This window comes from Micromonospora sp. HB375, assembly GCF_017872985.1.
In the GTDB taxonomy this organism is placed as follows: Bacteria; Actinomycetota; Actinomycetes; order Mycobacteriales; family Micromonosporaceae; genus Micromonospora; species Micromonospora chalcea.
The window spans coordinates 4,143,841-4,201,511 of record NZ_JAGGJO010000001.1 but is presented as its reverse complement, the minus strand read 5'-3'; the positions used below and the strand labels follow the sequence as shown (position 1 = coordinate 4,201,511).

The following is a 57,671-nucleotide window of genomic DNA, read 5'->3' as shown; positions in this document are numbered from 1 at the left end:
ACCGCACCCAGCGGGTCAACGCCCCCTCGATCGAGGGCACGCGGACGTTCTACCAGTACTGGAGCGTCCGGCAGTCGAAGCGCGTGGGCGGCACCATCACCGCCGGCAACCACTTCGACGCCTGGTCCCGCTACGGCATGAACCTCGGTTCGCACGACTACCAGATCCTCGCCACCGAGGGCTACCAGAGCAGCGGCAACTCCAACATCACGATCGGCGGGACCAGCGGTAACCCGACCACCCCGCCGCCGAACAACGGCGGCTGCACGGTCAGCGTCAGCCGGGCCGAGGAGTGGGGCGACCGGTTCAACGTGACCTTCTCGGTCAGCGGCACCAGCAACTGGGTCGTCAGCATCCAGACCCAGGGCGGCCAGAGCCTGCAGAACAGCTGGAACGCCTCGGTCAGCGGCACCAGCGGCACGCTCACCGCGCGTCCCAACGGCAACGGCAACAACTTCGGCATCACGCTCTACAAGAACGGCAACAGCAACACGCCCACCGCGAGTTGCTCAGCCGCCTGAACCCTCTTCCGGGGAGGGGGTGCCGCGCCTGGCGCGGCACCCCCGTTTTCGTGTGCGCGGACGGCCGCGGTGGCGGCCGACACACCTGGGCAGAAACTTGATTCATTCCAAAAGACCGGGCTAAGGTCGTCGCATGACGGCCGACTTCGAGACGCAGCTCCGGGCGGTCTCGTTGCGGGTGACCCGGCCCCGGCTGGCGGTGCTCGCGGCGTTGCGCGACCACCCGCACGTCGACACCGACACCGTGATCGCGCTGGTCCGCGCGGAGCAGCCCACCGTGTCCCACCAGGCGGTCTACGATGTGCTGCGGGCCCTCACCGACGCCGGGCTGATCCGGCGCATCCAGCCGGCCGGCGCCACGGCCCGCTACGAGTCTCGGGTGGGAGACAACCACCATCACGTCGTGTGCCGTTCCTGCGGCGCCATCGCCGACGTCGAGTGTGCCGTCGGCAGCGCCCCCTGTCTCACCGCCTCCGACGACCACGGTTTCGTGGTGGACGAGGCGGAGGTCGTCTACTGGGGCGCCTGCCCCGGCTGCGCGGCCGACCGCACCGCCCAGTGATCCGCCAGTTCGGAAGGAAACAGATGAGCGACACCCAGGACAACCGGCCCGTCAGCCCGCAGGGCGTGGACGCGAAGGAGGCGGCCGGCTGCCCGGTCGCGCACGACTCCGTGACCGCGCACGGCAGCGAGAGCGAGAACCCGGCGATCGACTCGCCGACCCCGAAGACCGGCGGTCGTCCGCGCAGCAACCGTGACTGGTGGCCCAACCAGCTCGACCTGTCGGTGCTGCACGCCCACTCGGACAAGGGCAACCCGCTCGGCCCGGAGTTCAGCTACGCCCGGGAGTTCGCCAAGCTCGACGTCGAGGCGCTCAAGCGGGACATCACCGAGGTCCTCACCACCTCGCAGGACTGGTGGCCGGCCGACTTCGGCCACTACGGCGGCCTGATGATCCGGATGAGCTGGCACGCCGCGGGCACCTACCGCATCGAGGACGGCCGCGGTGGCGCCGGCGACGGCGGTCAGCGGTTCGCCCCGCTGAACAGCTGGCCGGACAACGCCAACCTGGACAAGGCCCGCCGGCTGCTCTGGCCGGTCAAGCAGAAGTACGGCCAGAAGATCTCCTGGGCCGACCTGCTGGTGCTCGCCGGCAACGTCGCGCTGGAGTCGATGGGCTTCAAGACCTTCGGCTTCGGCTTCGGTCGTGAGGACGTCTGGGAGCCGGAGGAGATCTTCTGGGGCCCCGAGGACGCCTGGCTCGGCGACGAGCGCTACGCCTCCGAGAAGGAGATGGTGGCCGGCGTCGGCGCGACCGAGATGGGTCTGATCTACGTCAACCCGGAGGGCCCGCGCGGCAACGCCGACCCGCTCGCGGCGGCGCACTTCATCCGCGAGACGTTCCGCCGGATGGCGATGAACGACGAGGAGACCGTCGCGCTGATCGCCGGCGGCCACACCTTCGGCAAGACCCACGGCGCGGGCCCCGCCGACCAGCACGTCGGCCCCGAGCCGGAGGCCGCGCCGCTGGAGGCGCAGGGTCTGGGCTGGCTCAGCACGTACGGCGAGGGCAAGGGCGGCGACACGATCACCAGCGGTCTCGAGGTGACGTGGACCGACAAGCCGACGCAGTGGTCCAACCGGTTCTTCGAGATCCTCTTCGGCTACGAGTGGGAGCTGACCACCAGCCCGGGTGGCGCCAAGCAGTGGGTCGCCAAGGACGCCGAGGCGATCATCCCGGACGCACACGACCCGTCGAAGAAGCACAAGCCGACGATGCTGACGACCGACCTGTCGCTGCGCGTCGACCCGGCGTACGAGAAGATCTCCCGCCGGTTCCTGGAGAACCCGGACGAGTTCGCGCTGGCGTTCGCCAAGGCCTGGTACAAGCTGCTGCACCGTGACATGGGCCCGGTCAGCCGCTTCCTCGGCCCGTGGGTGCCGGAGGCCCAGCTCTGGCAGGACCCGGTGCCGGCCGTCGCGCACGAGCTGGTGAACGACGCCGACGTCGCCGCGCTCAAGGCGAAGGTGCTGGAGTCCGGTCTCACCACCGCCCAGCTGGTCTCCACCGCCTGGGCCTCGGCCGCGAGCTACCGCTCCACCGACAAGCGCGGTGGCGCCAACGGCGCGCGGATCCGCCTGGAGCCGCAGCGCAACTGGGAGGTCAACCAGCCCGAGCAGCTCGCCACCGTGCTGGCCACGCTGGAGGGCATCCAGCAGGAGTTCAACGCCGCCGGCGGCGCCCAGATCTCCCTCGCCGACCTGATCGTGCTGGCCGGCTCGGCCGCTGTCGAGCAGGCGGCGCGCGACGCGGGCGTCGAGCTGACCGTGCCGTTCCACCCGGGGCGTACCGACGCCACCCAGGAGCAGACCGACGTCGAGTCGTTCCGGGTGATGGAGCCGCGCGCCGACGGGTTCCGCAACTACCTGCGGCCGGGCGAGAAGACCCAGCCGGAGGTGCTGCTCGTCGACCGGGCGTACATGCTGAACCTGACCGCGCCGGAGATGACCGTGCTGGTCGGCGGTCTGCGCGCGCTCGGCAACAACGTCGGCGGCGCGTCGCACGGCGTGCTCACCGAACGGCCCGGCGTGCTCACCAACGACTTCTTCGTCAACCTGCTCTCCCCGGGCACCCGGTGGAAGGCGTCGGAGTCCGAGGAGCACGTGTACGAGATCCGGGACCTGGCCACCGACCAGGTCAAGTGGACCGCCACCGCGGTCGACCTGATCTTCGGCTCCAACTCGCAGCTGCGGGCCCTCGCCGAGGTCTACGCCAGCGACGACGCGCGGGAGAAGTTCGTGCGTGACTTCGTCGCCGCCTGGACGAAGGTCATGGAGCTGGACCGCTTCGACCTGGCCTGATCCGCCGTCTCCGAGCGAGCCCCGGTCCGTCGCGCCGCGACGGACCGGGGCTCGTCCCGTGTCCGGCGGGTGTCGGGGATCAGCGGCGCACACCCGGCCCGCAAACGTTGGAAAATCTGCTCAGAAGTTGCGGTCGTCCCGCGAATCGGTTTGTTTCGTCCCGAGCGTCGGGATCCCGGTCGAGCGCCGGATCGCTCGGTCCAGCGTGGATCGCCGCTGGTGGTCGGGGATCTGACCCCGCTCGTGTTGCCTGCGGGTTTCGAAAACTTTGCCGCAAGCTCTTGCAAAGACTTTCATGGATGGCGCATGGTGTTCGCTACCCGGGACGGCCGCCCCACCCCCCGCTCACCCTTTCGAACCCACGGAAGAGGTCCCCCAACCATGCTTTCCGTCAGGCCACACCCCCGTGGCCGTGCCGGTCGCCTGCTGCTCGCCGCCGCGCTCGTCGCGGCGGGCGGCACGGTTGCCGTCGCGGCTGCCACCACCACCGCCGCACCCGCCCGCGCCGCCGTCGTACTCAACGACAGCGAGGTGACCGCCAACCTCTGGGAATGGAACTGGACCTCGGTCGCCGCCGCCTGCACCGACCACCTCGGACCGGCCGGCTACGGCGCGGTGCAGGTGGCACCGCCGCAGGAGTCGGTGAAGCTGCCCGCCAGCGCCGACGGCGCCTACCCGTGGTACGAGGTGTATCAGCCGGTGTCGTACAAGCTGGACAGCCGGTTCGGCAACCGCCAGCAGTTCGCCGCGATGGTCGCCGCCTGCCACAACGCCGGTGTGCGCGTCTACGTCGATGCGGTGGTCAACCACATGGCCGGCACCAACAACCCGGCCGGTACGCGCGGCTACGCCGGCACCGAGTTCTCCGGCTACAGCTACCCGGCCGTGCCGTACGGCGACGGCGACTTCCACCGCCCCGGCGACAACTGCCCGACCGGCGGCGCCATCAACGACTGGAACAACGAGGCCCAGGTGACCAGCTGCGAGCTGCTGTCGCTGTCGGACCTGTACACCGAGAAGGAAGCGGTCCGGAACAAGATCGCCGCGTACCTCAACGACCTGATCGGGCTCGGCGTCGACGGCTTCCGGGTCGACGCGGTCAAGCACATCCGCAAGGACGACTTCGCGGCCATCCTCGGCAAGCTGAACAACACGGTCGTCGAGGGCCGGCGTCCGTACGTCGCGCAGGAGATCTTCGACGGGGCGAGCAACTCCGCGCTGCAGGCCCGCGCGTACATCGCCAACGGCGACGTGCTCGACTTCGCGTACGCCAAGGGCATCCGCTCGGCCTTCCAGGGCTCCATCTCGGCGCTGGCCAACGTGCCGAACTGGAACCTCGACGCGCCCGGCGCCAACGTCTTCGCCATGGTCACCAACCACGACCTGGAGCGCGACGGCGTGGTGCTGTCGTACAAGAACGGCACCGACTACGTGCTGGCCAACTACTTCGCGCTGGCCTACCCGCACGGCAAGCCGTCGGTCTACGACAGCTTCACCTGGTCCAACCGCAACCAGTCCCCGCCGCACGACGGCACCGGACGGGTCACCGACACGGTCTGCGGCGCCGCCTGGACCTGCCTGAGCCGCACCACCGGCGTCAAGGGCATGGTCGGCTGGGCCAACACGGCCCGCCCGGTGAAGACCGTCTCGGACTTCACCACGGTGAACAGCAACGTGATCGGCTTCCACCGGGGCGACCGGGCGTGGATCGGCATCAACGACTCCGGCTCCGCCACCACCGCCACCTTCACCACCGGGCTCGCCGACGGCCGGTACTGCGACGTCATCTCCGGCGTCGCCACCGGCAGCGGCTGCACCGGCTCCACGGTGACCGTGTCCGGCGGCCGGGCCACCGTGACCCTCCCGGCGAACGACGCGGTCGCGATCCACGTGAACGCCCGGCCGGGCGCGAGCCCGTCCCCGTCGGCCTCCCCGACCGTGTCGCCCTCGCCGACCGTGTCCCCCACGGTGAGCCCGGGTGACCGGATCGCCACCACGTTCACCGTCACCGCGAACCTGGCCGCCGGGCAGGACGTCCGCGTCGTCGGCAGCATCCCCGCGCTCGGGTCGTGGACGCCCGCGAGCGGCGTCAAGCTCACCGCGCAGGGCGGCGGCGTCTACCGCGCCACCGTCGACCTGCCCCGGTCCACCGCGGTGGAGTACAAGTTCGTCAAGCTGACCGCCGCCGGCGCGGTCACCTGGGAGTCCGGCGCCAACCGGACGCTCACCACGCCGGCCACCGGCACGTACGCAGTGACCGAGACGTTCCGCGGTGACACCGTCTCCACGGCTGTGGCCACCACGTTCTCCGTCACCGCGACCACCGCCTACGGGCAGAACGTGTTCGTCGTCGGCAACATACCGGAGCTCGGCGGCTGGAACCCGGCCGCCGCCGTCGCGCTCTCCTCGGCCGCGTACCCGGTCTGGCGGGCCACCGTCGACCTGCCCGCGAACACCGCTGTCGAGTACAAGTACGTCAAGAAGAACCCGGACGGGACGGTGACCTGGGAGTCCGGCGCGAACCGGACGCTCACCACGCCGGCCGGCGGCACCCGGGCCGTCACCGACACCTGGCGCTGACGATCGTGCGGCCCGTCCCCCTCACCCCTGGGGACGGGCCGCATCCGCGCCGGTCAGACCGCCGCGAACGACCAGACCTGGGCCGGGTTGCCGAACCCGGTGCAGCGGTAGATCTGGACCGTCGCGCCGTCGGCGTCCGATCCACTCCGCACGTCCATGCACCGGCCACCGACCTGCGACTTGATCTGGTGCACCCCCGCGAACGAGTTCGGGTCGACCGTCCACTTCATGCTCGACGTGCCGGTGCAGGCCCACTGCTGCAACGGCGTGCCGTCGGCGTTCACCCCGTTTCGGACGTCCACGCACATACCGCTGAACTGGTTGACGAACGTGTAGGTGTCCCTGCCCACCGGCGACCAGCGCTGCACGGCCTGGCCGTCACAGGTGCGCTGCACGACCCGGCCGCCGAGCGACGACGGGGCGCCGGACCGGTCCACCTCCAGGCACTTGCCGCTGCCGTAGTTGACGATGGCGTAGTGGCCGCTGGCGGCCTGTGCCGGCGGGCCGTACGCCACCCCGAACCCGGCGGCGAGCAGTCCCGCCGCCAGCACCCCGGCCGCTCTCTTCCCGATCATGGTGTCTCCCCTCGGAGTCGTGTCGTCGTCCCGGATCCGCCGGTGGTCACCGGCCGGACGACTGGGGAAGACGCTAGGGAGCCGCGACGGCACCCGGATCCGGGTTCCTCCTAGTCGACGAGGCCGCGCGGGCACCCTGTCGGGTTCGCGTCGCGCCCGCCCGGACGGACCACACCGGCGGCTAGCGTGCGGTCATGGGCAGCGGTCCGGCGCCGGCCGGTGCCGTCGGCACGGCCACGGACACCGGTGATGACGCCCTGCTCGGGCGCGCCGACGAGTGCCGGCGGCTCGGCGCGCTGCTGGCCGACGCGGTCGACGGTCACGGCGGCGCCCTGGTGCTGCGCGGTGCGGCAGGCGTGGGCAAGACGGCGCTGCTGCAGCACTGTGCCGCCCGGTCCACCGGGATGCGGGTGCTGCACGCCACCGGCGCGCCGTTCGAGGCGGACCTGCCGTTCTCCGCGCTGCACCAACTGGCGCGGCCACTGCTGCACCGGCTCGGCGATCTGCCCGCGCAGCAGGCCGACGCGCTGCGTACCGTATTCGCCATCGACGGCAGTTCCCGTCCGGTCAACCGGCTCGCCGCGTACGTGGCGACGCTGAGCCTGCTCACGACGGCGGCCGAGGACACGCCGGTGCTCTGCCTGGTCGACGACGCGCACTGGATCGACCCGGCCTCCGCCGAGGCGTTGCTGTTCACCGCCCGGCGGCTGCTCGCGGACCGGGTCGCCGTCGTCTTCGCGGCCCGCGACGCCCCCGCGTTCCCCGCGCCCGGCCTGCCGGAGCTGCCGCTGACCGGTCTGGCGCGCGACGACGCGATCCGGCTCGCCATGCGCGCCGGCCTGGACCGCCGGGTCGCCGCCGACCTGGCGGCGGCCACCGCCGGCAACCCGCTCGCGCTGACCGAGCTGCCGGCGACGCTGTCCGAGGAGCACCGCAACGGGTGGCTGCCGCTGCGGGAGCCTCTCGTGCTCGTCGAACGCATCGAGACGACCGTCCTGGCGCACGCCCGCGGGCTGCCCGACGACACCTGGCGTGCGCTCGTCGCCTGCGCGGTCACCGAGGTCACCACCCCGGCGCTGCTGGAGCGGATCCTGGTGGCGGACGGGCTGCGCCTGGGCGTGCTGGACCCGGCGGTCGACGCCGGGCTGATCCGGGTGACCGACCGTGAGGTGACGTTCCGCCATCCGCTGACCCGCGCCGCGGTGCACTCGGTCGCCGGCCCCGGCCGGCGGCGGGCCGCCCACCTGGCGGTGGCCGCCGCGCTCACCGGCGACGACACCGCCGACCGCCGGGCCTGGCATCTCGCGGCCGCCACCACCGTGCCCGACGAGGGCGTCGCCGCGTTGCTGGCCGACTCCGCCGAGCGGGCGCAACGCCGGGGCGGCGTGGTGGCCGAGGCCCGCGCCTACGAACGGTCCGCCCGTCTCACCCCGGACCCGGACGTACGCGCGTCCCGGCTCGCCGCCGCGTCGCGCGCCTGGGCCAACGCCGGCGCGAGCCGGCACGCGATCACGCTGGGGGAGGAGGCGATCGGACTGACCCGGCGCGTCGACCTGCGCTGCCGGGTCAAGCCGTTGCTCGCCCACCTGGCGCAGCAGCACGGTGACACGGCGGGCGCCGAGGCGTACCTGGCCGACGCGCAGGCGTACGCGCAAGCGGATCCGCTCGGCGCGGCCCGGCTGATGAGCGCCCGCGTCAACCAGTTCTGGGCGCGGCTGGACGTCACCGGCATGGTGCCGCTGTGCGCGCGGGTGGCCGAGCTGGCCGCCGCGGACGCGGGCGCGACCTGGCCGAAGGGCCCGATCCGGCTGGCCGCGGCACAGGTGCTGGCCGGGCTGCCCGAAGGGGTCGCGTCGGCCCGTGCCCTGGTCGCCGCCTGCGCCGGCCACGCCGACGGCTCGGCGGCGGAGCTGGCCGAGGTGTTCTGCTGGCTCGGGGACCACGACACCGCGCGGGCGCTGCTGGAACCGGAGATCGACCGGGCCCGCGCCGCCGACGACGTGTTCCTGCTGGCGTACGCCCTGCCCCGGCTCGCCGGGCTGGAGTGGCGCACCGGCCGGCTGCACGCGGCGTACCAGGCCGCCGCCGAGGCGGTCCGGATCGCCGAGCAGGTGGCGCTTCCGGTGCTGCGGGCGGAGGCGCTGGCCGCGCTGGCCCTGGTGGAGGCGCTGCTCGGCGAGGAGCCGGAGGCGCTCGCGCACGTCGAGGACGCCCGCCGGCTCCTGCCGGGCGAGTTCCGGGAGATCGAGGTCCGGCTCCGCTACGCCACCGGGATCGCGGCGGCGGTGGGGGCGCGCTGGCAGGACGCCGTGACCGAGCTGGAACGGGTCCGCCGGGCCCAGCGCGACGGCGGCATCGCCGAACCGGGGTGGCTGCCCGTCGCGGCCGAGCTGGCCGAGGCGTACGCGCACCTGTCCGACCCGCAGCGGTCGGCGCGGCGGCTGCGCGACCTGGCCGGGGCCGGCGGTGCCGCCGCCCGCGCCGCCGCCGCGCGCGTCGAGGGCCTGCTCGCCGGCGAACCGGACCTGGACGAGGTCTTCGCGGCGGCGCTGGCCCGGTGCGATCCCGCCGTCGTCCCGCTGGAACGGGCCCGGACGCTGCTCAGCTACGGGCAGCGGCTGCGCCGGGCCCGGCGCCGCCGGGACGCGCGGGTCCAGTTGCACGCCGCGCTGCGGTTGTTCGAGGCGCTCGGCGCGCAGGGCTGGGCGCGGCGGTGCCGCACCGAGATCGACGCCACCGGCCGGCGGCCGCCCGAGCCCGGCGACCGGACCGTCGACCGGCTGACCGGCCAGGAACGCCTGATCGCCCTGCACGTGGCGGAGGGCCTGACGAACCGGGAGATCGCGGCCCGGGTCTTCCTGTCGCCGAAGACCGTCGAGTACCACCTCGGCAACGTCTACCGGAAGCTTCGACTGCGCTCCCGGCCGGAGCTGATCCGCCACCTGTCCGGCCCGCCGGCCGCGGGCTGACGACCCGGCCGGGCGGCCGCCATTGCCGCGGCCAGGCACGCCACGGCGGCGAGTACCAGCGGCGGCCGGCCGCCGACCGCGACCGCCGCCGACCCGAGCGGGATGGCCAGCGTGATCGGGCCGAACATCACCGTGTTCGCAGTCCCGGCGACCCGCCCGAGCATCTCCCGCGGCGTGTACGTCTGCACGGCGGTGACCGCCGCGACGAGCGTCCACGGCAGACCGACGCCGATCACCACCGAGGCGGCGACCGTGCCCGGCCACCACGGCAGGCAGCGTCCCAGACAGCCGGCCGCGAACAGGACCGCGCCGGCGACCCCCACCGTGATCTCGCCGTGTCGGCGGACGAGCCGGCCGACGACCAGCCCGGCGAGCAGCGATCCGCCACCCTGCGCGCCGGCCAGCACGCCGAGGAAGGTGGACGGCAGCGCAAGCTCCGTCACCACCACGTCGTACAGCGCCGCGGTGGTGAAGCCGGACATCGCGATGGACGCCGCCGCGAGCGCCACCGGCACGCGTACCGCCCGCCGGGCCAGGAGCGCGGTCAGCCCGGCCCGCACTCCCGCCGGGCGGGCGGCCGGGGGAGCGGGGACGGTCCGCGTCAGGCGTAACGCGCCGTACAGGGCGGCCACGAGCACCGGTACGACGGCGGCGAGCACCGCGACGACGTGCCCGCCCCGCCACGCGTACAGTCCCGCGCCGGCCAGCGGCGCCACCAGCTTCACGCCCTCCTGCGCGCTCGACCGCCAGCCGTTGACGTCGGCCAGCCGGGCCGGTGGGAGCGCGGCGGGCAGCAGCGCGGTCTCGCCGGCGTCGACGAGCACGTATCCGATCCCGTAGGCGAGCGAGACGGCGTAGATCAGCCACGCCTGGCCGGGCCCGCGCACCGCCAGCAGGCTCAGCAGCGTGCCGGCGAGAGCGAGGTTGACGCCGACCACCAGAGGACGCCGGGGGACCCGGTCGAGCAGGCCGCCGAGCCAGGGGCCGGCCAGCGTCGGGGCGTAGACGCAGAGACCGGCCAGCGCCGCGAGCCCGGTGGAGCCGGTCAGGTCCAGGATCCAGATGCCGGAGACCAGGGCCATGGCGCTGCCGCCCAGGCCGGACAGCAGCGAGACGGCCACGAACAGGACGGCGTTGCGGCGCATGGGTCCCCCGAGAGTTGAGCCTGGAGGACTCATCCTCGGAACATGAGCCGGGGCGTGGCAACACTTCGGAGCTACGTCAATGTCTTGTTGACAGTGTCACCGTGATGCGCCCGGCGGCGTCGCGTACCGGAGGCGGCAGCCGGAGTCCGGCCCCGGCGAGATCGTCGGCGAGGTGCGCGGCCAGCGCGTACAGCGGCCCGGCGGGGGCGTCGAGCGCGAGCGCGCAGGTGCGGCGCGTCAACGCCGCGCGGGGGAAGCGCCCGTCCCACGCGCGGTCCGTCTCGATCCAGCGGCGCAGGTCGGCGACCGCCGTCCGCAGCACGGGCAGGTCGGGGGAGCCGGCCGGGTCGAGCCGGGTCACGCGGGCCCGCCGGGCCGCCGCGAGACGCTGCCGGCGCTGCTCGGCGGCCTGCCGGCTGCCCAGGCCCAGCGCCCGCGCGATGTCGGCCCAGGTGGCGCCGTCGTGCCGGGCCCGGTCGATCAGGTCCAGCTCGCGGTCGTCCAGCCGGACCCGGGTCGCGGCGATCTCGGACAGGCCGGCCAGGCTCACTCGTCAACGCTACATTGACATGGGCCCGAGAAGGTCAGCCCTCCGGCCGTCGCGCGGCAAACCGGGCCGGTGTCTCAGCGCGGCGGCGAGACGTACAGGCCCGTCCGGCAGCCGGTCTCGCCCGGCTCCAGCCAGATCCGGTCGTACCCGGGAGCCTCGATCTTCCCGGCCGGGGTGCGGACGAGCAGGAGGCAGTCCCGTTCGGCCGGTACGCCGACGGCGGCGACGAGCGCGCCCTCGTGCACCGTCGTGTCGACGGTGATCCAGTCCTGCGGGAACGCCGCCCGCACCGCGCCGGCAAGGGTGTCCGGGGTGGCGGTACGCAGCACGGCGGTGAGCCGCTGCCGCCCGTCCTCGGGCACCTTCGGCACCGGCGCGGCGGTGGGTGGCGAGGGCGCGGCCCCGCTCGGACAGTCGATCTCGTGGTACGTCGTGTAGCGGTAGAGCTGGAACTCGTACCGGTAGCAGCGGGTGGCGTCGCCGGCGCTGTTGCTCGCGCCGCCGACCGACACCGGCGGTCGTTCCGGCACCGTCACCACGAACCGCACGTCGACGGTGGCCCGCTCGTCTCTGGCGGTGCGGCCGGACCAGGCCAGGGCCTCCCGCCGGACGGTCTCGTCATCGCCCAACGCGGTGCCCTGCGGCTGCTGGACGATCTCGGCCGCCGCGATCGACCCGGCGTCGCGGACCCGGTTGCGGTGCCCGAGCTCCGTGTTGAGCTGCTTCGCCTCCGCCGCCGCGACGTCGCGCGCCAGTTCGTCGCCGCTCTCCTCGCCGAATCCCCTTCCGCATCCGACCGACGCGAGCAGGAGCACCGCGAGCGCCCAGCGGACCGGCCGGTGACGGGACGGGGGTGTCGGGCCGGCGGCGCTGCGTGTCCGGTTCACCGCACGGACGTTACCGACGAGTCGGACGCCGCGCTGCCCCGTACCGCGGGGGCCGTTGGTCCCGGGTCCGACAGGCCCTCGGCCCTGCGAGCCGCGCCCGCGCACCCGGCATGCTGGGAGTGCCCGGCGCGGGCGGCGACGACATGGAGGGCAATGTGGTGATCAACGGCGGGCAGGGCACGGTGACGCCCACCGAGATCTCTCCGGCCCCCGCGACCGGGCTCGGCTCGGCCGAGGCGGCCGCCCGGCTGCGCGCCGACGGGCCGAACACGGTGGCCGCGCCACGCAAGCGCGGGCTGACCGGCCGGATCTTCCGTCAGCTCACCGACCCGCTGGTGGCGCTGCTGCTGGCCGCCGCCGTGGTGACCACGCTGCTGCGCGACTACCCCGACACCGCGGTGATCGTGCTGGTCGTCCTGATCAACACGGCGATCGGCGTGGTGCAGGAGGTACGCGCCGACCGCGCGGTGGCGGCGCTGGACCGGCTCGCGGCGCCGACCGCGCGGGTGGTCCGCGACGGCCGTGACCTCGTGCTCCCCGCCGCCGACCTGGTCCGGGACGATCTGGTCCGGCTGGAGGCCGGCGACGTGGTGCCCGCCGACCTGGACCTCACCGACGCGGTACGGCTCAGCCTGGACGAGTCGGCGCTCACCGGTGAGTCGGTGGCGGTGACCCGGGTCGCGGGGGAGGAGGCGAGCGCCGGCACGGTGGTCACCACCGGCCGCGCCACCGGGACCGTGGTACGCACCGGCGCGGCGAGCGCGCTGGGCCGCATCAGCGCCCTGGTCGCGGCGACCCGCCCGGCGCCCACCCCGCTGCAACGCCGCCTGTCCTCGCTCGGCCGGGTGCTCGGGCTGACCGCCGTGGTGCTCTCCGGGCTGGTCTTCGCGCTCGGCGTGTTCGACGGACGCCCGGTCACGCAGATGGCGGTCACCGCGGTGAGCCTCGTGGTGGCGGCCGTACCGGAGTCGCTGCCCGCCGTCGTCACGCTCGCGCTCGCCCTGGGCGCACGCCGGATGGCCGGCAGCCGGGCCATTCCCCGGCGGCTGCACGCGGTGGAGACCCTCGGGTCGGTCACCGTGATCGCCTCCGACAAGACCGGCACGCTCACCGAGGGCCGGATGGCGGTGCAGCACGCGGTCGTGCCCGGCCGCGACCGCTACGCCGTGACCGGCACCGGCTACGCGCCCGACGGCGAGGTGCGCCACCGGGGCGAGCCGGTGAGCGCCCCGGACGAGCTGCGCGCCCTCGCCCGCGCCGGGCTGCTCTGCAACGACGCCACGCTGACCCCGCCGACCGGCGAACGGCCGGAGTGGACAGCGATCGGCGACCCGCTGGAGGCCGCGCTCGTCACGTTCGCGGCCCGCTGCGGTCTGGACCCGGAGACCACCCGCGAGGCCTGGCCCCGGGTCGCGGAGGCCCCGTTCGACCAGGACCTGCGCCGGATGACCACCGTGCACCGCCGCTGCGACGGGCGCTACCTCGTGGTCTGCAAGGGCGCGCCGGAGAACCTGCTGGCCCCGCCGCTGATGGACGCCGGCGCCGAGGAGCTGGCCGAGCTGACCGATGCCGCGCACCGGCTCGCCGCCGAAGGGCTGCGGGTGCTGGCGGTGGCCTCGGCCGTGGTCGACACGCTGCCGGACCCGGCCCGGCCGACCGGCCTGCGCCCGCTGGGCCTGGTCGCGGTCGGTGACCCGCTGCGCACGGCGGCACCCGGCATCGCGGCGGGCTTCGAGCAGGCCGGCATCCGGCTGGTCCTGATCACCGGCGACCACCCGGCGACGGCCGCCGCCATCGGCGGCCGGCTCGGGCTCTGGCGCGACGGCGACCCGCTCGCCAACGGCGACGACGGCGACCCGGGCGGCGCCCACCCCGACACCCGGGTGTACGCGCGGACCCAGCCGGAGCAGAAGCTCGACATCATCGCCGGCCTTCAGGACCGGGGACACGTCGTGGCGATGACCGGCGACGGCGTCAACGACGCCCCGGCGCTGCGCCGGGCGGACATCGGCGTGGCGATGGGCGGCGGCACCGAGGTAGCCCGGCAGGCCGCCGACCTGGTGCTCGTCGACGACGACCTGACCACCGTGGCGACCGCCATCGGCGAGGGCCGCCGGATCTACGACAACATCCGCCGGTTCCTGCGCTACGCGCTCGCCGGCGGGGTCGCCGAGATCGCGGTGATGCTGCTCGGACCGCTGGTCGGCCTGCCGGTGCCGCTGCTGCCGGCGCAGATCCTCTGGATCAACCTGCTCACCCACGGCGTACCCGGGGTGGCGCTGGGCGCGGAGCCGGCCGAGCCGGGCACGCTGCGCCGCCGTCCCCGCTCGCCGCAGGAGTCCGTGCTCGGCGGCGGCCTCGGCCGGGACGTGCTGGTCACCGGCGCGCTCATCGCCGCCGCGACGCTCGGCGCCGGCGTGTGGGCCGCCGCGGCGGACCGGCCGTGGCAGTCGGTGGTCTTCGTGGTGCTCGGCCTCGCCCAGCTCGGCGTGGCGCTGGCCGTCCGCGCGACCCGGGCGCCCGGCTCGCGGGAGCACAACCGCGCCCTGCCGGTGGCGGTCGCGATCTCCGCGGTCCTCCAGGTCGCCGGCGTGCTGCTGCCGCCGCTGCGCGAGCTGCTCGGCACGTCCCCGCTGAGCGCGCTCGACCTGCTCGCCTGCGCCGCGATCGGCGTCCTGCCCGGGCTGGTGCTGCGGCTGACCCGCCGCTCCGGCACGGCCGACGGGACCGACGGCCCTCGCGCCGGGACCCAGGACCCTGCCCGGCCGGCCGCCGGACGGGCAGGCTGAGGACAGTGAAGGAGGCGTCATGACAATCCACTCGCAGGCCCCCGTCGTGGTGGGCGTGGACGGATCGGCCACCGCCCTGGACGCGGTCCGGGTCGCCGCCCGCGAGGCCGCCGACCGGAACCGGCCGCTGCAGGTGGTGCACGCGTTCATCTGGCCGCTGACCCGCGCGCCGCTCACCCCGGCCCCGGGCGCGCCCGCCGGCGCCGGCCTGCGCAACCAGGCCGAACGGTGCGTCGCCGAGGCGGTCGCCGAGGCCGGCAAGGTCGCGCCGGACGTACCGGTCACCGGCGTGGTGGTCGACGGCGCGCCGGCCGCGGTGCTGGTCGCCGAGTCCCGCGACGCCGCGCTGATCGTGCTCGGACACCGCGGCCTGGGCGGCTTCGCCGGCCTGCTCATCGGCTCGGTCACGCTCCAGGTGTCCGCCCGCGCCCACTGCCCGGTGCTGGTGACGCGCGGCGAGGCACGCGCCGACGGCCCGGTCGTGGTCGGCGTGGACGGCTCCGAGCTGTCCACCGCGGCGGTCGGGTTCGCGTACGAGGAAGCCGCCCGCCGGGGCGCCTCGCTGATCGTGGTGCACGCCTGGCTGTACCCCACCCCGATGGGCCCCGGCGACATCCTGCCCCTGGTGTACGACCCGGAGGCGCTCGCCGAGGAGTCCCGGCGCGTCGTCGCCGAGTCTGTCGCCGGCTGGTCGCAGCGTTACCCCGACGTGCCGGTGCGGCAGCGGTCGATCCGCGGCGCCCCGGCCCGGGTGCTGGTCGAGGAGTCGAAGGACGCCCAGCTGGTGGTGGTCGGGGCGCACGGCCGTGGCGCGTTGGGCGGGCTGCTGCTCGGCTCGGTCAGCCACGCGGTGCTGCACCACGCCCACTCGCCGCTGGTGATCGTCCGCGACGCCGCCTGACTCCGCGGCAGCGCCTGTTTCCGCGACAGCGCCTGACGCCGCGACGGCGTCAGGCGCGGCGGACCGTGGTGAGGTCGGCCAGCCCGGAGATGGTCAGCAGCGGCTCCAGCAGCGGACCGGCGACCAGCGCGATCCGGTCGGCGTGCGGGAACAGCGCGGCCAGCCCGGCGCTGTCCAGGTACTCGACCTTCGTAAGGTCCACGACCAGGGGTTCGCCCTCGGGCCGTACCCCCTCGGCCAGCGCGTCGGCGAACGAGGACGCGTTGCTCATGTCGATCTCGCCGACGGCGGTCAGCACGCGGACGCCGTCGGGACGGTCGCTCGTGGTGAGAGTCAGGGACGCGCTCATGCGGTGATCCTCGCCTGCATGTCGACGGTGGTGCCGGTCGCTCCCGGGGTGACGCTGATGCTGTCCATCAGCGCGCGCATGAGCACGAGCCCCCGGCCGCGGTGCGGATCGGGGGGTTGCTCGCGCTCCCGCCAGTGACCGCTGTCGGTCACGCTCAGGCGCAGGTTGTTCGCGGTGGCGGCGGCGCGCAGCCGGATCCGCCCGCCGGGGTTGTCGCGGTGCCCGTGCTCGATCGCGTTGGCGCACGCCTCGCCGGCCGCGACCAGGATGTTGTAGGCGTGGGCCGGGGCCAGCCCGCAACGGTCCAGCCATCCTCGCAGCGCGGTACGCACCTCGGCCAGCCGCGTCGACTCGGCCGGGAACTCCAGCTCCAGCGGCCCGGGATGGCGGTAGAGCAGCAGCGCCACGTCGTCGTGGTAGCCGCCGTCGGGCGTGAGCCGATCCATGATCTCGGTGGCGAGCACCTCCACCGGCGCGTGGTGGCCCTGCTGGATGGCGTCGGTGGCGCGGGCGATGCCGACGGTGATCGGCTGGCGGCGGCGTTCCACCAGACCGTCGGTGTAGAGCATCAGGGTGGCGCGCGGCGGCACCGTGGCCTCCGCCTCCGGTCGTTCCTCACCCGCGCGGACGGCCAGCGGCCGGGACCGGCCGTGCTGCAGGAGCTGGGGAGTGCCGTCGGCGCCGACCACGATGGCCGGCGGGTGACCGGCGCTGGAGTAGCGCATCAGGCCGGTGACCGGGTCGAGGACGCCGCAGAAGACGGTGGCACAGGACGCGCCGGGAAGCAGCGCGGCGAACCGGTCCAGCGCCGCCAGCGTCCGGGCCGGGCTGGGGTCCTGCAACAGCAGGGCGCGGCACGCGCTGCGCAGCTGCCCCATCACGGTGGCGGCCCGCAGCCCGTGTCCCACGCAGTCGCCGACGACGATGCCGATGCGCCCGTCCGGCAGCTCCACCGTGTCGTACCAGTCGCCGCCGACCTTCAGCGGCACCGCGGCGGGGGCGTACCGCACGGCGAAGCCGGCGGGCAGTTGCGCCGGGCCGAGGATCGCGCGTTGCAGGGCCAGGGCGGTCTCCCGCTGCTGGTCGATCTGGTGCACCCGGTGCAGCCCCTGACCGATGTGGCCGGCCAGCAGCGCCAGCAGGGTCTGGTCCTGCTCGGTGAAGGGCCGCTTCTCGCCCAGGTCGATCCAGAGCGCCATGGTGCCGTGCGGGTGCTCGACTGCGATCCCGGCGCCGTGCCGGCGTGTCGCCACCGGCGTCAGCAGCGGGGTGTCGCGCAGCGCGAGCAACGCCTGCCGGCGTTTGGCGGGCAGCGTCGCCCACCGGGCCGCCGGGTCGGTGCCGGTCACGTCGGGGGTGGGCAGGTCACCGAAGACGGCGGTGAGCACGCCCGCGGCCCGCCACAGCTTGCGCAGCTCGTCCAGCACGCCGTGCAGCGCGTCGGCGAGGTCGTCGGCCCGGGACAGGCGCATGCCGAGCCCGGCCAGGGCGGTCTCCCGCTGGACCGCGTAGTGCTCGGCGGTGACGTCACGGAACGTGCCCACGATCATCCGCCGGCCGCTGTCCGGGTCGTCCACCTGGTTGAACGCGGCAGAGATCCAGATCCGGTGCCCGTCGCGATGGGTCACCGGCACGGTGTAGGTGCCGCGGGACTGGCCGACCAGCCTCGAGAACGCGGCGGCCACCTGACGGTGCGCGTCCGGTTCGGCCTCCTGGTCCGGCCACCACGGCTGTACCGGCGGATAGGGCAGGCCCTCGGTCCCGTAGCCGAGGACGTCGGTGAACGCCGCGTTGATCTCGACCACGGCGCCGTCCTCGTCGCAGACGAAGAACGCCTCCTGCAGCGAGTCGACGAGCGCGGTGCGCCAGCGCGCGTGGTGGTTGCGCAGCCGCGCCAGCTCCACGTTGGCGCGTACGCGGGCCAGCAGCTCGGCGGCCGGGAACGGCTTGACCAGGTAGTCGTCGGCGCCTGCTTCCAGCCCTTCGATCGAGGCCTCCTGGCCGGCGCGGGCGGACAGCAGCAGCACCGGGGTGCCGGCCGTACGGGGATCGGCGCGCAACGCGGCCACCAGTTGCAGGCCGTCGAGCCGGGGCATCATCACGTCGCTGACCACCAGGTCGGGCGTCTGCGCGCGGGCGGCGTCCAGCGCGGCACGCCCGTCGGCGACCGTGTGCACCTCGTGTCCGGCCGAGCGCAGCAGCCGGGTGAGGTACTCCCGCATGTCGGCGTTGTCGTCGGCCACCAGGACGCGGGCCGGCGCGCCGCCGGGCAGCGGATGCACCGGGCCCTCCGTGGCGGCGGGCCCGTCCTCGCCGACGACGGCGCCCGGGTCGGCGGGCAGCCAGCGCAGCGCCTCCTGCACGAACGGCTCGGCCGACCCGGGCGCCCGGCCGGCGCCGGCCGGGGTGAGCGCGTCGGCGGGCAGGTGAGCGGCGCCGAACGGCAACCGGACGGTGAAGGTGGTGCCGCGGCCCACGGCGCTGTCCGCGTCGATGTCGCCGCCGTGCAGCGAGACCAGTTCCTTGACCAGGGCGAGGCCGATGCCGCTGCCCTCGCCGGAGCGGGACCGGGCGTTCTCGATGCGGTGGAACCGCTCGAACAGGCGCGGCATCTCCTCGGCCGGGACGCCGATGCCGGTGTCGGAGATCCGCAGCACGGCCATCCCGTGCTCGGCGTCCATCCGCACCCGCACCGTCCCGTCGAAGGTGAACTTCAGCGCGTTGCTGAGCAGGTTGAGCACCACCTTCTCCCACATGCCCCGATCCACGTGCACCGGCTCGGGCAGGGGCGCGCAGTCGACCTCGAAGGAGAGGCCGGCGCGCTCGATCGCCGACCGGAAGACGCTGGCCAGGTCGGCGGTCACCGCGGCCAGATCCACCGGCTCGTAGCGGGCCTGCATCCGGCCCGCCTCGATGCGGGAGAAGTCGAGCAGGCTGTTGACCAGCTTGCCCAGGCGCAGCCCGTTGCGGCGGATGACGTCCAGCTCCGTGCGGACCCGCTCGTCGGCGTCGTGCAGCCGGCCGCGCAGCTCGTCCACCGGCCCCATGATCAACGTGAGCGGGGTGCGGAACTCGTGACTGATGTTGGAGAAGAAGGCGGTCTTGGCGCGGTCCAGCTCGGCGAGCTCCTCGGCCCGCCGCTGCTGCGCCTGGTAGCTGCGGGCGCTCGCGATTCCGGTCGCCAGGTGCCCGGCGGTCAGCTCCACGAAGCCGCGGTAGCCGTCGTCCAGCGCCCGGTAGCGGTTGAGTCCCGCCACCAGGAACCCGTACGGCGCGCCGCCCTGCTGCCGTAGCGGCACCAGCAGGGCCTCGGCCGGCGGGGCGGGCCAGGCGCCCGCGGGCAGGTCCGCGAAGGCCGGGCCGTCGAGCGTCACCCGTACCGGGTCGCCCTCGGTGAGGGCGCCGGCCGGCCACGGGGAGGCGGGGTCGGTGAGGGACAGCGTGGCCGGGGCCGCCGGGTGTCCGGCCGGCAGCCCGGTCGCCTCCGCCAGCCGGGCGTCGCCGTCGCGGTCGTACAGGTAGGTGAGCGTGAACGGCAGGTCCTGCGGGTTGCGGGCCAGCTGGCGGCTGACGAACGTGAGCGTCTCCTGCTCGGTGCGGATGACGCTCGGGTCCGAGCCGAGATCGCGCAGCGTGGCCATCCGCCGCTCGCCGATGACCCGCTCGGTGTCCTCGCTGACCACGCAGAGCATCCCGACGAGGCTGCCGTCGTCGTCGCGCAGCGGGCTGTAGGAGAACGTGTGGTAGGTCTCCTCCCGGTAGCCGGCCCGCTCCAGGAACAGCAGCAGTCCCTCGTCCCAGGTCGCCTCGCCGGTGCGCAGCACGGTGTCGACGCGGGGACCGATGTCGTCCCAGATCTCGGTCCACACCTCGTTCGCCGGGCGGCCCAGCGCCCACGGGTACTTGCGGCCGAGCGTGTCCCGCCGGTAGGCGGCGTTGCAGAAGAACGTCAGCTGCGGTCCCCAGGCCATCCACATCGGGAACCGGGAGGACAGCAGGATCCGCACCGAGGTCCGCAGGCTCTGCGGCCAGGTGTCCGGCGGCCCGAGCGGGTGCGCGGACCAGTCGACGCGCGCCAGGTCCGGCCCGATCTCGCCGTCGACGGCGAAGACGTCGGCGCGCGTACGCGGGTCGGTGTCAGCGCCGCTCATCGCCCGAGTCTCCCCCACCCCGTCCGATCCCGCTCGTCCGGGCCGCGTCGCGGCCTCGTGGTCGCTTCTTGCCCCGTCGCGCCCCCGGCACTCCACCCGGGGCGGGGAGATCTGACTCACGTGACGGCAGCGGGTCAGGGCAGGGGTTCGTGGTGCGGCAAAACGAAAGGCTGCGGCATAACGAAAGGCAAGGAGACAGATCTCCTTGCCACTATCAATGTATATCGCACCCCCGGTCTTGCCGCAAGGCCCCGGTGATGCCGCAGAATCATCGGCCGATGCGGGTTGAGCTGCGAAAACGGGGGCACGGCATGACCGGACGGTACGTGTGGCAACTGCACGAGGTGGACGAGGCGCGGATCGCCGCGGTCGGCGGCAAGGGCGCGCACCTGGGGGCGCTGACGCGGATCGACGGGGTGCGCGTACCCAGGGGTTTCTGCGTGACGACGGACGCCTTCCGGCTGGTGGCGCGGACGCCGGCGCTGGCCGGCCCGCTGGACCGGCTGGCCCGCGCGGACGCGGACGACCCGGCGGCGCTGCGCACGGCCGCCGCCGAGGTCCGTCGCGCCGTCGAGCGGACCGCCCTGCCCGGCGACGTCGCGGCGGCGGTCACCGCCGCGCTGGCCGCGCTCGGGGCGGACGCCGCGTACGCGGTGCGCTCCAGCGCGACCGCGGAGGACCTGCCGGACGCCTCGTTCGCCGGCCAGCAGGACACCTACCTCAACGTGGTCGGCACGGCCGAGGTGCTGCGGCACGTCAGCCGCTGCTGGGCCTCGCTGTTCACCGACCGGGCGGTGACCTACCGGCGGCGCCACGGCATCGACGACCGCGCCGTGGACATGGCGGTGGTGGTGCAGCGGATGGTCTTCCCGGACGCCGCCGGGGTTCTGTTCACCGCCGACCCGGTCACCGGCGACCGGCGGGTGGTCTCGGTGGAGGCGGGCTTCGGGCTGGGCGAGGCCCTGGTCTCCGGCCTGGTGAACCCGGACGTGTTCACGGTGCGCGACGGCGCTGTCGTCGGCCGGCGGATCGGCGCGAAGTCACGGGCCGTGCACGCGGCGCCCGGCGGCGGCACCCGGCAGGCGCCCGTCGACCCGGCGCGGCAGGCCCAGCCGGCGCTGACCGACGCGCAGGCGGTACGGCTCGCCGCGCTGGGCCGGCGGATCGAGGCGTACTTCGGCTGCCCGCAGGACGTCGAGTGGGCGGTGACCGGGGACGACGTCCACATCCTGCAGAGCCGGCCGATCACCACGCTGTTCCCGGTGCCGGCTGCCGCCGCCGACGGGACGTTCCACGTCTACCTGTCGGTCGGCCACCAGCAGATGATGACCGACGCGATGAAGCCGCTGGGTCTGTCGATGTGGCGGCTGACCGCCATGGCGCCGATGCACGAGGCGGGCGGCCGGCTGTTCGTCGACGCCACACCGCACCTGGCCACCCCGGCGGGCCGTACCGCGTTCCTGGGCATGATCGGCCGGGCCGACCCGCTCACCCGGGACGCGCTGGAGACGGTCCTCGCCCGCGACGTCGTACCGGCCGCGCCGGACCCGGCCGGCCCGCCCGCGGGTGGGCCGCCACCGCCGATCGACACCGATCCGGCGATCGTCACCGGCCTCGTCGCGCGCAGCCGGGAGTCCCTCGCCGCCCTGCGCCGCGACATCGAGGGCCGCAGCGGACCGGAGCTGTTCGACTTCCTGATCGAGGCGTTCGCCGAGCACAAGCGGGTGCTCACCGATCCGGTGAGCGCCCAGGTGATCATGGCCGGGATGCAGGCCGCCTGGTGGCTCAACGACAAGCTGGGGGAGTGGCTCGGCGAACGCGACGCCGCCGACACGCTCACGCTGTCCGCGCCCGGCAACGTCACCGCCGAGATGGGGCTGGCGCTGCTCGACGTGGCCGACGTGATCCGGCCGTACCCCGAGGTGGTGGCGTTCCTGCGGGACGCCGGCGACGGGTTCCTGGACGAGCTGCCGAAGCTGCCCGGCGGCGTCGAGGCGCGCGCGGCCGTCGATGGCTACCTGGACCGGTACGGCATGCGCTGCGTCGGCGAGATCGACATCACCCGGCCACGGTGGAGCGAGCGCCCGGCCACGCTCGTGCCGCTGATCCTGGACAACGCCCACACCTTCACCCCGGGCGCGGCCGCCCGCCGCTTCGCCCAGGGCCGGGAGCGGGCCGAGGCGAAGGCCCGGGAGGTGCTGGACCGCCTGCGCGCGCTGCCCGACGGTGAGCGCAAGGCCGCCGAGACGCAACGCATGATCGACCGGGTACGCACGTTCGCCGGCTACCGCGAGTACCCGAAGTACGACATCGTGAGCCGCTACGCCGTCTACAAGCAGGCGCTCATGGCCGAGGCGGACCGGCTGGCGCGCGCCGGTGTGCTCGCCGGTCCGGAGGACGTCTTCTTCCTCACCTTCGACGAGTTCCGCGAGGTCGCGGCCACCGGGCGGGCCGACGCCGGGCTGATCCGGCGGCGCCGCGGGGAGTTCCGGGCGCACCAGGCGCTCACCCCGCCCCGGGTGCTCACCTCCGACGGGGAGGCGCTCAACGGCTCGTACCGGCGCGACGACGTGCCGCCGGGCGCCCTGGCCGGGCTGGCGGTCTCGGCCGGCGTGGTCGAGGGGCGGGCGCGGGTCGTGACGGACCTGACCCGGGCCGACGTGGAGCCGGGCGACATCCTCGTCACCGCGTACACCGACCCGAGCTGGACGCCGCTGTTCGTCGCAGTCGCGGGACTGGTGACGGAGATCGGCGGCCTGATGACCCACGGCGCGGTGATCGCCCGCGAGTACGGCCTGCCCGCGGTGGTGGCGGTGCCGGACGCGACCCGGCTGATCCCCGACGGCGGGCGGATCCGCGTGCACGGCACCGACGGGTACGTCGAGCTGCTGTCCTGACCGGCGCGGCATGCTCGATGATGGAGGTCCGGCGAGCGGGGAGGCGCGATGCGGATCGGGGAGCTGTCGGCGCGTACCGGGGTCAGCGCCCGGTCCATCCGGTACTACGAGCAGCAGGGCCTGCTCGCCGCCCTGCGCACACCGAGCGGCCAGCGGGTCTTCGCCGAGTCGGCGGTGGACCGGGTCCGGCTCATCCAGCGGCTGTTCGACGCCGGGCTGAGCAGTCGCCGGATGGCCGAGCTGCTGCCCTGCGTGACCGACCCGGAGATCCGCACCTCGTGGCTGACCGACCGGCTGCGCGAGGAGCGGGCCCGGATGACCGCCGAGATGGCACGGCTCGCGCACGCCGTCGCGGTGCTCGACGACGTGGTGGCCGACATGACAGTGACCGAGGACACCCGGGATCCGGCCGCCTGAGCGCTTGCAGTTGACACCGGTGTCAACTCCTAGCGTCGGGTCATGAACGCGACACTGGACACCGCATCGCCGGTGACGCCGCTGCTGGAGCCGGTCACCGTCGCCGGCCTGTCGTTGCCGTCCCGCTTCGTGATGGCGCCGATGACCCGCAACCGCGCGCCGGGCGGCGTGCCGACGCCGGAGATGGCCGAGTACTACCGGCGCCGCGCCGCGGCGGGTGTCGGCCTGATCGTCACCGAGGGCGTGCTGGTGGACCATCCCAGCGCCGGCCACGAGGACACCGTGCCACGGATGACTTCCGGCGCGGCCGAGGCCGGCTGGCGCGGCGTGGTCGAGGCGGTGCACGCCGCCGGCGGCCGGATCGCCGCGCAGCTGTGGCACCTGGGCAGCCTGCGCGAGCCGGTGGACGGCGCTCCGGCGTGGACCCCCTCGGGGGTACGCGAGCCGGGCCGCCCCGCGCCGCACGCGATGACCGCCGCCGACGCGGACGTCCTGCTGGCGGCGTACGCGGACGCGGCAGGGGTGGCGGTCCGGGCCGGGTTCGACGCGGTCGAGATCCACGCCGCGCACGGTTACCTGCTGGACGAGTTCCTGTGGCCGTACACGAACCGCCGGACCGACGCGTTCGGTGGCTCCCCGGCGCGGCGGGCGGCGTTCCCGGCGGCCGTGGTCCGCGCGGTGCGCGAGCAGGTCCCGGCACACCGGCCGGTGATCGTGCGGTTCTCCCAGTTCAAGGAGCGCGCGTTCGACGCGCGGATCGCCGAGACCCCGGCCGAGCTGGCGCGGATCCTCGGCGCGTTCGCCGAGGCCGGCGCGGACGTGCTGCACGCCTCGCAGCGTCGCTTCTGGGAGCCGGCGTTCCCCGGCTCGCCGCTGAACCTGGCCGGCTGGGCGAAGCGTCTCACCGGTCTGCCGTCGATCACTGTCGGCTCGGTCGGGCTGCGCCGGGACTTCCTGCGCGCGGGCGGCCCGGAGTCGGTGGCGGGCCTGGCCGCGCGGCTGGCGGACGGGGAGTTCGACCTGGTCGCGCTGGGCCGCGCGCTGCTCGGCAACCCGGCCTGGGTGACGCACGCCGCGGCCGGCCGGCTGGACGAGATCGTCGACTACCGCAAGGCGCACGAGGACGTCTATCCGTAGGCGCCAGGGGTTGACGCCGGGGGATGTTATCGCTCACAGTCGATGGCAGGGCATGAGCGCCGCAAGGCTCACCGGGCGAGCCGCGCTGGTCGTACCCCGACACCGTCACCGGACGCGGAGTCGGGGGAGTCGCACCACCACCATCGCGTAACCCCCGGAAGAGGAATCCGCATGAGACGAAAGAGAGCCTTGCTGACCACCGGCATCCTGGCCGGCGCGCTCGCCGCCGGCATGGCGGTGGCCCTGGCGCCGGCCGCGAGCGCCGGCACCACGCTGCGCGCGGCGGCGGCCGAGAAGGGCCGTTACTTCGGCGCCGCGGTCGCCACCAACAAGCTGTCCGACAACACGTACGCCACGGTGCTGAACCGCGAGTTCAACTCCGTGGTGGCCGAGAACGAGATGAAGTGGGACGCCACCGAGCCGCAGCAGGGGCGGTTCAACTACAGCGGTGGCGACCGGCTGGTCAGTCACGCCCGCGCGAACGGGATGTCGGTGCGCGGGCACGCGCTGCTCTGGCACCAGCAGCAGCCGTCGTGGGCGCAGGGTCTGTCCGGCAGCGCGCTGCGCAACGCCGCGATCAATCACGTCACCCAGGTCGCCACCCACTTCCGGGGGCAGATCTACGCCTGGGACGTGGTGAACGAGGCGTTCGCCGACGGCGGCAGCGGCGGGCGCCGTGACTCGAACCTGCAGCGCACCGGCAACGACTGGATCGAGGCCGCGTTCCGGGCCGCCCGCGCCGCCGACCCGGGCGCGAAGCTCTGCTACAACGACTACAACACCGACGGCATCAACGCGAAGTCGACCGGCATCTACAACATGGTGCGCGACTTCAAGTCGCGTGGCGTGCCGATCGACTGCGTCGGCTTCCAGTCGCACCTGGGCACCACGATCCCCGGTGACTACCAGGCCAATCTTCAGCGCTTCGCGGACCTGGGCGTGGAGGTCCAGATCACCGAGCTGGACGTGATGACCGGCGGCAACCAGGCGAACATCTACGCCGCCGTCACCCGGGCCTGCCTGGCGGTGTCGCGCTGCGCCGGCATCACGGTGTGGGGCGTGCGGGACTGCGACTCGTGGCGCGGCTCGGACAACGCGCTGCTGTTCGACTGTTCAGGCAACAAGAAGGCGGCGTACAACGCGGTGCTCGACGCGCTGAACTCCGGCACCAACAACCCGCCGCCGACCACCACCCCGCCGCCGAACAACCCGACCACCCCGCCGCCCAACAATCCGACCACGCCACCGCCGGGTCAGGGCGGGTGTACGGCCTCGGTGACGCTGAACTCCTGGACCGGTGGCTTCGTCGCCAACGTGAAGGTGACAGCGGGCTTGTCGGGCACCCGGGGATGGACCGTCACCATGACGCTGCCGGGCGGCGCGAGCGTCACAAACACCTGGAGCGCCACCGCGAGCGGTAACAGCGGCACGGTGCGGTTCACGAACGTCGACTACAACGGCCAGCTCGGCGCCGGCCAGAGCGCCGAGTTCGGCTTCCAGGGCAACGGAAGCGGATCGGGCATGACGCCCACCTGCTCCGCCTCCTGAGCGCAGGCGTCGCGGGGGCGGTACGACGTGCCGCCCCCGCGACGTCCGGTCGCGTCCTACCTGGAGCGCCGTCTCTGTTACAAGAAAGAGACATGCACATTTCGCGCGATTGGTTGACGGGGCAACTTGTGAGCGTTAACACTCGCCGTGACGGTTACCTGTGTCACAGGGGCCCACGGAGGGGAGAGGACGCTCGTGCGCAGACGAATCCTGGCCGCAGTCAGCGGCGCCGCGCTCGCGATCAGCCTGGCCGCGTGCAGCGGCGAGGGCGCCGGAGGCGGCTCGGACACCAGCTCCGCCAAGCCCGGCGACCTGACGATCGGCGTCTCGATGCCGACCCAGACCTCGGAACGGTGGATCGCCGACGGCAACTCGGTGAAGGAGAAGTTGCAGGCCAAGGGCTACAAGGTCGACCTGCAGTACGCCGGGGACGACATCCCCACCCAGTCGCAGCAGATCGACCAGATGATCACTCAGGGCGCGGACGTGCTGGTCATCGCCCCGATCGACGGCACCGCGCTCAGCGGCCAGCTCCAGGCCGCCGCGGCCGCGAAGATCCCGGTCATCTCCTACGACCGGCTCATCCGTAACAGCCCCAACGTCAGCTTCTACGTCAGCTTCGACAACTACAAGGTGGGCGTGGCGCAGGCCAACGCGCTCCTGGTCGGCCTCGGCCTGCTGAACAAGGACGGGTCCAAGGGCGCCGCGACCGGCCCGTTCAACGTGGAGCTGTTCGCCGGCTCGCTCGACGACAACAACGCCGGCTTCTTCTTCAACGGCGCGATGGACACGCTCAAGCCGTACTTCGACGCCGGGACGCTGAAGGTCAAGTCGGGGCAGACCAAGATCGAGCAGGCCGCCATCCTGCGCTGGCAGCAGGAGACCGCGCAGAAGCGGATGGAGGACCTGCTCACTTCCAGCTACAACGACGGCAGCAAGGTCGACGGCGTGCTGTCGCCGTTCGACGGCCTCTCCCGGGGCATCATCACCGCCCTGCAGAACGCCGGTTACCGCGGCGGCGCCAAGAAGATGCCGGTGGTGACCGGGCAGGACGCCGAGGTCGCGTCCGTCAAGCTCATCAACGACGGCGTGCAGAGCTCCACCGTGTTCAAGGACACCCGCCTGCTGGCCGAGCAGGCGGTGATCGCCGCCGAGGCGTTCCTGCGCAAGGAGGAGCCGAAGGCCAACGAGACCAAGGCGTACAACAACGGCGTCAAGGTCGTGCCGGCGTTCCTGCTGCCGGTCCAGACGGTCTACAAGGAGGACATCAAGTCCGTCCTGATCGACTCCGGTTACCTGACCGAGCAGGAGGTCGCCGCCGGCCGAGCCGGCTGATCCGGCCGGCGGGCCCGGTGGCGCGGTACGCCACCGGGCCCGCCCCGCTCCGGACACCACGACCACGAGCAGGACGGATACCCATGAGCGACCACATCCTCGAGATGCGTGGCATCACGAAGACCTTCCCCGGGGTCACCGCGCTGCAGGACGTCTCGCTCGCCGTACGGCGCGGCGAGATCCACGCGATCTGCGGCGAGAACGGCGCCGGCAAGTCCACCCTGATGAAGGTGCTGTCCGGGGTCTACCCGGCGGGCAGCTACGACGGCCAGATCGTCTTGGACGGCGAGCCGGTCGGCTTCCGGGGCATCCAGGACAGCGAAGCGCGCGGCATCGTCATCATCCACCAGGAACTCGCGTTGGTGCCGTACCTGTCGATCGCCGAGAACATCTTCCTCGGTAACGAGCGCCGGGGCCGCGGCGGGCTCATCGACTGGCACCGCACCAACGCCGAGGCCGCGGCGCTGCTGCGGTCGGTCGGGCTGCACGAGAACCCGGTCACCCCGGTCATCCAGCTGGGCGTCGGCAAGCAGCAGCTGGTGGAGATCGCCAAGGCGCTGTCCAAGAAGGTGCGGCTGCTGATCCTCGACGAGCCCACAGCGGCGCTCAACGACGTCGACTCGGCGCACCTGCTCGACCTGATGCGCAGCCTCCGCGACCAGGGCATCACCTGCATCATGATCTCGCACAAGCTGGGTGAGATCACGGCGATCGCCGACTCGACCACCGTCATCCGCGACGGCCGTACCGTCGAGACGCTCGACATGGCCGACGGCGGCGCGACCCAGGACCGGATCATCCGCGGCATGGTCGGGCGCGACCTGGCCACCTTCTACCCGACCCGCGACGTCACCCCCGGCGAGGAGGTGCTGCGGATCGAGGACTGGACGGTGCGGCACCCGACACAGGACCGCCTGGTGGTCGACCGGGCCTCGCTGCACGTGCGCGCCGGTGAGGTCGTCGGCATCGCCGGCCTGATGGGCGCCGGGCGCACCGAGCTGGCCATGAGCGTGTTCGGCCGCGCCTACGGCCGCGACATCAGCGGCCGCCTGTACGTCAAGGGCCGCGAGGTGCGGGCGCGCACGGTGGCCGAGGCGATCGCCAACGGCATCGCGTACGCCACCGAGGACCGCAAGCACTACGGCCTCAACCTCATCGACGACGTCCGGGGCAACATCTCGGCCGCCGCGCTCGACAAGCTCGCCCGCAACGGCTGGATCGACGGCAACCGGGAGATCCAGGTCGCCGAGCGGGGACGGCGCGACATGAACATCAAGGCCCCGACCGTGATGTCGGTGGTGGGCAAGCTCTCCGGCGGCAACCAGCAGAAGGTCGTGCTGGCGAAGTGGCTGTTCACCGACCCGGACGTGCTGATCCTCGACGAGCCGACCCGGGGCATCGACGTCGGCGCGAAGTTCGAGATCTACACGATCGTCAACCGGCTGGTGGCCGAGGGCAAGGCGGTGGTCCTCATCTCCTCCGAACTGCCCGAGCTGCTCGGCATGTGCGACCGCGTCTACACCCTCGCGGCCGGCCGGATCACCGGGGAGATGCCGGTGCGCGAGGCCACCCAGGAGAACCTGATGGAACTCATGACCAAGGACAGGGATCTCGTCCGATGACCAGCACGAAGCCCACCCCCCAGAAGGTCGCCGCGCCCGACACCGGCGCGGCCGCCAGCCTGCACACCGGCACCAGCGATCCGCGCACGCTGATCCTCGGCAACCTGCGGCAGAGCGGCATCTACATCGCCCTGGTGGTGATCGTCGCGCTGTTCGCGGTGCTCACCGACGGTGTCTCGCTCAGCCCCGGCAACCTGACCAACATCGTGCTCCAGTACTCCTACATCCTGGTGCTCGCGATCGGCATGGTCATCGTGATCATCGGCGGCCACATCGACCTGTCCGTGGGATCGGTGGTGGCGCTCACCGGAGCGGTCTCCGCGGTGCTCGTCATCCGGGAGGGCATGCCCTGGTGGGCCGGCGTGCTGGCCGCGCTCGCGGTGGGCGTCGCGGTCGGCGCGTGGCACGGGCTCTGGGTCGCGTACGCCGGGATCCCGGCCTTCATCGTCACCCTGGCCGGCATGCTCCTGTTCCGCGGCCTCACGCTGCGGGTGCTGGACAACATCTCGCTGTCGCCGTTCCCCGAGGAGTACCAGCGGGTCGCCGCCGGCTTCCTCAACGGACTGCTGGGCGGCGAGGGCTACGACGCCTTCACGCTGTTCATCGGCGCGTTCGCCGTCGTCGGGTACGCGGTGGCCGTGTTCCGGACCCGCGTCGCCCGGGTACGCCACGAGCAGCCGGTGGAGTCGTTCCCGCTGTTCGTCCTGCGGATCGTGGTGGTCGGCGCCGTGGTCATGTGGTTCGCCTGGCAGCTCGCCAACGCCCGCGGCCTGCCGATCGTGCTCATCGTGCTGGCCGTGCTGGTGCTGATCTACGGCCTGCTCACCCGCCGTACCGTGTTCGGCCGGCAGGTGTACGCGATCGGCGGCAACCTGCCCGCGGCGATGCTGTCCGGCGTCCGGGTGAAGCGGGTCAACTTCTGGATCTTCGTCAACATGGGCTTCCTGTCCGCCGTGGCGGGCGTGATCTACTCGTCCCGGTCCAACGGCGCCCAGCCGGCCGCCGGCAACATGTTCGAGCTGGACGCGATCGCGGCCGCCTTCATCGGCGGCGCGGCGGTCACCGGCGGGGTCGGCACGGTGGTCGGCGCCATGGTGGGTGGCCTGATCATGGCGGTGATGAGCAACGGGATGCAGCTCATGGGCGTCGACCAGTCCGTCCAGTCGGTGGTGAAGGGTCTCGTCCTGCTCGTGGCGGTGGCGTTCGACATCTGGAACAAGCGCCGGGCGGCCGGCGCCCGGTGACGGCCGGCCGGACGCTCGCCCCTTCGTCCGGCCGACCGCCGTTCACCGGCCGCAGCCGCTCACGCCCGGCTCCACCGTTGGTTGGCGTTGCCGTGGCAGGTCCAGACGATCACCCGGGTGCCGTTGGCGGTGCCCGCGTTGTCGACGTCCAGGCACAGCGACGGGAAGCGCACGTTGCTCACCGTGCCGTTGCCGTTGATGGTCCACTGCTGGTTGGTGCCGCCGTTGCAGTCCCAGATCTGCACCCGGGTGCCGGCGGTCGCGTTCGTCGGCACGTCCAGGCACTTGCCGAGCACCTGCAACGCCTGCCCGTTGGCGGTGAACTGCTGATTGGCGTTGTTGTGACAGTCCCAGATCAGCGTGCCGGTGCCGTTGGCGGTGCCGGCGTTGTCGACGTCGAGGCACCGGCCGGACGACTCGCTGCGCAGCCGGAACGTGGTCGGGACCGGTGGCGGGGTCGTGGTGCCGCCGCCGCTGACCCGGTAGACCACGGTGCCGTGGGCCGGGACGCTGGCGGAGATCGCGCCGCTGGTGCTGGAGGTGGCGTCGGTCCAGGCGTCGCGCAGCGTGAACGAGCTGCCGCTCTTGCCGATCGCGGCCGCCGTGGTGGAGACGGTGGTGGTCGAGCTGCCCTGGTTGAACAGGGCGACCGCCACGTCTCCGTTGGCCAGCGGCTTGGCCAGCACCCGCCGGGTGCCGTCGAAGGAGACCTGGACCGCCTGGCGGCCGAGCGTGTCCTGGTTGATCGCGACCAGGTTGGCGTTGCGCAGGATCGCCAGCGTGGCCGCGTTCGTCGAGCGGACGTCGTGGCCCATCATCAGCGGCGCCGCCAGCATCGACCAGAGCGCGAAGTGACTGCGCATCTCGGTGTCGTTCATGCCCCCTCGGCCGACCTCCAGCATGTCCGGGTCGTTGAAACCGCCGGGGGCGGCGTACCCGGCCAGGGGCACCGTGACGTCGACGATGTTCTGGATGCCCATCGGGTAGCCGTTGGTCTGGCCGGTGTTCCACGCGTTGGTGATGTCCTCGGTGGTCCGCCAGAGGTTCGCCACGTCGCTCCAGTTGCGCTGCGGCCCGGTCTTGGCGTGGTAGCTGTTGGGGTTGATGCTGTAGACGATCGGCCGGCCGGTGGAGGCCAGCGCGTCGCGCATGATGCCGAACCGCGCCACCTGGTCGTTTATCGTCCCGGTGCCGGAGCACCAGTCGTACTTGAGGTAGTCCACGCCCCACGCGGCGAACTGCCGCGCGTCCTGGTACTCGTGGTTGAGGCTGCCGGTGGCGCCGGGGAACGCGCCGCCGACCTGGGCGCAGGTCTTGTCCAGCGGCACCTGGTAGATGCCGAACAGCAGGCCACGGGCGTGCAGGTAGTCACCGAGCGCCTTCATCCCGCTGGGAAACCGCTGCGGGTGCGCCTGGAGGTTGCCCTGCGCGTCCCGGTTCGGGTTGAACCAGCAGTCGTCCACGACGACGTACTTGTACCCGAGGTCGCGCAGTCCGTTGGCGACGATCGCGTCGGCGGTCTGCTGGATGAGGGTCTCGTTGATGTTGCAGCCGAACGTGTTCCAGGTGTTCCACCCCATCGGCGGCGTACGGGCGACGCCGTTGTCCAGCGCCCGGGCCGGGCGTGGGGCGACTGCCCCGTCGGTGACGGTGGCTGCGAGCGCCACCGCCGCGACACCCAGGACGGCGAGCGTCCGTCGGGTCCATCTGCGCACTGGGTCCTCCTCGGTGGCCGGGCGCCGTCCGTGCCGGTACCCGGAAGGGAGCGGCCCGCCGGTCGCACGGCGTCGCCCGTGGTCCACGGGGACGGACGCGGCACGGTAGTTCCACCAGGGCCGGTCGGTGCCGGCGGGCGCTCGTGGGTGGTGGGGTTCCGGCGGTCGACGGGGTCGCCGTCCGTCGCCGCCCGGCTGCGGCGCCGGGGTTTCCCGGACAGCGGCGCCACAGTGTGTGGGGATGGCGAAATGTTATCGCTGACATCAAACACTGTAAATAGCCTGGCGACCCTCGGGCGGCTTGCGGCGGCCTGCTGCCGAGGGTGCCGCGGCGAGAAAAAGAGCCGCTGAGCGGCCTTCTGGGCGGCCCCGCGGCGGCATCTGGGCCCTCGGGCCGGGGGAGTCGGGAACGCCGAGAGAATTTCCGGAAGTTCCATCGATTGTTGTCGCTAACAGGCCGTCTACCCGAGGTTCGACCGCGCCGTCGGCGTGGATCTCCCGGCCGGCGGCCGGGCCGGTCCGTGCGGGGCGGAGGACGCCGGTTCCGGGCGCCGCCGCTCGTTACGTAGCTGTTGCCCGGACGTGTCTTGACGGATGTGTATGTGAGCGCTAACACTAACTCCGTGACACGGCGGAGGTGCAAATGAGCGAAGTGGACGCGACCGACCGGTACGTGATCGGGGTCGACTTCGGCACGTTGTCCGGCCGGGCGTTGGTGGTCCGGGTCCGCGACGGCGCTGAACTCGGCACCGCGGTGCACGACTACCGGCACGGGGTCATCGAGACCGCGCTGCCCGACGACGGCCCGGCGTTGCCGCCGGACTGGGCGCTGCAGGACCCCGACGACTACCGCGACGTGCTGCGCCACGCCGTACCGGCAGCGCTCTCGGCGGCCGGTGTGGACCCGGCACTGGTGGTCGGGATCGGCATCGACTTCACCGCCTGCACGGTCCTGCCGACGCTCGCCGACGGCACGCCGCTGTGCGAGATCCCGGAGCTGCGCCACCGGCCGCACGCCTGGGTCAAGCTCTGGAAGCACCACGCCGCGCAGCCGCACGCCGACCGGATCAACGCGCTGGCGCACGAACGCGGCGAGCCGTGGATCGGCCGCTACGGCGGCAAGATCTCGGCGGAGTGGCAGTTCGCCAAGGGGCTGCAGATCCTGGACGAGGACCCGGAGATCTACCGGCGCGCCGATCGTTTCATCGAGGCGGCCGACTGGATCGTCTGGCAGCTGTGCGGCGTCGAGACGCGCAACGTCTGCACCGCCGGCTACAAGGGCATCCGGCAGGACGGCCGGTACCCGTCCCCGGACTACCTGGCCGCGCTCGACCCGGACTTCACCGACTTCGTCACCAAGCTGGACGGTCCGCTGCTGCCGCTGGGCGCGCGGGCCGGCGCGCTCGACGCCCGCGCCGCCGCCTGGACCGGCCTGCCCGAGGGCATCGCGGTCGCGGTCGGCAACGTCGACGCGCACGTCACCGCCGCCGCCGCCCAGGCGCTGCGGCCCGGCCGGCTGGTGGCCATCATGGGCACCTCCACCTGCCACGTGCTCAACGGCACCCACCCGGCCGAGGTGCCGGGCATGTGCGGCGTGGTCGACGGCGGCATCAGCCCCGGCGCCTGGGGCTTCGAGGCCGGGCAGAGCGGCGTGGGGGACATCTTCGGCTGGTTCGTGCGCCACGGCGCCCCGGCCGGATTCGACTCGCACGAGCGGCTCACCGAGGCCGCCGCGGCCCAGCCGGTCGGCGCGCACGGCCTGGTGGCGCTGGACTGGTGGAACGGCAACCGGTCGCTGCTGGTCAACCACGACCTGAGCGGGCTGATTGTCGGGCTGACGCTGGCCACCCGGCCGCCGGACGTCTACCGGGCGCTGCTGGAGGCCACCGCGTACGGCACCCGGATGATCGTCGAAGCGTTCGCGCAGGCCGGAGTGCCGGTCGACGACCTGGTGGTGGCCGGCGGGCTCACCTCCAACCGGCTGCTGATGCAGATCTACGCCGACGTCACGAACCGGCCGCTGAGCATCATCGGCTCCGCCCAGGGACCGGCGCTCGGCTCGGCCATCCACGCCGCTGTCGCGGCCGGCGAGTACCAGTCGATCCACGAGGCGTCCGCCGCCATGGGCCGGATCGAGGAGGCGGTCTACCGGCCCGTACCGGAGAACGTCCGGGCGTACGACGCGCTCTACGCCGAGTACCGCGCGCTGCACGACCACTTCGGCCGCGGCGCGAACGACGTCATGCTGCGCCTGCGGGCGATCCGCAACGCGGCGGTCGACGCCCGCGCCGCCGCGCCCTTGGAGGTGGTCGGATGAACAGCCAGGTCGCTGAGCTGCGCGAGACGGTGGCCCGCCTGCACCGCGAGCTGACCCGCTACGGGCTGGTGGCCTGGACCGCCGGCAACGTCTCGGCCCGCGTACCCGGTCAGGACCTGATGGTCATCAAGCCCAGCGGCGTCGACTACGACGACCTGACCGCCGAGTCCATGGTGGTCTGCGACCTGAGCGGCACTGTCGTCGACGGCGGCGGCTCGCCGTCCAGCGACACCGCCGCGCACGCCTACGTCTACCGCGCGATGCCCGAGGTCGGCGGCGTGGTGCACACCCACAGCGGCTACGCCACCGCCTGGGCGGCCCGGGGCGAGGCGATCCCGTGCTGGCTGACCGCGCAGGCCGACGAGTTCGGCGGGGAGATCCCGGTCGGGCCGTTCGCGCTGATCGGCGGCGACGACATCGGCAAGGGGATCGTCAGCACGCTGTCCGGGCACCGCTCGCCCGCGGTGCTCATGCGCAACCACGGCGTGTTCACCATCGGCCGGGACGCCCGGGCGGCGGTCAAGGCCGCCGTGATGTGCGAGGACGTCGCCCGCACCGCGCACCTGGCCCGAGCGCTCGGGCAGCCGCTGCCGATCGCGCCGGCCGACATCGACTCGCTCTACGACCGTTACCAGAACGTCTACGGCCAACGCCCGCCGGCGCCCTGACCCCGGACCGGGCGCCGCGCACCCACCCCACCACCACACCCGGACGCACCGGCTCCCCGCCGCGCGTCCGGAACATCCAACCCCGGAGGAGAACCGATGAGTACCAGGAGCACGGCCCGCAGGGTCATCGCCGCGCTCGCCGGCGTGCTGCTCGCCGGCAGCATGGCGGCCTGCGGCAACAGCGACACCGGTGGCGATTCCGGTGACGGCAACGACAAGATCGTCCTGGGTTTCTCCCAGGTGGGCGCCGAGAGCGGCTGGCGCACCGCGAACACCACCTCGATCAAGGAAGCGGCCGCCGAGGCCGGCATCGAGCTGAAGTTCGACGACGCGCAGCAGAAGCAGGAGAACCAGATCAAGGCGATCCGCAACTTCATCCAGCAGAAGGTCGACGTGATCGCCTTCTCGCCGGTGGTGGAGTCGGGCTGGGACACCGTGCTCAAGGAGGCCAAGGACGCGAAGATCCCGGTCATCCTGACCGACCGCGCGGTCGACTCGGCCGACAAGTCGCTCTACAAGACGTTCCTCGGCTCGGACTTCGTCAAGGAGGGCCGCCTCGCCGGCGAGTGGCTGGTGGAGCAGAAGAAGGCGGCGTCCGGCCCGGTCAACATCGTCGAGCTGCAGGGCACCACCGGCTCGGCCCCGGCCAACGACCGGAAGAAGGGCTTCGCCGAGGCGATCGCCGCCAACCCCAACCTGAAGATCGTCGCGTCGCAGTCGGGTGACTTCACCCGGGCCGGCGGCAAGCAGGTCATGGAGCAGTTCCTCAAGGCCAACCCGAAGATCGACGTGCTCTTCGCGCACAACGACGACATGGGCCTGGGCGCGCTCGAGGCGATCAGCGCGGCGGGCAAGACGCCCGGCAAGGACATCACCATCATCACCGTCGACGCGGTGAAGGACGGCATGCAGGCCCTCGCGGACGGCAAGTTCAACTTCATCGCCGAGTGCAGCCCGCTGCTCGGCCCGCAGCTGATGGAGCTGGTCAAGAAGGTCAAGGCCGGCGAGGAGGTCCCCGCCCGGATCGAGACCGAGGAGACCACCTTCACCCAGGAGCAGGCCAAGGAGGCACTGCCCAACCGCAAGTACTGACCCACCCCGGGGGTCGCCGTCGCGAGACGGCGGCCCCCGTGCCACCACCGTCTAGAAGAGGTCCGATGGGATGACGGGTAACCGTCCGGTCCTGACCATGACCGGCATCAGCAAGACCTTCCCCGGGGTCCGCGCGCTGCACGACGTCGACTTTCGGCTGTTCCCGGGCGAGGTCCACGCCCTGATGGGTGAGAACGGCGCCGGCAAGTCCACCCTGATCAAGGTGCTGACCGGCGTCTACGGGACCGATGCGGGCGTCATCACCCTCGACGGCGAGCAGGTCTCGTTCAGCGGGCCGATGCAGGCCGCCGCGGCCGGCGTCAGCACCGTCTACCAGGAGGTCAACCTCTGCACCAACCTGTCGGTGGCGGAGAACGTCTTCATCGGCCGCGAGCCGCGCCGGCTCGGCGCGGTGCGCTGGGGCGAGATGCGCCGGCGGGCCCGCGACCTGCTGGCCCGGCTCGACCTCGACCTCGACGTCTCCGCGCCGCTGGGCACGTACTCGCTCGCGGTGCAGCAGATGGTCGCCATCGCCCGGGCGATCGACGTGCAGGCCCGGGTGCTGATCCTGGACGAGCCGACGTCCAGCCTGGACGCCGGCGAGGTGGCGCAGCTGTTCCGGATCATGCGCCAGCTCCGTGACGAGGGCATCGCGATCCTGTTCGTCACGCACTTCCTCGACCAGGTCTACGGCATCGCGGACCGCATCACGGTGTTGCGCAACGGCACGCTGGTGGGGGAGTACCGCACCGAGGAGCTGCCGCAGTTCAGCCTGGTCGAGAAGATGATCGGGCAGGAGCTGGACGTGCTGGAGCGGCTCGACGAGCAGCAGAAACGCGCCACCGTCGACACCGCGGACGAGGCCCCGCTGGTGGACGCCGACGGGCTGGGCCGGCGTGGCGCGGTCGCCCCGTTCAGCCTGCGCATCCACGCCGGTGAGGTGGTCGGCCTGGCCGGACTGCTCGGCTCCGGCCGTACCGAGGTGGCGCGGCTGATCTTCGGCGCGGACCGGGCCGACCACGGCCAGGTCCGGCTCGACGGCGGCCGGGCGCCGGTGCGCAACCCGATCCAGGCCATCGGCCAGGGCGTCGGCTTCTGCTCGGAGAACCGGCGGGCCGAGGGCATCGTCCCGGAGCTGACGGTCCGGGAGAACATGATCCTGGCGATGCAGGCCGCGCGCGGCTGGCTGCGTCCGATCCCGCGCCGCCGCCAGGACGAGCTGGTCCGCAGGTACGTCGAGGCGCTGAGCATCCGCCCGGCCAACCCGGAACTGCCGGTGCGCAACCTGTCCGGCGGCAATCAGCAGAAGGTGCTGCTGGCCCGCTGGCTCATCACCGAGCCGCGCCTGCTCATCCTGGACGAGCCGACCCGCGGCATCGACGTCGGCGCGAAGGCCGAGATCCAGAAGCTGGTGGTGCAGCTCTCCGACGGCGGCATGGCGGTGCTGTTCATCTCCGCCGAGCTGGAGGAGGTGCTGCGCCTGAGCCATCGGGTCGCGGTCATGCGCGACCGCGAGATGGTCGCCCAGCTCGACAACGACGACACGCTCGACGCCGACCGCGTCATGCGCACCATCGCCAGCGGCACCACGCGGAAGGAGGTGACCCGATGACCGCCGTCGCCGCCCGCCTCCGCCCGCTCACCGGCCACCGCCTGTTCTGGCCGGCGCTGGTGCTCGTGGTGATGCTCGCCGCGAACACCGTCTACCGTCCCGGCTTCCTCGCCGTCGAGGTCAAGAACGGCCACCTGTACGGCACGCCCATCGACATCCTGCGGCTGAGCGCGCCGCTGATCCTGGTCGCGCTCGGGATGACGCTCGTCATCGCCACCGGCGGCATCGACCTGTCCGTCGGGTCGCTCTGCGCCATCAGCGGCGCGATCGCCTGCCTGCACATCAGCGGGGCGGCCGACCAGAACAGCCCGGCCACGGTGGCCACCGCGCTGGCGCTGGCCTTCGGCGCCGCGCTGGTGCTCGGCGCGTGGAACGGCGTGCTCGTGGCGGTCATCGGCATCCAGCCGATCATCGCCACGCTGATCCTCATGGTGGCCGGCCGGGGCATCGCCCAGCTGGTCACCGAGGGGCAGATCATCACGATCAACTCCGGGCCGTACCGGGCGATCGGGCTCGGGCACTTCCTGACGCTGCCGCTGGCCATCCTGATCGCGCTCGCCGCCGCGCTGCTGGTGGCCGCGTTCACCCGGCGTACCGCGCTCGGCCTGATCGTCGAGTCGGTCGGCGGTAACGCCGAGGCCAGCCGGCTGGCCGGCATCCGGTCGCGGCGCATCGTCTTCCTCGTCTACGTGATCAGCGCCGCCTGCGCCGCGCTCGCCGGCTTCATGGTCACCGCGAACGTGTCCAGCGCCGACGGCAACGCCGCCGGCCTGTGGATCGAGCTCGACGCGATCCTGGCGGTCGTGATCGGCGGCACGTCGCTCGCCGGGGGCCGGTTCTCCCTCGGCGGCACCGTCCTCGGCGCGCTGATCATCCAGACCCTGACCACCACCGTGTACGCCATGAACATCTCGCCGCAGACGTCGCTGCTGTTCAAGGCGGTCGTCGTCATCGCCGTCTGCCTCGTGCAGGCCCCGGCGTTCCGCGCCCGGCTGCGCCGGCGGCGGCGCGGGACCGAGCCCGGGCCGGCGGCGCCGCAGCGGGAGAAGGAGCAGGTGCCGGCATGAGCAGCACGTCGTTGACCACCGGCCGCTCCTGGCGGCCCAGCCTGCCCCGGCGGCACGTCCCGGTGCTGGCCACGCTCGCCCTGCTGCTCGTCATGTACGGCATCGGCGTGTCCCAGTACCGCGCGTTCTCCAACATCCAGGTCGTCTTCAACGTCTTCATCGACAACGGCTTCCTGCTCGTCGTCGCGGTCGGCATGACGTTCGTGATCCTCACCGGCGGCATCGACCTGTCCGTCGGCTCGGTGGTCGCGATGACCGCGATGGTGTCGGCGTCGCTGCTGCGCGACGGCCTGCCCGCGGCGCTGGTGCTGGTCATCGCGCTGCTGATCGGCCCGACGCTGGGCTTCCTGATGGGCTGCGCGATCCACTTCTTCGAGATCCAGCCGTTCATCGTCACACTCGCCGGGATGTTCTTCGCCCGCGGCATGTGCACGTTCATCAGCGACTCCTCGATCTCCATCACCGACGGCTTCTGGACGTCGATGTCGCAGCAGCGCATCGGCGACCCGGCCGGCAACTTCGTCTCGATCAGTGTGCTCATCGCGTTCGCGGTGGTGCTGATCGCGGCGTACGTGCTGGCGTACACCCGGTTCGGCCGCAACGTGTACGCGGTCGGCGGCAACGCGCAGTCGGCGCTGCTGATGGGCCTGCCGGTGGCGCGGACCCGGATCGCCGTCTACACGATCAGCGGGCTCTGCTCGGCCATCGGCGGCATCCTGCTGTCGTTCTACACGCTCTCCGGCGCGCCGCTGATCGCCGTCGGGATGGAGCTGGACGTGATCGCGGCTGTGGTGATCGGCGGCACCGTGCTCACCGGCGGTTCCGGGTACGTCTTCGGCACCGTGCTCGGCGTGCTGGTGCTCGGCGTGATCCAGACCCTGATCACGTTCGACGGCAGCCTCAACTCCTGGTGGACCAAGATCGTGATCGGCGGGCTGCTCTTCGCGTTCATCCTCCTCCAGCGCCTCATCGGCATCCGGTTCAAGTGACGGTTCCTAGCGCGGAAGGCAACAACATGGCAACTCACCCCCAGCCCGAGGTCTGGTTCCTCACCGGCAGCCAGGGCCTCTACGGCGAGGACACCCTGCGGCAGGTCGCCGAGCAGTCCCGGCAGATCGCCGCGCGCCTGGACTCCTCGCCGGACATCCCCGTCCGCGTGGTCTGGAAGCCGGTCCTCACCTCCAGCGCGGACATCCTGGCGGTGTGCCGGGACGCGGCCGTGCAGGGCGCGGTCGGGGTGATCGCCTGGATGCACACGTTCTCCCCGGCCAAGATGTGGATCTCCGGGCTGGACGCGCTACGGACGCCGCTGCTGCACCTGCACACGCAGGCGAACGTGGCGCTGCCGTGGGACGAGATCGACATGGACTTCATGAACCTCAACCAGGCCGCGCACGGCGACCGGGAGTTCGGGTTCGTCCAGACCCGGCTCGGGGTGGCCCGCAAGACCGTCGCCGGCCACGTCACCGACCCGCGCGTCGTCGGCCGGGTCGCGGCCTGGGCCCGGGCCGCCGTCGGCTGGTCGGCGCTGCGGACGCTGCGGCTGGCGCGCTTCGGCGACAACATGCGCGACGTCGCGGTCACCGAGGGGGACAAGGTCGAGGCGGAGCTGCGCTTCGGCGTATCGGTGAACACCTACGGCGTCAACGACCTCGTCGCGGCCGTCGACCAGGTGGCGGACGCGCAGGTGGACGACCTGGTCAAGGAGTACGACGACACCTTCCGGGTGGCGCCGGAGCTGCGGCCCGGCGGGGACCGGCACGACTCGCTGCGGTACGCGGCGCGCCAGGAGCTGGGCCTGCGCGCGTTCCTGGAGGCCGGCGGGTTCCGGGCGTTCACCACGAACTTCGAGGACCTCGGCGGGCTGCGCCAGCTTCCCGGGATCGCGGTGCAGCGCCTGATGGCCGACGGCTACGGCTTCGGCGGCGAGGGCGACTGGAAGACCTCGGTGCTGGTGCACACGCTCAAGGCGATGGCCGTCGGGGTGCCGGGCGGCACCTCGTTCATGGAGGACTACACCTACGACCTGACGTTCGGCCAGGAGCTGATCCTCGGCGCGCACATGCTGGAGGTGTGCCCGAGCATCGCCGCCGACGTGCCGAGCGCGCAGGTGCATCCGCTGAGCATCGGCGGGCGGGAGGACCCGGTGCGCCTGGTCTTCGACGCCGCGCCCGGCCCGGCCGTGGTGCTGGGCATGGCGGACATGGGGGAGCGGTTCCGGCTGGTGGCCAACGCGGTGGACGTGGTGCCGCCGCCGCACCCGCTGCGCCGGCTGCCGGTGGCGCGCGCGGTCTGGCGTCCGCAGCCCGACCTGGCCGGCTCGGCGGAGGCGTGGATCACCGCGGGCGCGCCGCACCACACCGTGCTCTCCCAGGCCGTCGGCGTGGAGGAGCTGCGTGACCTGGCCGCGATGGCTCGGACCGAGCTGGTGGTCATCGACGCGGAGACGCGCCCGCACCGCTTCGCCGACGAGCTGCGCTGGAACCAGGCGTACTACCGGCTCGCCCGGGGCTTCTGAACCCCCTCGCCGCCCGCCGCGCCGACCCCGCGTGGCGGGCGGCGTGTTACGCCTTGACGAACGCCATGTTATCGCTCACAGTCGATGGATAGGGTCACCGGCACCGCTCGCGGGCCGTTCCGGGCGCGATCTGCGCCGCAGTTGCCAGGGATCCGACTCCCGCCTGGGTGGGCATCGCTGTTAGCGATAACGCCGACGTCGTCGGCGCGCGTCGCCGTGCCCGGGCTCCGGTCGACGAAGGAGGATCATGGTGACGGCTCGACTGTCCCGTGGACGTGGACGCCTGTCCCGGCTGCTGGCCGGGGTGGTGGCGCTGCTTGTCGGTGGCGTGGTGGTGGGCGCCGTGCCCGCGCCCGTCTCCGCGGCCACCGTGGACACCAGCGCGTACTACGTGCTGGTGAACCGCAACAGCGGCAAGGCGCTGGACCTGTACAACCAGGCGACGAACGACGGCGCGCGGATCACCCAGTGGACGCGCAACGACGGCGCCTGGCAGCAGTGGCAGTTCGTGGACTCCGGCGGTGGCTACTACCGGCTGCGCTCCCGGCACTCGGGCAAGGTGCTGGACGTGACCGGCGCGTCCACCGCCAACGGGGCCGCGGTGGTCCAGTGGACCGACCACGGCGGCACCAACCAGCAGTTCCGGCTGGCCGACTCCGACAGCGGGTACGTCCGGCTGATCAACCGGAACTCGAACAAGGTGATGGAGGTGCAGAACGCCTCCACCGCCGACGGCGGCAACATCGTCCAGTACGACGACTGGAACGGCGCGAACCAGCAGTGGCAGCTGGTGCGGGTCGGCGGCAACCCGGGTGACCCGGGCACGCCGAGCGGCAACTTCACCAACCCGGCGGTCTGGCAGGACTTCGCCGACGTCGACATCATCCGGGTCGGCGACGTCTACTACATGTCCGCCTCCACCATGCACTACTCGCCCGGCGCGCCGGTGCTTCGCTCCTGGGACCTGGTGAACTGGGAGTTCGCCGGGCACTCGGTGCCGCGGCTGGAGTTCGGCACCAAGTACGACCTGAGCGCCAGCGAGCAGGCGTACGTGGACGGCATCTGGGCGTCGACGCTGAACTACCGGCCGAGCAACCGCACGTTCTACTGGGCCGGGTGCATCGATTTCGCGCAGACCCACATCTACACCGCCACCGCCGTGGACGGCGCGTGGAGCCGCCTTGCCACCATCCCCAACTGCTACTACGACGCCGGCATGCTGATCGACGACAACGACACCATGTACGTCGCGTACGGCAACGGCACGATCAGCGTTGCCCAGCTCTCCGCCGACGGGCGCAGCCAGGTGCGGGCGCAGCAGGTCTACCAGACGCCGTCGAGCATCGGCACGCTGGAGGGGGCGCGCTTCTACAAGCGCAACGGCGCGTACTACATCTGGCTGACCCGGCCGGCCAACGGCCAGTACGTGCTGAAGTCCACGAACGGCCCGTTCGGCCCGTACGAGCAGCGGCAGGTGCTGCTGAACCTGCCCGGCCCGATCTCCGGTGGCGGCGTGCCGCACCAGGGCGGGCTGGTGCAGACGCAGACCGGCGCCTGGTACTACATGGCGTTCACCGACGCCTACCCGGGCGGCCGGATGCCGACGCTGGCGCCGATCACCTGGACCTCCGACGGCTGGCCGCAGCTGCAGACCGTCAACGGGGCCTGGGGCGCGAGCTATCCCAACCCGCTGCCGACCCGCCCGGTCAAGCCGCTCACCGGCACCGACACGTTCTCCGGCACCACGCTCGGCCCGCAGTACGAGTGGAACCACAACCCGGACAACAGCAGGTGGTCGGTGAACAACGGCCTGCGCCTGCAGACCGCCACCGTCACGAACGACCTGTACCGGGCCCGCAACACGCTCACCCACCGCATCCAGGGTCCGACCTCGACCGGCACCATCGAGCTGGACTACTCGACCATGCGCGACGGTGACCGGGCCGGCCTGGCGATGCTGCGGGACAGTTCGGCCTGGATCGGCGTACGGCGGGACAACGGCGCGACCCGGGTGGTGATGACAAACGGTCTGACCATGGGCTCGAACTGGAACACCACGAGCACCGGGACGGAGATCGCCAGCGCGGCGGTGTCCGGCGGGCGGATCTGGTTGCGGGCCAACGCCGACATCCGGCCCGGCTCCGGACGGCAGGCGCGGTTCTCCTACAGCACCGACGGGGTGAACTTCGTGTCGCTGGGCAACGCGCTGACGCTCAACAACGCGTGGCAGTTCTTCATGGGCTACCGGTTCGGCTTCTTCAACTACGCCACGCAATCGCTTGGCGGCGCGGTGACGGTGCGGCAGTTCTCGCTGACGACACCGTGACAACGGTCACCATTCGCGGCCGTTGACACATCTTCCATAGCCCGGGGTGCGGCTCCGGCAATCGCCGGAAATGCCGCACCCCGGGCCCAATTCCACCCGCTCCGAGCTGCCTGTTCGTGCCGCTGCGCAACGGAAGGGAATGAGCCGCCTGTCGATTCCGCGATAATCGGCGCGCCACGGTGGGAACGGTCGATCTGCGGTAGCGATACCGATGGGACCGCTGGCGTAGACTGTCGCCACCCGGGACGGTCCGGTCGAGATCGACCGGGTGTGGCCGCCGCGGGCAGTGGCGAAAGTGAGGTGGCCGTGCGCGGTCCTGCGATGACGGACGTGGCTCGCCTCGCCGGGGTTTCGCACCAGACGGTCTCCCGGGTGCTCAACGGGCATCCCAACGTGCGTGAACAGACCCGGCTGCGGGTCCAGGCCGCCATCACCGAGCTCGGCTACCGGCCCAACCGCGCGGCCCGCGCGCTGGTGACCGGCCGTTCCCAGGTGATCGGCGTGGTCGCGCAGAACACCACGCTGTACGGCCCGGCGTCGCTGCTGGCCGCGCTGGAGCAGACCGCCGCCGAGGCGGGTTTCGCGGTGAGCGTCGGCAGCGTCCGCGACCTCGACCACCGTTCCATCTCGGCGGCGGTGGAGCGGCACCTGGCGCACCGGGTGGCCGGCATAGTGGTGATCGCGCCGGTCGAGTCGGCCGGGGAGGCGCTGGAACGGCTGCCCCACGACGTGCCGCTGGTGACAGTCGACGGCGACCCCCGGCGGCCGATCCCGCTGGTCACCGTCGACCAGGTCGCCGGCGCCCGGGCCGCCACCGAGCACCTTCTCGCCGCCGGGCACCGCACCGTCTGGCACGTGTCCGGCCCGTCGGACTGGTTCGACAGCGCCGGCCGGATCGAGGGGTGGCGCGAGGCGTTGCGGCAGGCGGGCGCCGAGGTTCCGCCGCTGGTCCCGGCGGACTGGTCCGCTGCCGCGGGTTACCGGTGCGGGCAGATGCTGGCCCGGATGCCGGAGGTCACCGCGGTCTTCACGGCGAACGACCACCTGGCGCTGGGCGTGCTGCGCGCGCTGCACGAGCACGGCCGCCGCGTACCGGACGACATCAGCGTCGTCGGGTTCGACGACGTGCCCGAGGCGGCGTACTTCATTCCGCCGCTGACCACGGTGCGGCCCGACTTCACGGCGGTGGCCGCGGCGAGCCTGGACCTCCTGCTGGCCCAGATCGAGTCGGAGTCGGCAGGCCCGCTGCGCCAGACCATCGCCCCGACGCTGGTCCCGCGCCGAAGCGTGGGCCCACCCCCCACCCGCTGACCCACCCGGCGTCCCACCCGCCCTCGCCGATCTTGCACTTCGCGCCCGCAGGATGTCCGGTTGGCGAACTTCGCGGGGGCCGAAAGCGCAAGATCGGCGAGCTGGGGCGGCGGGGGTGGGTGGGTCAGAGGAAGCGCCAGCGCTGGTGGGCGGCGCCGGTGTCGTCGGCGAGGACCGCCTGCGCGCCCTGGGTGCCCGAGCCGCCGCTGAGGCCGAGGACGCGGCCCCCGTTCGCGCACTGGATCCGGAACCAGCCGCCGCCGCCGTGCCGCAGCCGCCACCTGTGGTCGGCGGCGCCGTTGTCGGCCCACTGGACGATCCGGGCGCCGGCCGCTGTCGAGGCGCCCTCGACGCCCAGCACCTTGCCGCTGTTGCCGTTGCGCAGCCGCAGGTAGCCGCCGGTGTCCACGAGCGCGGTCCAGAGGTGGTCGGCGGTCCCGGTGTCGCCCCACTGGATGACCGGCCCGCCGTCGGCGGTGGACATGTTCTGCACGCCGAGCACCAGCCCGCTGCCGAGGTTCTGGATCCGCCGCGCGCCGTTGGGCAGGAACCGCCACTGGTTGTCCAGGCTGCCGTTGTCCGGGTCCTGCACGGCGAACGCGCCCTGCGCGGTCGAGCCGCCGGAGATGCCGAGCAGCTTGCCGGTGTGCACGTTGCGCAGCTTGTGGCTGCCGTCGCCGACGTCGACGACGGCCCAGAGATGGTCGGCGGTGCCGTTGTCCGCCCACTGCAGGATCCGGGCACCGTCGGCGGTGGACATGTTCTCCACGCCCAGCACCTTGCCGCTGTTGACGTTGCGCAGCCGCAGCGCCGACCCGTCGACCACGAGCTGCCAGTCGTGGTCGGCGGTGCCGGTGTCACCCCACTGCAGCGCGAGCCCGCCGTCTGCGGTGGACATGTTCTGGATCCCGAGCACCAGCCCGCTCGCCGCGTTCGCCAGCCGGAAACTCGCCTCGCCGCCACCACCGCCCGTGCCGACCCGCCAGTAGACCGTGTAGTTGTGCCCGTGGGCGTCGTAGAACGGGCCGAGGTCGACGGTGGCGCCGTCGGCCCGGGCGGTGAACGCGAGACTGCCCGTGCCGGTACGGGTGACCGAGGCCGGGTCCAGCGTCGGCAGCGCGCTCAGCGTGGTGTTGCCGTAGTTGCCGGAGAGCACCACCGGCCCGTACGTGATCGCGGCGACCGCGGCGTCGTCGTTGGCGGCCACCGTCGCCACCCGCATCGGCAGCCGGACCGTGACCGTGTCGCCGGAGGTCCAGTCGCGGGTCAGGGCGGCGTAGCTGCCGGGCGTGGTGGCGATGCCGGCCGCGACGCCGTTGACGCTGACGCTCGCCCCGCTGGTCCACGCCGGGATCCGGATCCGCATCGTCCACGACCCGCTCACCGAGCCGGTGACGGTCAGCGTCGTGGTGTCGCCGACCGGGTACGAGGTGGCCTGGGTGACGGTGATGCCGCGCTGGCTCCAGGTGAGCACCGAGGGCATGAACAGGTTGACGGTCAGCGTGGTGCCGTTGTGGAAGTAGATCGCGTCGGCGAGCGTGGTGTTGGTCTCCAGCCCGGTGCCCTGGCAGCACCAGAACGAGTTGTAGTCGGTGCTCCAGGTGCCGCCGCCCCATGCCGGGCCGACACCGCGCCGCCCGCCCGGGTTGAGCGGGGTGAAGTACGTGACGTGGCCGTGCGCGTCGGCCGGGTTCTGCTGGCCGATCATGTGGTTGAGCAGCGCGCGCTCGTAGAAGTCGGCGTACGCGACGCGGTCCGGGTCGAGCTGCCACAGCTCCCGGGTCAGCTTGAGCATGTTGTACGTGTTGCACGCCTCGCACGTGTCGTTGCGCAGGTAGCCGGCGATCGCGTTCGGGGCGCGGAAGTGCTCGGCCTGGCTGTTGCCGCCGATGGCGTACGTGTGCGCGCCGACGGTGATGGCCCACGCGTTGGTGGCGATATCCCGGTAGCGGGTGACGCCTGTGGCCTTGTACTCCCGGGCCGCACCGATCCACTTGGGCACCTGCGTGTTGGCGTGCAGCCCGTTGAGCTGGTCGGAGTTGGCGGCGAGCGGGTTGAACACGGCGGCGTGGTCGAACCGCTGCGCGACGGTCAGCCACCGCCCGTCGCCGGTCTGCTGGTAGAGGTCGGTCAGCACCGCGTTCATGCCGCCGAACTCGGTGCCGAGCATGGCCTGCATCTGGGCCGAGGTGAGCCGGCTGGTGCGCTGGTCGACCCAGCCGGCCAGCGCCAGCAGCACGTCCCGGGCCTGGGTGCTGCCGATCAGCCGCCACACGTCCAGCAGCCCGGCCAGCGTCTTGTGGATGCAGTAGTAGGGGACGTTGCCGTTGCTGAGCGTCCGGGCCTCCAGCGCGGTGAAGTCGGACTCCGGGAAGCCGGACAGGTAGCCGGCGCTGAACCCGGCCGCGCCGTTGTTGGCCTGGCAGCGGGCCAGCTCGGCGACCATGGTGAGCGCCTTGTCCCGGCAGGTGGTGTCGCCGAGCACCGCCCACGCCTGCGCCCAGGCGGTCAGGAAGTGACCCTGCATGTGGGTGCGGAACGGGAAGTTCGGCGCGTCCCAGCCACCGTTGGCGGCGGCGCCGCCGGTGGACAGGCGGTGGTTGGCCCGGAAGTTGTAGAGCAGCCGGTTGACGTCCACGAAGCGCAGGTACGCCACTGTGCGGTTCTCGTTGTCCTGCCACCGGCTCGCGGTCAGCCGGACCTGGCCCGGGTCGAACGCGTACGCGGACACGCCGATGTCGGGGCGGGCCGGTGGCAGCGCGGCGTGCGCCGTACCGCCTGCGGTGACGGACCCGGCGGCGGCGCCGGCGGTCGCCGCGACGGCGGTGGCGCCGGTGGCGCGGAGCAGGAATCGGCGGTTCACCAGGGGAGCGGGCATGGACGGCCTCCGTGGCGGGGGACGGTGGTGGCGGGGACGGTGGTGGTGGGGAACGGCTACGCGGTGACCCGGAAGGTGGCGTCCTGCCGGTCGACCGCGGGGGAGCCGGCGCCGAGCGGATCGATGCGCAGCCGGTAGTCGTAGTGCCGCAGGTAACGGGTGGGGTAGTTGTACGAGCGGAACGACGACCAGGTGGCGTCGGCCAGGCCGGCGGTGCGGTGGAAGGTGGCGTCGGCGCGGAACGTGGCGGTGCCGTCGTTCGGGTCCAGCCGGACCGCGTAGTCGTAGTGCCGCAGGTAGTTGCCGGGGTAGTTGACCGACTCGAACGAGACGCCGGCGGCGTCGGCCAGGCCGGGGACCATCCGCCACATCTGGTCCTGGTACGGGTCGAACGGGTACGCGTCTACGCGGGCGATCCGGTCGGCGTGCCGCACGTAGCGGTCGGGGAAGTTCGACGACTTGAGCCGGACCCAGTTCGGCGTGCCCCAGCGGTTGACCAGCCCGGCGTACTCGGCGTCGGTGATGCCGATCATCGAGCCGTGTTTGGAGTTCAGCGGCGGCGTGTAGTCGCGCTGGCTCAGCGGCGTCCACGAGTTGCCGGAGATGGTCGTCGTGGACCAGGCGTAGTAGTCGTTGTTGACCGGGCTGAACGAGTCGCCCCACAGCCGCCAGCCGCCCTCGTTCGTGCGCAGCAGAAGCGGCGCCTCGATCGCGTTGCCCTGCCGCAGCCCGCTGGTGTACGTGGTGAAGCTGTTCGGCGCGGCGGTGGTGGAGCGGGCGCCGTAGAGATATCCGTCGTCGAGGTTCTTGTAGTAGAGGTACGTGGTGCCGCCGTCGACCACCACGTCGCCGTCGAGCACGCCGAAGGCGGGGCTGAAGTAGACCTGCGACGCGCTGACGGTGCGGAAGTCGCTCGTGTAGTTGACGAACAGTACGTCCCGGCCGTTGTTGGCGGAGTAGACGATGGCGTACTGCCCACGGGCGGCGTCCCAGAACGCGGTCGGCGCCCAGGTGTGGGTGTCGAGCGTGTGCATCCGGATGCGCCGGTAGCCGGTGAACGCGGTCAGGTCGGCCGAGTCCCACACGTGCAGGTACTGGCTGGTCAGCCCCCAGTTGGTGCCCTTGAGGTCGGTGGCCAGCACCACGAACGTGCCGTCGGTCCTGCGCAGCACGAACGGGTCGCGCAGGCCGAGCTGCCCGGCGGTCGGGGTGACCACCGGGTTGTTCTGGTTCAGCGGAGTCCAGTTCAGCCCGTCCCGGCTGACGGCCAGGTGCAGGCCGTAGTCGGCGCCGAGGCCGTTCGGCGTCTCGGTGAAGTAGGCCATCGCGTAGGCGGTGTTCGCCGCCGCGAACGCGCCGCGGGGCAGGCTGAGCGCGCCGGAGGCGGCGGCAGCCGCGGACAGGGCGCCGACTGTGAACGCGCGTCGGGTCAGGGGCACGACGGGGGCCTTTCTCTGCGGTGGAGATGACGGCCGCGTTAACGCTAACAATCCCCCTTAGCCTGGCGTTCATATAGCCGACTGTCAATTGATTCGCAGCGCTGACGCGAACGCCGCAGGGCGGGCCGCTCGTTCTCGCGGCCCGCCCTGCGGCGGCTGTCCGGCGCCCGGCCGGCGAAAGATCAGCGGTTGCGGTAGTGGTCGACGGCAAGCGTCCCACCGCTCAGCAGCGCCAGCGCGCCGAAGGCGGAACCGGCCCACGGGTTGCCGACGACGCTCGACAGCACCACGTTCGCGGCCACGCTCACGATGAGCACCAGCCAGAGCAGCGGGCGCATCCGGGTAATCGACGACGGGGCGGCGGCGGTCTCGGCGGTACGGTCCAGGTCGTTCACGGCTGCCTCCTCGATGATTTCTGCTACCACCGACAGTAGGGACGGGAGCGGCCGGTAACGATCCCGCCAGCACGACAGTCGTGGTACAGCAGGCTGTACTTTCCGCGCCCGGGCCTGCCGGGCGGCGACAGCGGTGACCTATCGTTTCGCCCGGGGGTGGGCCGGGATGGAGTACGTGCGGAGGCGGTTCCGCGTGGCGGTGGCCGCTCTGGAGCACCTCGTCGGCGGGCTGGGCACCGCAGTGCTGGCCCTGGGCACGCTGCTCGGGACGCTCGTCGTCGCGGCGGCGTGCGTCGGCGGGGTCGGGCTGCTGCTCGTACCCGGACTGCTGCAGGCCGTGCGGTCGGTGGCCGACCGCGAGCGCGCCCGGCTGTCCCGGTGGGGAACGCCGATCCCGGCGCCCGGCCCGGTCCCGGCCGGGGTGCGCGCGGCGCTGCGCGACCCGGTGGTACGGCGGGAGCTGCGCTGGGTGGCCGTCCACGGGACGCTCGGCTTCGGGGCCGGGCTGCTCGCGCTGGTGCTGCCGATCTACGCCGTGCAGGACATCACGTTCCCGCTCTGGTACCGGCTGGTGCCGCCGGAGGCCGGCGCGCCCGGCATCGGCTGGTGGCACATCGACGGGCTCGGCGACGCGCTCGCGGTCGCCGTGCTCGGGGTCGGCTGGCTGCTTCTCGCGGTCTCGACCGGCCCGGCGCTCGCGCGGATCCAGGCCCGGCCGGGCCGGCGGCTGCTGCCCCCGCCGCCCGGGTTCGACCTGTCGCTGCGCGTCGCCGAACTCACCGCCACCCGGGCCGCCGCGCTCGACGCGCACGCGGTGGAACTGCGCCGCATCGAGCGCTCGCTGCACGACGGCACCCAGAACCGGCTGGTCGCGGTGAACGTGCTGCTCGGCGCCGCCCGGCGGGCGGTGCGCCGCGACCCGGACCGCGCCGACGAGATCCTGGAACGCGCGCAGGACGCGGCCGAGCAGGCGCTCGGCGAGCTGCGTACGGTGGTGCGCGGCATCCTGCCGCCGGTGCTCGGCGACCGGGGGCTGGCCGGGGCGTTGACCGGACTCGCGGCGGAGTGCGCGGTGCCGTGCCGCCTGTCGGTGGACGTCGACGTGCGCTGCGCGGCGTCGGTGGAGGCCACCGCGTACTTCGTGGTGGCCGAGGCGCTGACGAACGTGGTCCGGCACAGCGGCGCGGACGGCGTCGAGGTCGTCGTGCGCCGGGAACGGGACCGGCTGCTGGTGACCATCACCGACGACGGGCGCGGGGACGCCGACGAGACGCGCGGCTCGGGGCTGACCGGCATCCGCCGGCGGGTCGAGGCGTACGACGGGCGGATGACACTGACGAGCCCACCGGGAGGACCGACGAGGATGCACGTGGAGCTGCCATGCGGATCGTGATCGCCGAGGACGACGCGCTGCTGCGCGAGGGGCTGGCGCTACTGTTGCGCGCCGAGGACCTGGACGTGGTGGCCACCGCCGGCACGCCGGGGGAGTTCCTGACCGCTGTCGACGAGCACCGGCCGGACGTGGCGATCGTCGACGTGCGGATGCCACCCACCCACACCGACGAGGGCATCGTCGCCGCGGTCGAGGCCCGCCGCCGCCGTCCCGGCCTCGCGGTGCTGGTCCTGTCCGCGTACGTCGAGCAGGCGTTCGCCACCGAGCTGTTCGCGGTCGGCGCCTCCGGGCTCGGCTACCTGCTCAAGGAGCGGGTGGGCCGGGTCGAGGAGTTCCTCGCCGCGCTGCACCGCGTCGCGGGCGGCGGCAGCGTGATCGACCCCGAGGTGGTCGGGCAACTGCTCGCCCGCAACCGGCGGCCGGACACCGCGCTGGCCGAGCTGTCGCCGCGTGAGCACGAGGTGCTGGCGCTGATGGCCGAAGGGCTGGGCAACGGCGCGATCGCCGAGCGGTTGTTCGTCACCGAGGGCGCTGTGCACAAGCACATCCGCAGCATCTTCGCCAAGCTGAGCCTGCCGCCGGACGACCGCGCCGACCGCCGGGTCACCGCGGTGCTGCGCTACCTCGACGACGGCCGCCGGTAGCGCACACGCACGCGCGCCGCCTCGCGGTGAGGCGGCGCGCGGACGGGTCGGCCGGATCAGCGGCGGGTGCCGCACAGGGCCGCGTCGACGGTGCTGGTGACCGCCTCCAGCATCTCCAGGCTGGTCGGCAGCGCGGTCACCGCGACCACGGCGCTGCGCCCGTCGGTGGTGGACAGGTTGCGCGTCTCGAAGCCCTGGATGTCGCCGCCGTGCCCCCAGGCGTGACCGCCGCAGGGCAGCTCGTGCCGGGCGATGCCCAGGCCGTACTCCCACACCCCGTTGGGCTCGAAGTCGGGCGCCGGCACCGTGCGCGTCAGCGCCGCCTGCTGGGCCGGCTTGAGCAGCTTGCCCGCCAGCAGCGCCTCGAAGAACGTGCGCAGGTCCGACGGCGTGGAGACGAGCTGACCGGCGGCCCAGCCCAGCGACGGGTCCATCCGGGTCACGTCGACCCACGGCGCGCCCGGCTCCACCGCGACGTATCCGCGCGGCAGGCGGCCCGGCAGGTCCTGCTCGCCGGTCTGCGGCCAGTACGTGTCACGCAGCCGCAGCGGCTCGATGATCCGCTGGGTGATCTCTTCACCCACCGGACGCTTGGTGACCCGCTCGATGATCAGCCCGGCCAGCACGAAGTTGGTGTTGCTGTACTCCCACTTCTGACCCGGCGGGAAGCGCCGCGACTGGGTGAGCGCCTCGTCCAGCAGCCGGCGCGGGTCGAAGTAGTCGCTGCGGCGGTCCACCAGATCCTGCGCCTCGCTGAACACGACCTCGTCGTAGTCGGGCAGCCCGCTGGTCTGCTGCAGCAGCTGCCGTACGGTGATCCGCCGCCCGTCGTTGCCGTTGGCGCGCACCATCCCGGGCAGGTAGCGCTCGACGGTGGCGTCGAGGTCGATGCGGCCCTCGCCGACGAGCTGGAGAACGACCACCGCGGTGAACGTCTTGGTGTTGCTGCCCACGCGCACCCGGGCGTCGCGGGGGATCGCGGCGCCGGTGCGCAGGTCACCCACGCCCGCGGTGTAGTCGCGCACCCGGCCGTCGCGGCGTACGGAGGCCAGCACCCCGGGGAAGCCGTGCTCGGTGACCAGGCCGTCCAGTCGCGTCTGGACGGCGTCGGCGGCGGGACGCCGGGCGTCGGTGGTCGTGGCGGACGCGGCGGGCACACCGAGCGCGGTGACGGTCAGCAGGGCCGTGGCGCCGACGGCGATCGGGAGGGTACGGCGGGTCATGGGAACTCCTCGACGGAGGTGAACGGGTACGGGCTCAAGCCTCGCCAGAACCGGTCCCGCGTTCCATCCCGCCAGCTACCGGGCCGGGGTAGCGCTGGCACTACTTGATCGCTCCCGGCGTCGCCGGTTAGGCTCCGCGCAGCGTCGCGTGCCGGTGGCAGACCGTGTCAGGCATGGAGGCGCCGGATCGAAGGGAGCACGACGATGACACTCGTCGTCCCTTCGCCCTCGCCACGTGGCTGAGGGCGAACAGACCAGGCTGGTGGCCTGGAGCCGGGAGATGCGCGCCGTCCACGAGCGGCTGCGCGAGGCGCTTGAGGTGACCCGGCTGGCGCTCGCCGCCGGTGAGCCGGCACGGCCCGCGACACGGGACCTGCTGCTGTTCTGCCACGGGTTCTGCGCGGCGCTGACCGCGCATCACGAGGGCGAGGACCGCAGTCTCTTCCCGGCGGTCGCGACGCGCCATCCGGAGCTGCGCGAGACGCTGGACCGGCTGCGGCAGGACCACTCGATGATCGGGTACCTGCTGGCCGGGCTGGGTGCGGCGGTGGCTCGCGACGCCCCGCCCGACGAGCTGGCCCGGCACCTGGAGGGCGTGTCGGCGATCATGGAGTCGCACTTCCGGTACGAGGAGCGGCAGCTTCTTTCGGTGCTGGAGACGCTGGCGCTGGACGCCGACCCGGCCGACGTCCTCGGACCGCTGTGACCCCGGGTCGCGGCCCGGCGGGATGCGCGCCGCCGGGCCGCGACCGGGCCTTCAGTTCAGGCCGCAGGTGGCCAGCGCGTCCAGGTTCGGGCGCTGCGCGCCGACCCGGTTGAACGCGATCTCGATGCGGTCGAGCGCCGCGACGCGCTTGCTGCGCAGCGGCCCGAGGATCGCGTTGTCGATGAAGGCCGGTCCGCCCTCGGGGCGCACCGCGAGCTGGGCGAGGCGGGCGTTCGCCTCGGCGATCTGCTTGTCCAGCGTGGCCAGTTCGGCCTGCACCTGGCTCGCGGCCGCCGCCGGGACGGCAGGCAGCGCGACGCGCGGGCAGTTGACCGTCCGGGCCGGTCCGGCCGCGTTGCCGTTCTGGCCGCCGGCGTTCCCGTTCTGACCGCCCGCGTTGCCGTTCTGGCCGCCGGCGTTCTGGCCGGCGCCGCCGTTGACGGCGCTCGGCACGCCCGGGGCGTTGAGCGAGCAGGCCGCCAGCGCGTCCAGGTCCGGGCGCGGCGCGCCGATCCGGTTGAACGCGATCTCGATGCGGTCGAGCACGGCGACGCGCTTGCTGCGCAGCGGGCCGAGGATGGCGTTGTCGATGAACGCCGGTCCGCCCTCGGGGCGTACCGCCTGCCGGGCCAGCCGCTCGTTCTGCCGGGCGATCTCCTGGTCCAGGTTGGCCAGTTCCCGCTCCACCTGGGCCGATGCCGCCGCCGGTACGGCCGGCAGCTTGTCGCGTACCGTCGGGCAGTTCACGGTCTGCGCGGCGGCGGTGGTGGCCGGGCGGTTGTTCTCGCCCGCCGACGCCAGTTGCAGCCCACCGGCGAACAACAGCGCCGCGAGGGCGCCCACCCCGCCGAGCTTCAGGACCGCGGTCTTGCGCGTACCCCTGGCCATGCACCTCTCCTCTGGTTGACCGGGAGGGTGCGGCGGCTGCCGCGCCGTCTCCACGGTGCGAAGTGACGACTGGAGGAATCGTGCTCGTGCCCGCTCCGGCATCGCGGTTCCGGCCGATGTTCCCGTCGGCAGTGGATACGGACGGCGGCGCGAGATCGTTCAGCGCACCCCCGGATGTTTGACCGCATCGACGTCCGTCGTTAGGCTGCGCTGAAAGCGCTTACTGTGCGGGAGACGTGAGCGTTCGGCATGACACGGACGTCCGGGCGACAAGGCCCGCCCCTGACACCGACCGGGCATCGGTGCCGGTAGCGGCGTGGGCACCGCACCACCACCCGGAGGAGACCATCATGATCAACCGACACCGTCGTACGGTGTTGTGGACATCGGCCGCGGCGACGGCGGCGCTCGCCGCGTCCGGCCTGGCCGTCGGCGCGACCGCCGCCCAGGCGGCCGCCGGCTGCCGCGTCGACTACGCCGTCACCGCGCAGTGGGGCGGCGGCTTCACCGCCAACGTCAACCTGACCAACCTCGGCGACCCGCTCAACGGATGGGCCGTCACCTGGACGTTCGCCGCCGGGCAGACCGTCGCCCAGGCCTGGGGCGCCGAGATCACCGCCAGCGGCGCGTCGGTGCGGGCCGCCAACGTCAGCTACAACGGCAGCCTCGGCACCAACGCGAGCACGTCGTTCGGCTTCAACGGCACCTGGAACGACAGCAGCAACCCGGTCCCGGCCGCGTTCGCCGTCAACGGCGTCGCCTGCACCGGTGGCGTCACCCCCACCACCGGCACGCCGCCGACCAGCGCCCCGCCGAGCAGCCCGCCCCCGAGCACCCCGCCGCCGACGACGCCGCCACCGACCACGCCGCCGCCGGCCGGCGGCGCGATCTACGCCGCGCCGAACGGCACCGCCGGGGCGGCCGGCACCCAGGCCAGCCCCACCACCATCGCCGCGGCGATCACCCGCGTCGGCGCCGGGGGCACGATCTACCTGCGCGGCGGCACCTACAACCTGTCCCAGACGGTCACCGTCGCCGCCGGCAACAACGGCACGTCGAGCGCCCGCAAGAACCTGTACGCCTACCCGGGCGAGACGCCGATCCTGAACTTCTCGGCGATGAGCGAGGACCCGGCCAACCGGGGGCTGGCGCTGAACGCCTCGTACTGGCACGTGCGCGGGCTCGTGGTGGAGCGCGCCGGTGACAACGGCATCTTCGTCGGCGGCAGCAACAACATCATCGAGCGGACGGTGACCCGGTTCAACCGCGACACCGGGCTGCAACTGTCCCGGATCGCCTCCAGCACGCCCCGCGACCAGTGGCCGGCCAACAACCTCATGGTGAGCGTGGAGTCGCACGACAACGCCGACTCCGACGGCGAGGACGCCGACGGCTTCGCGGCCAAGCTCACAGTCGGCGGCGGCAACGTCTTCCGGTACGCGGTGTCGCACCACAACATCGACGACGGGTGGGACCTCTACACCAAGTCCGACACCGGCGCGATCGGTCCGGTGACCATTGAAGACTCCCTCGCATACAGCAACGGCACGCTCAGCAACGGCACCCAGAACGGCAACGGCGACCGCAACGGCTTCAAGCTCGGCGGTGAGGACATCGCCGTCAACCACACCGTGCGGCGCACCATCGCGTACCGCAACGGCAAGCACGGCTTCACGTACAACCGGAATCCGGGCACGATGACGATCTCGAACAACCTGAGCATCGACAGCACCGAACGGAACTTCTCGTTCGACGCCGGCACCTCGGTCTACCGGAACAACACCTCCTGCCGCTTCGCCGGCAGCGGATCGAACGACAGGACCGTCGGGAACGTGGACGGCTCGAACCAGTTCTGGTCCGGCTCCAACGGTTCCCGCTGCGCCACGTACTCCGGTGCCCTGGCCTGGTCCTTCGCCGGCGACGGCCGCCTCACGGTGACCCTAGGCGGCCGCCAGGTCTCGCTCTGACCCAGGCACCCCACCGGGTTGATCATGAGGTTGGCGGCCGGATCGGAGATCGACAACGCCGTCAACCTCATGATCGACCGGGTCGGGGCCGGGGTGGGGGAGAGGAGATCGGGCCGAAGGACCGGCTTGACAGGATGATCGAGTCTTAGGTTAGCCTAACCTGCGTGACGAGCGAAGCAGTGCGGGCCGACGGCCTGACGGGCAGTGAGCTGCGGCTGGGCTACCACGGCAAGACGGTGGTGCACGACGCCGCCATCACGCTGCGCCCCGCGGCGGTGACCGCGCTGGTCGGCCCGAACGGCAGCGGCAAGTCGACGCTGCTGCGCGGGCTGGCCCGCCTGCACCCGCTGGAACACGGCGAGGTCGTGCTCGCCGACGGCACCCCGGCCCGGGCGCTGTCCCCCCGGGACTTCGCCCGCCGGGTCACGCTGCTGGCGCAGAGCCGCCCCACCCCGAGCGGGGTCACGGTGCGGGACGTGGTCGGCTACGGCCGGCACCCCTACCGGCAGCGGTGGCGCGCCGGCGACCCCGACGGGCCCGCCGCGATCGACCGGGCCATGACCGTGACAGGTGTCGACGGCATGGCCGGCCGGCCGGTCGACGAGCTGTCCGGCGGCGAGCTGCAACGCGTCTGGCTGGCCACCTGCCTGGCCCAGGACACCGCGATCCTGCTGCTGGACGAGCCCACCACGTTCCTGGACCTGCGCTACCAGGTGGAGATCCTCGACCTGATGCGCGACCTCGCCGACACCGCCGGCGTCGCCGTCGGCGTGGTGCTGCACGACCTCAACCAGGCCGCCGCCGTCGCCGACCAGGTCGTGCTCCTGCACGAGGGCCGGGTCCGCGGCACCGGCACGCCGCACGAGGTGTTCACCGAGGCGGCGCTCACCGAGGCGTACGGCATCCGCGTCGAGGTGATCGTCGACCCGGTCACCAACCTGCTCTCCACACGTCCCGTCGGCCGGCACACGACCCGTATCCCCGCCTGACCGATCCCTGCACACAGAAGAGAAACCGATGCTGCGTACCCGCC

Annotated in this window: 41 protein-coding genes (2 of these 41 only partly in view); 29 read left to right on the top strand and 12 right to left on the bottom strand. The window is 72.7% G+C overall.

The features are described 5' to 3' along the window. The 4 genes from J3R08_RS19220 to J3R08_RS19205 all read left to right on the top strand — a co-directional run. Positions 1-521, top strand: the 3' portion of a protein-coding gene (locus J3R08_RS19220) for a glycoside hydrolase family 11 protein (protein ID WP_064445607.1). It extends 478 nt beyond the left edge of the window; the window shows 521 of its 999 coding nt (coding positions 479-999); the start codon falls outside the window, past its left edge; it ends in the stop codon at positions 519-521. Between the two features lie 133 nt (positions 522-654). Then, on the top strand, positions 655-1,083 hold the full coding sequence (locus J3R08_RS19215; RefSeq protein WP_030499126.1) for a Fur family transcriptional regulator: 429 nt from the start codon (positions 655-657) through the stop codon (positions 1,081-1,083). Positions 1,084-1,106: 23 nt separating this feature from the next. After that, positions 1,107-3,383: a catalase/peroxidase HPI gene (katG, locus tag J3R08_RS19210; RefSeq protein WP_069088429.1), complete on the top strand. Its 2,277-nt coding sequence runs from the start codon at positions 1,107-1,109 to the stop codon at positions 3,381-3,383. A gap of 381 nt (positions 3,384-3,764) precedes the next feature. Then, positions 3,765-5,963 carry a carbohydrate-binding module family 20 domain-containing protein gene (locus J3R08_RS19205; protein WP_209962337.1) on the top strand — a complete coding sequence of 733 codons (2,199 nt, stop codon included), beginning with the start codon at positions 3,765-3,767 and terminating at the stop codon, positions 5,961-5,963. Between the two features lie 53 nt (positions 5,964-6,016). Here J3R08_RS19205 and J3R08_RS19200 read toward each other — a convergent pair whose 3' ends face one another. Beyond that, positions 6,017-6,538 carry an RICIN domain-containing protein gene (locus J3R08_RS19200; protein WP_043323284.1) on the bottom strand — a complete coding sequence of 174 codons (522 nt, stop codon included), beginning with the start codon at positions 6,536-6,538 and terminating at the stop codon, positions 6,017-6,019. A gap of 194 nt (positions 6,539-6,732) precedes the next feature. On the opposite strand from J3R08_RS19200, the gene J3R08_RS19195 reads away from it, so the two are divergent. Beyond that, a complete protein-coding gene (locus J3R08_RS19195; protein WP_209962335.1) occupies positions 6,733-9,507 on the top strand; it encodes a helix-turn-helix transcriptional regulator in 2,775 nt (924 codons plus the stop codon). Here the strand turns inward: J3R08_RS19195 and J3R08_RS19190 are convergent. The 3 genes from J3R08_RS19190 to J3R08_RS19180 form a co-directional block, all read right to left on the bottom strand. Continuing rightward, positions 9,435-10,652 (bottom strand): MFS transporter, encoded by a 1,218-nt coding sequence (locus J3R08_RS19190; protein ID WP_209962332.1) that lies wholly within the window; start codon positions 10,650-10,652, stop codon positions 9,435-9,437. The genes J3R08_RS19195 and J3R08_RS19190 overlap by 73 nt on opposite strands. A 76-nt stretch (positions 10,653-10,728) precedes the next feature. Continuing rightward, positions 10,729-11,202, bottom strand: a complete 474-nt coding sequence (locus tag J3R08_RS19185; protein WP_209962330.1) for a hypothetical protein — start codon at positions 11,200-11,202, stop codon at positions 10,729-10,731. 74 nt (positions 11,203-11,276) lie between these two features. Continuing rightward, complete coding sequence (locus J3R08_RS19180) at positions 11,277-12,089, bottom strand: hypothetical protein (protein WP_231915420.1); 813 nt, start codon at positions 12,087-12,089, stop codon at positions 11,277-11,279. A 110-nt stretch (positions 12,090-12,199) separates the two neighbouring features. Here J3R08_RS19180 and J3R08_RS19175 point away from each other — a divergent pair, with 110 nt between their 5' ends. Then, positions 12,200-14,878: a cation-transporting P-type ATPase gene (locus tag J3R08_RS19175; RefSeq protein WP_209962328.1), complete on the top strand. Its 2,679-nt coding sequence runs from the start codon at positions 12,200-12,202 to the stop codon at positions 14,876-14,878. A gap of 19 nt (positions 14,879-14,897) precedes the next feature. Further along, positions 14,898-15,779, top strand: coding sequence for a universal stress protein (locus tag J3R08_RS19170; protein ID WP_064445613.1), 882 nt, complete (start codon positions 14,898-14,900; stop codon positions 15,777-15,779). Between the two features lie 49 nt (positions 15,780-15,828). Here the strand turns inward: J3R08_RS19170 and J3R08_RS19165 are convergent, their stop codons facing one another. Together J3R08_RS19165 and J3R08_RS19160 are read right to left on the bottom strand one after the other, a co-directional pair. After that, entirely contained in the window at positions 15,829-16,128 is a 300-nt protein-coding gene (locus tag J3R08_RS19165) for an STAS domain-containing protein (protein ID WP_043323291.1), read from the bottom strand. Beyond that, the gene (locus tag J3R08_RS19160) at positions 16,125-20,279 is read right to left on the bottom strand and encodes a SpoIIE family protein phosphatase (RefSeq protein WP_209962326.1); all 4,155 of its coding nucleotides are present in this window, start codon (positions 20,277-20,279) and stop codon (positions 16,125-16,127) included. The genes J3R08_RS19165 and J3R08_RS19160 overlap by 4 nt, the downstream gene beginning before the upstream one ends. Positions 20,280-20,590: 311 nt before the next feature. Between J3R08_RS19160 and rph the strand changes: the two genes are divergently transcribed. The 7 genes from rph (at position 20,591) to mmsB (ending at position 30,479) form a co-directional block, all read left to right on the top strand. Then, positions 20,591-23,176, top strand: a complete 2,586-nt coding sequence (gene rph, locus J3R08_RS19155) for a rifamycin-inactivating phosphotransferase (protein WP_209962324.1) — start codon at positions 20,591-20,593, stop codon at positions 23,174-23,176. Positions 23,177-23,224: 48 nt separating this feature from the next. Then, positions 23,225-23,593, top strand: a complete 369-nt coding sequence (locus J3R08_RS19150; RefSeq protein ID WP_069088436.1) for a MerR family transcriptional regulator — start codon at positions 23,225-23,227, stop codon at positions 23,591-23,593. Positions 23,594-23,635: 42 nt separating this feature from the next. Then, complete coding sequence (locus J3R08_RS19145; protein WP_113972958.1) at positions 23,636-24,730, top strand: 12-oxophytodienoate reductase; 1,095 nt, start codon at positions 23,636-23,638, stop codon at positions 24,728-24,730. A gap of 171 nt (positions 24,731-24,901) precedes the next feature. Beyond that, positions 24,902-26,278 (top strand): endo-1,4-beta-xylanase, encoded by a 1,377-nt coding sequence (locus J3R08_RS19140; protein WP_209962323.1) that lies wholly within the window; start codon positions 24,902-24,904, stop codon positions 26,276-26,278. Positions 26,279-26,473: 195 nt separating this feature from the next. Beyond that, the gene (gene chvE / locus J3R08_RS19135) at positions 26,474-27,613 is read left to right on the top strand and encodes a multiple monosaccharide ABC transporter substrate-binding protein (protein WP_043323299.1); all 1,140 of its coding nucleotides are present in this window, start codon (positions 26,474-26,476) and stop codon (positions 27,611-27,613) included. A gap of 83 nt (positions 27,614-27,696) precedes the next feature. Continuing rightward, positions 27,697-29,235 (top strand): multiple monosaccharide ABC transporter ATP-binding protein, encoded by a 1,539-nt coding sequence (gene mmsA / locus J3R08_RS19130; RefSeq protein ID WP_064445617.1) that lies wholly within the window; start codon positions 27,697-27,699, stop codon positions 29,233-29,235. After that, the gene (mmsB, locus tag J3R08_RS19125) at positions 29,232-30,479 is read left to right on the top strand and encodes a multiple monosaccharide ABC transporter permease (protein WP_043323303.1); all 1,248 of its coding nucleotides are present in this window, start codon (positions 29,232-29,234) and stop codon (positions 30,477-30,479) included. Before mmsA ends, mmsB begins: the two co-directional genes overlap by 4 nt. Before the next feature lie 59 nt (positions 30,480-30,538). Here mmsB and J3R08_RS19120 read toward each other — a convergent pair whose 3' ends face one another. Continuing rightward, positions 30,539-32,194 carry a ricin-type beta-trefoil lectin domain protein gene (locus J3R08_RS19120; protein WP_187693871.1) on the bottom strand — a complete coding sequence of 552 codons (1,656 nt, stop codon included), beginning with the start codon at positions 32,192-32,194 and terminating at the stop codon, positions 30,539-30,541. Between the two features lie 643 nt (positions 32,195-32,837). Between J3R08_RS19120 and araB the strand changes: the two genes are divergently transcribed. The 9 genes from araB to J3R08_RS19075 all read left to right on the top strand — a co-directional run bounded on the left by araB (position 32,838) and on the right by J3R08_RS19075 (position 45,105). Beyond that, the gene (gene araB, locus J3R08_RS19115; RefSeq protein ID WP_166456019.1) at positions 32,838-34,511 is read left to right on the top strand and encodes a ribulokinase; all 1,674 of its coding nucleotides are present in this window, start codon (positions 32,838-32,840) and stop codon (positions 34,509-34,511) included. Beyond that, positions 34,508-35,179 carry an L-ribulose-5-phosphate 4-epimerase gene (locus tag J3R08_RS19110; RefSeq protein ID WP_043323308.1) on the top strand — a complete coding sequence of 224 codons (672 nt, stop codon included), beginning with the start codon at positions 34,508-34,510 and terminating at the stop codon, positions 35,177-35,179. Before araB ends, J3R08_RS19110 begins: the two co-directional genes overlap by 4 nt. 96 nt (positions 35,180-35,275) lie before the next feature. Next, positions 35,276-36,271: an ABC transporter substrate-binding protein gene (locus J3R08_RS19105; RefSeq protein WP_043323310.1), complete on the top strand. Its 996-nt coding sequence runs from the start codon at positions 35,276-35,278 to the stop codon at positions 36,269-36,271. A gap of 70 nt (positions 36,272-36,341) precedes the next feature. Further along, positions 36,342-37,883 (top strand): sugar ABC transporter ATP-binding protein, encoded by a 1,542-nt coding sequence (locus J3R08_RS19100; protein WP_043323312.1) that lies wholly within the window; start codon positions 36,342-36,344, stop codon positions 37,881-37,883. After that, positions 37,880-38,950, top strand: coding sequence for an ABC transporter permease (locus J3R08_RS19095; protein WP_043323315.1), 1,071 nt, complete (start codon positions 37,880-37,882; stop codon positions 38,948-38,950). The genes J3R08_RS19100 and J3R08_RS19095 overlap by 4 nt, the downstream gene beginning before the upstream one ends. Then, entirely contained in the window at positions 38,947-39,939 is a 993-nt protein-coding gene (gene yjfF, locus J3R08_RS19090; protein WP_043323316.1) for a galactofuranose ABC transporter, permease protein YjfF, read from the top strand. The genes J3R08_RS19095 and yjfF overlap by 4 nt, the downstream gene beginning before the upstream one ends. A gap of 26 nt (positions 39,940-39,965) precedes the next feature. Then, the gene (gene araA / locus J3R08_RS19085) at positions 39,966-41,468 is read left to right on the top strand and encodes an L-arabinose isomerase (protein WP_043323318.1); all 1,503 of its coding nucleotides are present in this window, start codon (positions 39,966-39,968) and stop codon (positions 41,466-41,468) included. A gap of 247 nt (positions 41,469-41,715) precedes the next feature. Then, complete coding sequence (locus J3R08_RS19080; protein ID WP_205796401.1) at positions 41,716-43,794, top strand: RICIN domain-containing protein; 2,079 nt, start codon at positions 41,716-41,718, stop codon at positions 43,792-43,794. Between the two features lie 321 nt (positions 43,795-44,115). Beyond that, complete coding sequence (locus J3R08_RS19075) at positions 44,116-45,105, top strand: LacI family DNA-binding transcriptional regulator (protein ID WP_176722811.1); 990 nt, start codon at positions 44,116-44,118, stop codon at positions 45,103-45,105. Between the two features lie 124 nt (positions 45,106-45,229). On the opposite strand, the gene J3R08_RS19070 is transcribed toward J3R08_RS19075, so the two are convergent. From J3R08_RS19070 to J3R08_RS19060, 3 genes are all read right to left on the bottom strand, one after another. Next, positions 45,230-47,983: a beta-L-arabinofuranosidase domain-containing protein gene (locus J3R08_RS19070; RefSeq protein WP_209962322.1), complete on the bottom strand. Its 2,754-nt coding sequence runs from the start codon at positions 47,981-47,983 to the stop codon at positions 45,230-45,232. A 56-nt stretch (positions 47,984-48,039) separates the two neighbouring features. Beyond that, on the bottom strand, positions 48,040-49,422 hold the full coding sequence (locus J3R08_RS19065) for a glycoside hydrolase family 43 protein (protein ID WP_209962320.1): 1,383 nt from the start codon (positions 49,420-49,422) through the stop codon (positions 48,040-48,042). Positions 49,423-49,604: 182 nt separating this feature from the next. Beyond that, entirely contained in the window at positions 49,605-49,817 is a 213-nt protein-coding gene (locus J3R08_RS19060) for a hypothetical protein (RefSeq protein WP_043323325.1), read from the bottom strand. A gap of 166 nt (positions 49,818-49,983) precedes the next feature. Between J3R08_RS19060 and J3R08_RS19055 the strand changes: the two genes are divergently transcribed. Both J3R08_RS19055 and J3R08_RS19050 read left to right on the top strand, forming a co-directional pair. Further along, on the top strand, positions 49,984-51,210 hold the full coding sequence (locus J3R08_RS19055; RefSeq protein ID WP_209964297.1) for a sensor histidine kinase: 1,227 nt from the start codon (positions 49,984-49,986) through the stop codon (positions 51,208-51,210). After that, the gene (locus J3R08_RS19050) at positions 51,198-51,854 is read left to right on the top strand and encodes a response regulator transcription factor (RefSeq protein WP_030499160.1); all 657 of its coding nucleotides are present in this window, start codon (positions 51,198-51,200) and stop codon (positions 51,852-51,854) included. The genes J3R08_RS19055 and J3R08_RS19050 overlap by 13 nt, the downstream gene beginning before the upstream one ends. 56 nt (positions 51,855-51,910) lie before the next feature. Here J3R08_RS19050 and J3R08_RS19045 read toward each other — a convergent pair whose 3' ends face one another. Next, entirely contained in the window at positions 51,911-53,077 is a 1,167-nt protein-coding gene (locus J3R08_RS19045; protein WP_209962318.1) for a serine hydrolase, read from the bottom strand. Positions 53,078-53,312: 235 nt separating this feature from the next. Between J3R08_RS19045 and J3R08_RS19040 the strand changes: the two genes are divergently transcribed. Then, entirely contained in the window at positions 53,313-53,783 is a 471-nt protein-coding gene (locus J3R08_RS19040) for a hemerythrin domain-containing protein (protein ID WP_209962316.1), read from the top strand. A 51-nt stretch (positions 53,784-53,834) separates the two neighbouring features. On the opposite strand, the gene J3R08_RS19035 is transcribed toward J3R08_RS19040, so the two are convergent. Continuing rightward, positions 53,835-54,671: a hypothetical protein gene (locus J3R08_RS19035; protein WP_209962314.1), complete on the bottom strand. Its 837-nt coding sequence runs from the start codon at positions 54,669-54,671 to the stop codon at positions 53,835-53,837. Positions 54,672-55,021: 350 nt separating this feature from the next. On the opposite strand from J3R08_RS19035, the gene J3R08_RS19030 reads away from it, so the two are divergent. The 3 genes from J3R08_RS19030 to J3R08_RS19020 all read left to right on the top strand — a co-directional run. Beyond that, positions 55,022-56,638 (top strand): cellulose-binding domain-containing protein, encoded by a 1,617-nt coding sequence (locus tag J3R08_RS19030; RefSeq protein ID WP_209962313.1) that lies wholly within the window; start codon positions 55,022-55,024, stop codon positions 56,636-56,638. A 179-nt stretch (positions 56,639-56,817) separates the two neighbouring features. Further along, positions 56,818-57,627, top strand: coding sequence for an ABC transporter ATP-binding protein (locus J3R08_RS19025; RefSeq protein WP_166456110.1), 810 nt, complete (start codon positions 56,818-56,820; stop codon positions 57,625-57,627). 28 nt (positions 57,628-57,655) lie between these two features. Next, positions 57,656-57,671: the 5' end (the start) of an iron-siderophore ABC transporter substrate-binding protein gene (locus tag J3R08_RS19020; protein WP_043323338.1), read on the top strand. 974 nt of this gene lie beyond the right edge of the window; only the first 16 of its 990 coding nucleotides appear in the window; it begins with the start codon at positions 57,656-57,658; its stop codon lies off the right edge, out of view.

Bases quoted from the DNA above. Each gene is read 5' to 3' on its own strand.
- J3R08_RS19215 (WP_030499126.1), top strand. From the start codon at position 655: ATGACGGCCGACTTCGAGACGCAGCTCCGGGCGGTCTCGTTGCGGGTG.
- katG (WP_069088429.1), top strand. From the start codon at position 1,107: ATGAGCGACACCCAGGACAACCGGCCCGTCAGCCCGCAGGGCGTGGAC.
- J3R08_RS19205 (WP_209962337.1), top strand. From the start codon at position 3,765: ATGCTTTCCGTCAGGCCACACCCCCGTGGCCGTGCCGGTCGCCTGCTG.
- J3R08_RS19200 (WP_043323284.1), bottom strand. From the start codon at position 6,538: ATGATCGGGAAGAGAGCGGCCGGGGTGCTGGCGGCGGGACTGCTCGCC.
- J3R08_RS19195 (WP_209962335.1), top strand. From the start codon at position 6,733: ATGGGCAGCGGTCCGGCGCCGGCCGGTGCCGTCGGCACGGCCACGGAC.
- J3R08_RS19190 (WP_209962332.1), bottom strand. From the start codon at position 10,652: ATGCGCCGCAACGCCGTCCTGTTCGTGGCCGTCTCGCTGCTGTCCGGC.
- J3R08_RS19175 (WP_209962328.1), top strand. From the start codon at position 12,200: ATGCTGGGAGTGCCCGGCGCGGGCGGCGACGACATGGAGGGCAATGTG.
- J3R08_RS19170 (WP_064445613.1), top strand. From the start codon at position 14,898: ATGACAATCCACTCGCAGGCCCCCGTCGTGGTGGGCGTGGACGGATCG.
- J3R08_RS19165 (WP_043323291.1), bottom strand. From the start codon at position 16,128: ATGAGCGCGTCCCTGACTCTCACCACGAGCGACCGTCCCGACGGCGTC.
- J3R08_RS19160 (WP_209962326.1), bottom strand. From the start codon at position 20,279: ATGAGCGGCGCTGACACCGACCCGCGTACGCGCGCCGACGTCTTCGCC.
- rph (WP_209962324.1), top strand. From the start codon at position 20,591: ATGACCGGACGGTACGTGTGGCAACTGCACGAGGTGGACGAGGCGCGG.
- J3R08_RS19150 (WP_069088436.1), top strand. From the start codon at position 23,225: ATGCGGATCGGGGAGCTGTCGGCGCGTACCGGGGTCAGCGCCCGGTCC.
- J3R08_RS19145 (WP_113972958.1), top strand. From the start codon at position 23,636: ATGAACGCGACACTGGACACCGCATCGCCGGTGACGCCGCTGCTGGAG.
- J3R08_RS19140 (WP_209962323.1), top strand. From the start codon at position 24,902: ATGAGACGAAAGAGAGCCTTGCTGACCACCGGCATCCTGGCCGGCGCG.
- mmsA (WP_064445617.1), top strand. From the start codon at position 27,697: ATGAGCGACCACATCCTCGAGATGCGTGGCATCACGAAGACCTTCCCC.
- mmsB (WP_043323303.1), top strand. From the start codon at position 29,232: ATGACCAGCACGAAGCCCACCCCCCAGAAGGTCGCCGCGCCCGACACC.
- araB (WP_166456019.1), top strand. From the start codon at position 32,838: ATGAGCGAAGTGGACGCGACCGACCGGTACGTGATCGGGGTCGACTTC.
- J3R08_RS19110 (WP_043323308.1), top strand. From the start codon at position 34,508: ATGAACAGCCAGGTCGCTGAGCTGCGCGAGACGGTGGCCCGCCTGCAC.
- J3R08_RS19105 (WP_043323310.1), top strand. From the start codon at position 35,276: ATGAGTACCAGGAGCACGGCCCGCAGGGTCATCGCCGCGCTCGCCGGC.
- J3R08_RS19100 (WP_043323312.1), top strand. From the start codon at position 36,342: ATGACGGGTAACCGTCCGGTCCTGACCATGACCGGCATCAGCAAGACC.
- J3R08_RS19095 (WP_043323315.1), top strand. From the start codon at position 37,880: ATGACCGCCGTCGCCGCCCGCCTCCGCCCGCTCACCGGCCACCGCCTG.
- yjfF (WP_043323316.1), top strand. From the start codon at position 38,947: ATGAGCAGCACGTCGTTGACCACCGGCCGCTCCTGGCGGCCCAGCCTG.
- araA (WP_043323318.1), top strand. From the start codon at position 39,966: ATGGCAACTCACCCCCAGCCCGAGGTCTGGTTCCTCACCGGCAGCCAG.
- J3R08_RS19080 (WP_205796401.1), top strand. From the start codon at position 41,716: ATGGTGACGGCTCGACTGTCCCGTGGACGTGGACGCCTGTCCCGGCTG.
- J3R08_RS19075 (WP_176722811.1), top strand. From the start codon at position 44,116: ATGACGGACGTGGCTCGCCTCGCCGGGGTTTCGCACCAGACGGTCTCC.
- J3R08_RS19070 (WP_209962322.1), bottom strand. From the start codon at position 47,983: ATGCCCGCTCCCCTGGTGAACCGCCGATTCCTGCTCCGCGCCACCGGC.
- J3R08_RS19055 (WP_209964297.1), top strand. From the start codon at position 49,984: ATGGAGTACGTGCGGAGGCGGTTCCGCGTGGCGGTGGCCGCTCTGGAG.
- J3R08_RS19050 (WP_030499160.1), top strand. From the start codon at position 51,198: ATGCGGATCGTGATCGCCGAGGACGACGCGCTGCTGCGCGAGGGGCTG.
- J3R08_RS19045 (WP_209962318.1), bottom strand. From the start codon at position 53,077: ATGACCCGCCGTACCCTCCCGATCGCCGTCGGCGCCACGGCCCTGCTG.
- J3R08_RS19035 (WP_209962314.1), bottom strand. From the start codon at position 54,671: ATGGCCAGGGGTACGCGCAAGACCGCGGTCCTGAAGCTCGGCGGGGTG.
- J3R08_RS19030 (WP_209962313.1), top strand. From the start codon at position 55,022: ATGATCAACCGACACCGTCGTACGGTGTTGTGGACATCGGCCGCGGCG.